Genomic DNA, 57,671 nt, shown 5'->3' on the forward strand with positions numbered 1-57,671 from the left:
CGTTGTGCAATCCGGAAGAACGCGCGGATTACCGGGAGCCTTGGATGCTTCCGCTTATTAAATCCGATCAGGACGATTACAGGAAAGTAGCCGATGCGATTAACCAAAGCTCGGTAGACATCGTATCGTTGCAGCACGAATTCGGGATTTTCGGCGGAGAAGCCGGTTCCCATATTATCGATTTCCTGCGCCGCGTGAAAAAACCGGTCGTGACGACCTTCCATACCGTTTTCGAGCATCCGGTAGCCCCTTATTCGGACGTGCAAAAGGAAATCTCCCGATGGAGCGACCACCTGCTCGTCATGAACCGCAAAGGAATCGGTTATCTGCACGATAACTTTGAGTTGCCTCTGGAGAAAATCACGTTTATCCCGCACGGAACGCCCGTGACTAACCGCGCCGATCGGATAAAAGTTCGTCGGGAAGCCGGCTGGGAAAACCGCAAGGTGCTATTCACGTTCGGCTTGCTCGGCCGAAGCAAAGGAATCGAGCTCATCCTGCAAGCTATGGCGTCCGCCGTGCATGCCGTGCCGGAGTTACTCTACGTAATTGCGGGCCAAACGCATCCCGAGGTACGCAAGCATGAAGGCGAGGCTTATCGCGAGGAATTAATGGCGATGATCAAGGAGCTCGGGTTGGAGCATCACGTGCAGTGGGTTAATTCCTACGTCCCTGAAGAGCAATTGGTATCGTTGATCTCCGCTTGCGACCTCTACGTCACCCCTTATCCGGGAATGAGTCAGATCACTAGCGGTACGTTGGCTTATGCGGCGGGATTGGGACGTCCTATCCTTTCTACCCCGTACGTCTATGCCAAGGATCTCGTCCAGGGATACGACGAGATGTTGTTGCCGTTCGGAGACGCGGACGCATGGAGCTCGAAAATAATCGAACTGTTTACCTATCCCGGAATGTTAACCGAATGGGAAAGAGTGATTTCGGAGATCGGGCGAAGCATGCATTGGCCGCACGTGGGGGCGCAACACCTGCGGTTATTCCAACAAATCATCTTGGAACAGAGAGACAAAATCGCCGATGTCGGTTAATGGCGAGATTAGCCGTCGGACGGCGCATCCTTCCTTCGCCCATTTGCGCCGCCTGACGGACGACACGGGTTTACTCGAACACGCTCTCGGAAGAATACCGCGCCGACGGGAAGGGTATACGACCGACGATAACGCGCGCGCGTTATGGACCGTAACCGAGTGGTTGTCCTTCCCTACCGGAACTTTGGATTCGGAAGAACGAAGCGAGCTTAATAGACTTGCCGATATTTACTTGGCCTTCATGTTATGGGCTCAAGAAAACGACGGTTGGTTTCTGAATAATTTCGCTTATGACCGGACGCTCGAGCCCGAGGAAGTATCCCACGATTGCCAAGGCCGCTCGTTATGGGCCTGCGCCGACGCATGGATCCGATTGGAAGGACCTCATCGCGAAACTGCCCGAGTCATCTTCGAGCGTTCTTTACCGACGCTGGCGCGAATCGATTCCCTCCGGGGTCAAGCCTTCGCGATGGCTGCATGCGCCCATCTGCTCGGAGCCGCGAAGAACGGACAAATCGATCTTCCGCACGACATGGAAGGCGATATCAGGCATCACCTGAATCGACTGGAGCAGTTATTGAACGGCGCCTTTCGTCATTTCACGGACGGCAACTGGCGGTGGTTCGAACCCGCGATGACTTATAGCAACGGAATACTGCCATGGGCAATGCTTAGGACTTATCGTTATACGCAGAAGCCGGAAACGTTGCGAACCGGCTTGGAGAGCCTATCCTATTTGCTCGAAGTCATGTCCACCGATGAAGGTTGGTTACGTCCTATAGGCAACGATGGCTGGTGCACTTCGGATTCTACCAACGTGAGCTTATGGGATCAGCAGCCGCTAGAGATGTTCAAGCTGGCGTTGGCGCTCGAAGAAGCGGCGCTGGCTACCGAGCTGGCCGATCGGGATCAGAGCGCTCGGCTCGTCGGCAGCGCAAGGAGCAAAAGCTCGGCCGACTCTTATTCCGAGCGAGGTACCTTCGAACGGCCGGCCGTCTTAGGCCGATCGGGGTTAAGCTCGGGGAATCCCGCGCACTATCGGGCTCTTCGCGATCAATGCAGGGATTGGTATTACGGCGAGAACGACCATCGGGTGCCGGTCGTCGATCCGGCGGACGGCAGCTGTTGCGACGGGCTTACCCCGTTCGGTCCGAATATTAACTGCGGCGCGGAAGCGACGATCTCTTACTTGATGACGGAAGCCTTATGCAGGCGCGTCTAGCATAATTCAATAGAAATAAGGCCGCGCGGGAGCGAATCGCTCTTGCGCGGCCTTATTTGTTCGCAACCCGGAATGCCGAAATACGGAATAGCGGAATTGCGGAAAGCGGAAAAGCAGAACTGCGGAATTGCGGAACTGCGGAACTGCGGAACTGCGGAACTGCGAAGCTTAAACGTTAGCATTGCGTTGCTCGTTATATTTCTTTAACAGGGTTTGTCTATTGGGACGAATCCGATCGGCCTCGCGCAGGCTTCTGGTTAACAGCTCCGCGTCGATTCCCAATCGTTCCGGAGTATCCGGCCCGCCGAGCTTGCGAATCAACGACCTGATCGTTTGCTCGTCCGGAATGCGGCGGATTTCCTCCAGCAACGTCTGACGATGCTCTTCCGGGAACAAAGCGGGAGATTCGATTGCCAATTCATGATACAACCGGGAGATTTCCGCGCAAGCTACGCCGACTTTGGCTCCGTGCAGGATTTGTCTACGGCCTAACTTCATGAATTCCATCTCCCAATAATGGGACAAGTGGTGCTCGGAGCCTGATGCGGAATGGGACTGTCCGAACTGAAGCATGGCGAATCCCGACTCGATGAGCGCGCGCGTCAGAATTTCGATGCCCTTGGCGCTTCTTCGCGCGATTTCATCGCTGTTGTTCACGCATTGCTCCAAAGCTTTGCGAGTCCGTTCGGCTACGGCTTCCGAATAAGGCTCCCCGCCAGCGAGGCTTCCGTATTTCCAATCGAACAAGGACGTATATTTCCCGAGCATATCTCCGAATCCGGCGGCGATCATGGCGTCCGGCGCTTTCGTTAAAATATCTAAATCCGCGAAGATAGCGGAAGGGCCGATCGCGGTAATGGTCTTCTTCTCTCCTCGTAGGATCAACGGAGCTCCGATGGAATTAAATCCGTCCACCGACGGTGCGGTCGGAACCGACACGAACGGTATCCCTGCGGCATAAGCCGTGAAACGGGCGATATCGTGCAACGTTCCGGATCCTGCCGCTATGACGACTTCCGAGGAATGACTTTTGACGTCAAGCAGCAATTGGACGATCGATGCCTCGTCGGCGATGACGTCTCCTTGCTTGTCCGGGTTGATTACCGTAACGAGGATCTGAATGCCCGATGCTTCGATCGACTTTCCAAGGGAACGTCCGATTATATCGTATGTAATGATATCCGCGACGATCGATACTCGATGGACGTTCCTCCCCGATAAATAGGGAGCGACTTGCCGTATAGCTCCTGCTTCGATTACGACGGGCTCGATAACTGACAATCCATTTCCTCCTCTGCAAGAATGCTTCTGAGATCCAACAGCGATTCCCATATGAAATCCGGACGCTCGGTTGCAGCTTCGGCTTGTTCCCTAGACGTAGAACCGCTCAGCACTAAAGCGGTTCGGATACCGGAACGTTTGCCAAGAGCGATGTCCGAAGCCAAGCTGTCGCCGATGATGAGACATCTCTCGGCCGACAGGTCCATTGCCGCTAAGGCGGCGTCCGACATGAAAGTCGAGGGTTTCCCGATTACGACGGATACGCTCTCCCCGGTAGCATGCACGATAGCTCCAATCATTCCGGCAACGTCGATGAAATCGCCATCGTCTCCCGGAAAGGTTTTGTCTTCGTTCGTAGCTATGATTTTAGCTCCATGGCGAACGGCGCGGAAAGCCGAATTCAGATCCGCGTAAGTAAGCTTCTCGAATAACGTAATGACTAACCAATTCGCTTCTTCCGGCCGATCGGCAAGCCCGACGCCATGCGAAAGAAATTCTTCGCGAAGACCTTCGTCTCCGAGCAGCCAAGCTTTGCATAAAGGATCCGTTCTTTTCAAGTATTCCGCGGTGACGGTAGAAGTGAGCACGATCTCCCGCTCGGAAGCTTCTATCCCCATCGCTTTGAGCTTCATTTGGCACATTTTTCTTGAATAATTTCCTCGATTGCTCAAGAAAACCACTTTTTTCTTCTTCAATCTTATCGCTTCGATCGCCTCCGCGGCGCCGTCGATCGCTTGCCGTCCCCGATATACGGTACCGTCCAAATCTATGATGTAGCCATCCGCGTTCTCTAGCATCGCAGTATCGGGCCTCCCTATTCTTTCGCTCCTCCTTCATTTTCCTATCGAACGTTACCGTTTGTCAATGATTGTATGCTTTTATTAGCGTTCACATTCGTTTACATGCGAATGAACGTTTATCGTTAATTGTTGTCGGCTATGACAACCTCTGATCCTTTGATCTGCCTAAGAAAATCGCCGTTCGCCTTCGAATCAGTTATTAAAGTATGGATATCCGAGAAAGGAACGGAAGTCGCGATCGACCTCCTGCCTAGCTTGGTGTAATCCGCTAGAGCGATCGTTTGGCGGGCATTCAACGCCATCAATTTCTTGAGCTCCGCCTCGTACAGGCTGAAGTCGGTCATCCCTTCTTCCATGCTCACGCCCTCCGCCGACGTAAAGAACAAATCCGCGTGGATGCCCTCCAGGATGTTCCTGCCCAGAACTCCCTCGATCGTCTTCGAACCGACCCTCAGAACGCCTCCGATCAGAATCACGTTGATCCGGGGATTCTGGTTAAGCGTCATCGCCGCTTCCAATCCATTCGTGACGACCGTCAGATAATCATAATCCGCCAACTCTTTGGCCAATTCCAGTACCGTGGAGCTGGCATCCAGAATGACGCATTGGCCCCGGGAAACGAGCTTGGCCGCTTGACGTCCGATGGCCCGCTTCTCCTCGTAGTTCAATTCGCTCCGGGAAGATTGTCTTCGGTCTCGATCGGATATTTTCCCTCTGACGGGAATCGCTCCGCCATGAGTCCTCTCGAGTAAACCCTCTTCTTCGAGTATTCTTAAATCCGTCCGGAGCGTTCCCTCGGATACGTTGAAATCGATGGCCAATTCCTTCACTAAAACCTGTTTATGGAGAACAAGAAGCTCCAATATCCGATCTCTCCGATGTGAAGCGAACATGATCGCATCTCCTTTCGTTTGCTTATGATTATAGATAAAAGAAAAGCATTCAACAACATACGACTACAACGAAAAAAGGGCTAGCTCGGCTAGCCCTTTGATTATCGTTTGTTTGTTCCAAATGCCGCTCCGCAATTTTTGTTCTGTCAGTCCTACTTGCGTCGGAGCTTGTTCAGCGCTTGCGCGATATCGTCCGGCAACGGCGCGTTCGCTTGCTGCTTCTCGCCGGTCCAAGGGTGGTTCCAGATGAGGCGCTCTCCGTGCAACGCTTGCCTGGAAATAACTGCGCGCTTGCCCCCGTACAGACCGTCCCCTGCGATAGGGTGATTAATCGAAGACAGATGAACCCGTATTTGATGCGTGCGTCCCGTCTCCAAGCGAAGCCTTACAAGCGTATGATTAGACAATCTTTCGATGACTTCGAAGTGCGTCACGGCCGGGTCCCCCGTGTCGCTTACGCGCCTACGGGTGGAATGATGGCGATCTTGCCCGATCGGCTTGTCGATTCGGCCCTTATTTCCTTCCACGTAACCTTCCGCCAGTGCGACGTAAATCCGCTCGATCGACTTCTCCCGCATCGCTTTATCGTATTGATAATGCGCGAATTCGTTCTTCGCGTACAATACGGGTCCGGTCGTATCCTTGTCGATTCGATGCACGTGACGAATACGGATATCTTGGCCCGACATCTCGTAATAGGCGGCAACTCCGTGCGCCAAGGTTTTGCGTTGGCCCTTTTCGCTCGGATGTACCTCGATGCCGGCAGGTTTGTTCACGATTAAAGTGAATTCGTCCTCGTATAAGATGTTCAGTTCCATCCAATCGGAAGGAAAATCGCGTCCTTCTTTAGGAAATAAGTGCAGACGAAGACTCGATCCATGATACACGCAGCCTTTGGACTGCATCAGCTTTGAAATGAACTTAGGCGGCAATGGCAAATGCCTGCTGATAATGGACATCGGCGCGCCAGCCAGATTGTCGGGCAATCGGAACTCCATCCATTCGCCTTTGATCTTCCCCATGCTCAGGAGAGAATGATGGCCTCCGCTTACGCTTGCGGCCTTAACGTTTCCGCCCCGATTGTTCGGCGATGGCTGCGCTATGCCCGCACTCCCGCTCCGCTTGGAGACTGGTCCCCGCTCGGTTGCCGTTCTGAACGATTCCGGCCTTTCTCGTCCCGATTTGCGTTCGCCTTGCGGTCCGCCGCGATCGTTATATTTCTTGGGCGCTCCCCCGGCGGATCCCGTTCCTCTTCCCGGACCGGCTGCTCTTTCTCTTCGTCCGCTTCTGTCGTTGCCGCCGGCCTGTTTAGGGCCGGACTGTTTAGGGGCGCCGCCGCGCTGTCGATTCCGTCCTGCTCCGCTCATGCCTTATAATTCCTCCGATTCCATTCCGCACCCGCTGCCGATGAGCAAGGCTTTGCCGACCAATATACGGGAACGCCCGCGCAAAGTCAACCCTATGAATCTACTAGAACGTGACAAGACGGGTTTCTCCCGGCGCCAATTCAACGACCGGACAACCGTACAAGCTCATTTGCCCCAGAGATTCGGCAGCTTCTTCCGACGTTTCAACCAACACTTTCACTTTCGCCGCATACCGCGTTGGATTTCGCATCTCGATTTCGATGCTGCTTGCCTCAAGCGACGTTACCTTCGCTTCGATATGGTCGATCGCGCACAGGAAGCCGGTATTCTTAAGCACGTACAGCCCAGGGATCTCCACGTAAGTCAACATGTTCGACACTTCCGACCAGCAGGTTCCGTTAAAGACGCCACCGACCTTGTCCTTCCCCTCCCAGTCGCTCATGTTCACCCTTTCGCACATGACTCCCGGATTTAAGATCTGGTCGTCCCAACTGACGATCGGCCGATCGTCGCGAGACAAGTACTGAGGCAAGTTATGAGCGATCTCCCTAATCAACTCCAAGTAAAACTCGTCTCCGGTAGCGCGATATAACTTAAACAAGCTGTCTCCCGACAAGGTGCATATCCCCGGCGCGCTATGCTTGTTCTGAACGTTGGCGATGACCGAGCCTGCCGAGCGCATGTCCAGTCTTCCGAATTCGGAGCCCTCAGGCCAGTCGAAGTCGTAGGAAACGCACCATGAAGCGCACTGCTTCGCCATATCTCGTGCGTAGTCCAACCACTGCCGTTCCTCCGTCGTTTCGTACAATACCACGAACGATTCCAGCAATCCGAAAGCAGATTCGCTGTCCGGGCATTGCAAGATCTCTCCCGGTCCGCCGGTCGTGATTCCCGACAGCACGTCTCTCTCGTAATAATGTTCGGCCGACTTCTTAGCCGTATCCAGATAAGCGGCATGATCGAAATACTTGCCCGCCAATGCCAAGCCTGCCGGAGCGGTCGACGCCGAAGTAGATCCTCCGACCACGATGGCTCCCGAATGAACGTCGACGAACTGGCCGAATTGGCCGTATTCGTTCCACAACGCGACAAAACGATCAGCCAGCTTTCGAGTTCCCGATAGCCATTCCGTTTTTATTTTCGAAGCGAGGCCTTTCTTTTCCAGCAAAATAAAGTGCTTCATCAGATAGTACAAGACGTCTGCGGTCTTCCGAATGAGATGCCAATGCTCCGTGTTCGGATTGCCGAATCCGTCTCCGTATGCTTTCCCTTGATGCATGACCCCGTAGAACAACCCGGAAGACGTCTGCGTGGAGAACAAGAAGTCCAGAGTTCTCAGCGCGCGCTCTTGGGACAATTCTCCTCCCTCGAACAGTAGCGGCAACGTGGACATCGCCCCTCCGACCCATCCGGGCTGCCAATCTTGATGCGGATTCTCCCTCATGCCGACGGAATAATAGCCTCGCTCGGACTCCCATTGCAGCGCGTTATATTTGCTTTCCTGGATAGACCACGTTTCGGAGAACGGAATGCTATTCACGAGAGGAACAAGGCCCGTCATCGTCTTGCGCAGCTCTGCAAAATGCTCGAATAGCTCCCTTATCGAAGAGCAAGGGAGCTCGAAGCAACGAAGCTTCAACGAAACCTCGTCGCCGGCTTGCCAGTCTTTGCCTACGTCCAGCAGGTTTTCCGGCAGCGGAAGCTCTGGAACCATCGCATGGTAAGTCAGACGAACGGCCGGAACGGTAAACCGAATATCCGCCTCCGAACGGGAGTCGTTCTCTTCTATCGTCAACCCCGTCGGTCCGGCGATCGTCTTCTGTTCCGTGAACAGAAGCACCGCGCGCTGCCTGGAAGGAGAATAATAAGCCACGGCAGGTGTCGAAGGGTCCTGCGTCGTTTGCTCCAGCTTGGATGATCCTTCGGCTATGTTTAATCGCTGAACGTCGGAGATGATCGTCGGAACGTCTACTCCGATATCCTTAGCATCCTTAAGCAATGGCGCATATGGCATGGATCTGGCCGAGAAACGATTTCCGTTATACGCGGCACCCGGAATCAGCACATAGTTATCTTCCGACCAACTCTCCTGAGACAAGCTTACGGTGAAAGAGCAATTTATCGCGGTTCCTGCAAGAAGTCGGCAAACATAAGTCGTCTCCTTTCCGAAGAAAGGCCCTTCGCTTCCTTCGTGCGTTACGGTATTCTCCGTGAGCGCTACCTTCCACTCCGCTCCCTCGAATGAAATCGATTTTCCCGGTTGTATTTCTTCCGTCCGTCGCGGAATATTTCCATTGTAGCTCGTCAATTGAATTTTCATAGCCGATTCGAACCTCCGTATGACCATTTCTATTGTTTACGGGTCATTTTCTCAAAGTTCGCCGGGTTCCGATACTGTTCAATTGGCTAATTCCTGTCATTTAAAGCTTTAAGGCAAAGGATTCTAGGAATCGATCTTCATCATCATCTCTTCCAATAAACGAATTCGCGCCAACGATGCTCTTAACAAGCCGATTCCGATCTCGGGATACAGCCTTACGAGACGGGTGACGTCGTCCCGCTGCAGCGCGAGTACCCGAACGTCGCCGAAGAACGCCTGCGCGGTTACCGAAGAAGGAGATTCGTCCAAAGCCGACGTGGCACCGCAAACGTCTCCCCCTCCGAGTACTCCCAATGTCCCTTCCCAGCCCGCCGCGGAAATGCTCGTCAACTCCACGTTTCCTTCAATGACGACATACATGGCCGGATTTCCCTCGCCGCGCTTCAACAAATAACTGCCGTCCGCGAATTTCTGCTCCGTCGCCGCTCCCGCGATCAATCCAAGCTCCTCAAGCGACAGATCGGCGAAAAACGGTACTTTTTTGAGGAATACGACCTTATTCAGCCTACCCAGCATTCCTTGTTCTTCTTGCATACCCGTTCTCCCTTCGCCGCGCCTTAATTCCATGGCCATCTCCCGCCACCAGTCATCCGTCGTTTCGGCAGCCTTCGCAACGAAATCGCGGGCGGTTTCGAGCGTTAATCCCTCTAATTTCTCGATTTCCGCTTGCCAAGTCATGGCCAGACGTTGCGACAATCTCCGTTCGCCGACGCCTTCCGCCAACACTTCCAAGCCGCCGCTGCGCGTTTCCTCGTCTTTGTCAGCCAACGCCCTGCGTATGGCCGTTACGACTTGCTCATCCGTCAGCCTCTCCAGAATCGCCCAAACGCCCGCATAGATCGTCAGCTGCAAATCGCGCTGTCTCATCTCCGCAAGCTCCGCCAGATCTGGCCTCTCCAACTTGCGGAAGGATTCCGGCAGCTTGGCGGTTATGGCATTGTCCGCCAGCTTGGCTGTTCCATGCTCGGCGAGCCAACCCCGAACCTCGTCGTCCTCTAGCAATTGGGCCAACGCCGTAACCGACGCTTGCCATACTTTCGGTGATGCGTCCGGCAATCCGTTTTTAAGAGTTTCGACGACTCCCTTGCCCATATCGATCAAGGCTTGAGTCGTGGCTTTGAACAATTCTTGGTCCGCGGTCGGCAATCGCTCGATCAGAACGGGAACGACCTTCATTCTTCCGAGAACCCCTAAGCAGCTCGTTGCTGCGACTTTAACGGCAGGATGCGGATCCATCAGCAGCTTCTCGACCTGCACAGCGAATCGGTCCAGGTTAAGCTCCGCGATAACTCGGCAAACGTAGATGGCCGGCTCTCCGCCTTCCTTTAAGATCTGCTCGATGACTTCATAACAGGCCTCATAGCTTTGCGCGCTCTCCAGTAAATACATCGCTTTGACCGCTTCGGCCACGACCATGGGGGAACGGTCAAGCAGCTTCATACGCAGAAAGAAAAATGCCTGGGAAGACATATGCTTCATCTGGGCTAGCTTATGGACGACTTCTTTGCGAACGTCCTGGTCCGGATCCTCCAGCAAGGAAGCGACTTTAACCATCGCGGAGAGATCTGCGGCAGACAGGTCGATTGCTTTCAATGCCGCGATCCTGACCCGTACGCTTTCATCGTCGATCATAGCCAGCATTTCCGGCATAAACCGGGCTTCCTTGCTTCTTCCCAGAATATTAAGGGCGATCTCCCTGGCTTCTTCGCTTTCGTGACGAAGCATCGCTTGAACGGAGCCCATCGTTCTCGTATTACGGTAAAATTCCTTGTAGGATTCGGCCAATTCCTTGTCCGCCGCCAATCCCAACGTCTGCACGCTTTGAACCAATTCCTTCATATATAGCTGGCGTACCAGCCAGGAGAGCAGGAATAACAAGATAGCCCCGACCGTTCCGATCGCCGCCAACGCGGGAAATCCCCAGCCAAGTCCCGTGTGCAGGAACTGAAGCCCCGCCCCGAGCAGGATTCCCATGAACGTCGCGATGCCTTGAGCTACGAAACGAAAACCGTCTCGCTGCTGAAGGGGAAGCATTTTATAGAACAACTGATACGAGGGCTCCGCGGAATAATAAATGAGTAAATAAGTAAGCATGTATCCGCTAGAAACGGCAACCATGACGATCGGAGATCCGATTAACGCCCATGCCAACGCGAAGGATGCCACATATACGGCCGAGATGGCGGTTAACATGCTGCTTGCCCCAAGCCAAGCCATCAGCCTACCCGATATTAGTTGCAACAGGAAAGCCATCGTAAACAGCAAGGTAGTTACGATCCCGAATATGCGACCGAATTCAGCCTCGTCGGGATAAGAAGTATGTGCCGTATTGAGGAAAATGAATTCCATGAGAAAGTAGAGCGCAGGCATAATCGTCATCATGCCCAGCACTCCGAGAAGAAACGGCGATTTCAGCGTGCGCCGGAAATAATCCATCGAGGACAACGTTTCCGTTTCCTCGGCGGAGGTTCCCGACCATTTCAGAGTCAGCGGAACCAAGTATACCGCGATCGCTTTACGATAATTCACGGACGCGATCAAGAGAAACACCGGACCTAACACGTAGACGATATCCGGGCCGAACCAAGGACTGACGATCTGCGTTATCAATCCGGCTACGATGCCGCCAAGAGTGGCAGCCGCCACGAAAAGCGGCATCAACCTTTTCGCTTGCTGGGTCGGACACAGATCTACCGCCAAGCTCCATAGCAAGATCGTTTGTTGCCGAACGACGAAGCTCGAAGATAAGAAAAGAAAAGGATAATAAAATCGGAAATCTTCCCCGGTCACTCTCATACCGATCAGTATGATTGCGTTCAGAAGGACGATTCCCGTCATGATGGCATACATTGCTCGCATTAATCCAGGCTTCGACAGCCTGCCTGCAAGCCAAGTCATGAACCAAGCTTCTATCGGCAGAATAACGGCTTCGGCCATGTATACGTATGGTAAGTTCGAGCTGCCGAACCTTTGGTTGAATAGCGTCATGAATCCGTTGTAGTTAAGAGCCTCGGCAATGCCGCATAAGAGGAATACCGGCACCATAAGCCACAGCTTGCGCCGGTCCTCCGCTTTGATTCCCAGCCGGCGCGACCATCGTTGTAAGTCCATGGATTCTCTCTTTCTTTGATCCGTATTGATTAGGAGATGCGACGCCAATAGATAAGCCTGTCTTCCCCTTCGAAATAATAATCCGGACACCGGCCTATTAATTGAAATTCATTGCGTTCGAATAGATTGCGGATTGCCTTATATTCCGGGAGACTGCACGTATACGTCATTAGATAACGGGCGGATGACTCGCGCAAATAGCCGAGCATATGATCTAATAAAGTAGCCGCGATGCCCCATCTACGATAGTCGCGGTGCACGACGACGTAGTCCCAGCTATAACCGCCGGTTTTCTGATCGTTCTCGGCCATACAACTCGCCCCGATGATTTCATCGTCTTCGTTCTTCGCATACCAGAAAATTACTTGCCCGCTCAGGGCCCGATAAGGAAGACTCCGCAATTGTTCTTCTTCTCCGGGCGTATATCTCGTATCGTCGAAGGAGTGAGGGGAGAAGAAAAATTCCACGATCCTTTCCGCTTCTTCTTCCGTCTTGATCCGATGAATAGCGTATGTACCGGTAATCATTGGTTTTCCTCCCCCTACTCTCCTAATTAAACGGCCAACGTTCCGTTCCAGCCGGTAGATGTGCCTTTCTGATAATACTCGTCGCATAGATAGAAATAGAGTTTAGCCGCTTTGTCCAAGCGATTCTGCTTGATGACCTCGACGAAGGTTTCCCTTGCATCGTAGAATCGGCCCTCCTGGCAAAGCATTAATCCTCGCTGGAACAAAACCTTCGTGCGATCCTTAGCCAATCGGAGCTGCTCAGAATCCCCGTCGTACACGTCGATAAGCTCGATAGCTTCCCCTTGCCCTTCCGGGGTAATGCGGCCGAGCGAACGATGGCGGAAGCGCTCCGGCTCTCTCAATTGCTCGAAGAAATCCCTAGTGACGAGCACGGAGGCTCCGAGCTCCTCGGACAGCTTCTCCAAAGTCGCCGTCAGATGCACGTCGTCGGATATAACGTTTCCTTCCCAGCGTCTCTCTTCCCCGATAATTCCCATCATTAACGGGCCGTTATGAATCGCGATTCCGATATCGACCGGCACGTAACCGGCGCGGCGTCGGCCCGCGTTATATTCCGTAAGCTCCTGACGGATGGCGATCGCCGCTCTTAACGCTTCTTCCGCGTATCCCGGGAACAGCGCCATGAAGCCGGCACCCAAATATTTGCTGATCAACCCGTCCTCCTTGCGAACGAGCGGACCGAATCTGCGCAGGAACGAATTCATGAAGTTGAAGTTTTCCATCGGACTCAACGTTTGGGACAGCTTGCGGAAGTCCCTGAGATTGGCGATCATGACCGACATGTTTTGTTGCACCTGATCTCCCAAGCGGATGTCGAGTATGCCCTTCTTGCCTAGAGACTTGAAGAACTGCTGCGGAACGAACCGATAAGAAGCTTCCGAGAATTGCGTAATATCCGCGATGTATTGCCGTATGTAACGAGCCATCCGGTTGAATTGTTCTCCGAGGTCGCCCACTTCGTCCCGGCTCTTAATCCGCACCTCGACGTCCCAATTCCCGTCGGCCATGTCCATCACGCTTCGGCGCAGCTTGCGAACCGTCGATAACATCAGGAACGTCCCGGCAAGAATGACCACCAGCAGCACGGATGTAATGATCACGATATTTTCGAGAATGCTTTGATAGATTTTCCGATTCGCTTGATAGAGGACGCTTAAATCCCTTCCGGTCTCGTAGATGCCCACTACCTCTTGCTTGCTGTTGTACACGGGGCCGATCGCGTACATCCACTTGCCGTTCGCGTCTTCCCACTGCCCGGTAATGACGACTCCGTCCGATCGAACCGATTCGTTCTCTTCGTTCATCTCGAACGGCTTGAACATATTCACTCCGTCGTCGTCGTCCATCAGAATATACAGCTTGCCTTCGTCGTATTTGTATAGCGTGCTGTACAAGCCTTGACGGTCCGCGGACTGCTCTCCCTCGAAGAGAAAGTTCATCTTGCCGCGAATATACTGGTAGTCCTCGTTGCCGTAGTCTTCCGGGGAGTGCAGCCTGTCCAATCGGTCTCCGTCGATAATCTGTTGACCGTTGCGGGCTAGCAAGGAAAGCTCCCTCTGCATCTCGTCTTCCATTCTCGAGGAAAAGCTATTGTAGATAAAGTTCGATAACAGCAGCATGGAGATGACGATGACTGGAACCGTGATGATCAGCTGCTTGAAGAAGAGAGAAAACTTGCGATTCATTATGTGTATGTATACAAGTCTAATGGCGGCGATAAGCAAAATGATTCCCACAAGTGCCGCTCCCCAGGTCAACCAAGCGTTAAGCAGGAAGTCGTTTTGGTAATTGACATTGGTTAACACGCCCGACAGCTTGTTCAGATTATCGTAGACGAGCACGCGGTCGGTCAGCAATGCCGCATAGCCTCCGTCTCCCGTCGGGAGCACGTCCATGATCTCGTAGCTCTCCGCATCCGGTACCGACTTAGCGATGGAAGCCTCTCCTAGCTTGACGTTCAAGTACTTCTGTCCGGGCTCCATCATCGTAACGGAGTTAAGCAATCGGTCTATGAAAAATAAGCTGCCTTTCGCATCGACCGACAATCTTTCCGGAAAGTTTTTGCGGGTGCGGTCCATGGAAGCCAAAGGATATACGATCTGGCTAGTGCCGTCCTCCGTAACCTGGAAAACTCCTCCGCGTTTGGTCGTGTAGAAGATGAGCCCCGGCTCGGTCCCTTCCACTTCGGACAGAAAACGGTCCTGCGGCAAAGCGAACGAGAAGGCTTCCTCAGGCTGTCCGCCGGCTAACGGAAGCTGCATGAGCGTGACCTTGTCGGGCGTCGTAATGAAGAAGAACAACGTGTCGCCCTTTACTTGCAGACCTTTGATTTGCCCTATGCGTTTGCTTAAACCGTTTCCTTGCCAATCGTACAGAACCTCGGGAGAATTCCCGTTCTCGTCGTACCGGATAATCTGTTCGCTCTTCACGATCAAGCCGTACGAATCCAGAACCGTATCGAGCACGATCGTACGATTGGTCCCGTCCACGACCGCTTCCGTGAAGTCTCTTCGGGAATCCGTGTTCCTGGCGTCGTGCTTGATCTCCGCTTCGATCGCGCCCTCGGGGGATAAACGCAAGATTTGCTGCTTGGATTGACCGATGACGACAAGCGAAGAGTCCTTAGCTTCGGCAATGCGGGACAGATTTTGCAAGGATACGCTCTTATTCCATGGACCGGTCGAGAACCCGCCCTTATCCTGAATCCGGTAGGCGAATAAACCCGTAATCGCAATCGCGACCAGAAGCAAAAACAACGAAAGCTTCTTCATATTTTTTCGACCGTCTCTTTCTTTTTTGGCGTGTCTGACATGCCTGCGTCCGTCTCTTAACCTGTTATTTCCATCGTACTATAATCTTCGACATTTTACATCCTCTTTCCTATATAAAATGACATTTTTCGGGTTATGTTGTAGTATGGAAATAAGAGATTTGAAACGGTATAGTTATCCAAAAATCAAGGGCGCGAGTCGCCCGCTGGAGGAAGGTTTACATGGGGCAACTCGTATGCGGCGGCGCCTCGCTGCAGTGCTCGTTCGGGCTTGCTCCCGGCATGCTCAACGTACTTCCGGCGAATCGGGTTCTGACGGCCATGCCCATCGCCAACATCATGGACAACAAGCCGTTCGTGAACATCATGCCTTTCGGGATGTGCAATTCCATGGCTAATCCCGCGGTCGCTTCGGCGACGGCGGCGGCTTTAGGAGCGCTCACCCCAATGCCCTGCACGCCCGTTATCGCCGCGCCTTGGGTTCCCGGCTCGCCTACGGTGCTCGTATCCAACATGCCCGCCTTGAACAATTCTTCCAAGTGCATGTGCAACTTCGGCGGCGTCATTCAGATCGCTAATCCTGGACAGATGACCATACAGGTGCCATAAGATGATCGAATCCATATTAAAGCCGTTTATCAAGCCCGTTCAGAGAATGGTCATCATGCCTCTCAAGAGGGCGAAAACACTTCCCAAAATCCTTCTGAAGGCGTTAGTCAGATGGATGAAAAGCATCATGGGCGGCAAGCTACGCTCGTTGGACAACTATTGGAAGCTCGGTTCCTTTTACATCGCGAAGAAGCTGTTCGTCATCATCCTCCTGCTGACGTTGGTCATTATTTTCTTCGGCTTCATTCGCCCCCCCAAGTTCGTCGACAAGTGGTTCGCGCGCACGCCTAAGATTGAAGCCTCGGCCGCTATGGCAAAAGGGTTTACCGGCCAGGCCAAGATCGTCGACGAAGCGGGTAACCTCGTTTATCAGGGGCCTTTGGAAAACGGTCAATTTTCCGGCGCGGGCAAGCAGTTCGCGGCCGACGGCACTCTGCTCTACATAGGCGATTTCAGCCAAGGCTTAAAGGCCGGCAAAGGCGAGCTGTACAACGCGGAGGGCGTATTGCTCTATCGCGGTGAATTCGCGGCCGACCAATATGCAGGCGCCGGCGTATTATACAAACCGGACGGATCGATTCTCTACGAGGGCGATTTTGCCGGAGGCAAGTACGAAGGCAATGGCACGCTGTACGTCTCGGAGGGAATCCCGCAATATACCGGCGCTTTCGTAGCCGGCGTGTATCAAGGGGAAGGAAAGCTGAACAATAATGCCGGCAAGCTCGTCTACGAGGGCGGGTTTAACGGGGGCAAATACGAGGGTACGGGTAAGCTTTACGGAGAAGACGGCACTTTGCAGTTCGAGGGTCAATTTCTCGGAGGCGCCTTATCCGGCGAAGGTACGGAATACTATCCGTCAGGCGTCGCTAAATATAAAGGCGCGTTTCTGTTAGGCGGTTATCACGGCATCGGTTCGTTATTGAACGAACAAGGCGTCGTTCTGTATGCCGGCAATTTCGTCGGCGGCATTAAGGACGGCGACGGTCAGACTTTCAGCCCGGAAGGCATCGCCTTGTACGCCGGTAAGTTTAAGTCCGATAAGTACGAAGGCGTCGGCACTTTGTTGGATGCGGACGGCGGCACGGTATATAAAGGTTATTTCCGTAACGGCGATATCTACGTTCAAGGGTTCCTAGGGCTCGCTATGCCTAAGCTGCAGGAGCTGCTCGGACCTCCCGACGCATTACCGGCGGTGGAGGAAGAACCGGTTCTCCCCGAAGAAGAGGGAACCGTCGAGTTGCCGGTGGATCCGGTAGCGGAAGGTGCGGAAGGCGGCGGCGAAACGGCAACGGAAACCGACTCGGAAACTGCAACGCCTCCCGAATCGGAGGCACCGACTGGCGAGACTGCGGACGGCGGTAATACCGATGCCGTTGATCCCGGTGCGGGGACGACTCCGGAAACAGGCTCCGAGCCCGACCCGGCTGCGAACGAGACGGCGGAATCGGCGACTGAGACAACGGAAACGGAAACGAAGACTCCTCCGCCTGCCGCCGAGACGACCGTTGTCTCGCGCGACCCCGTCGAGAAACGGATCAAAGTATTGGCCCCGTTGCCAGGCGAAAGCGATCCGATGCTTGAAGGTTTACAAGAAGAACCTATCGATCTTCCTGTGGAATTCACTTATGCCGCACATCAAATCTCCTTCAAGCTGAAAGCGGACGAAGATAATCCCGAAGCGTTCGCCGTCACCGAGATCAACACTTGGAACAAAGCGGTATTAACGCAACTTGCTGAATTGATCAAGAAGAACAATCTTCAAGGAATCAAGGAAACACTCGAAGGCAACAAATACGAGATGACCTACGGTTGGAACGGCGCCTTGTTCGTCTTTACTTACAACAAAGACGTCCCCGTCCGTTTATCAGTGAGTCCGTTAGTTACGGAGTAACTTAACCTCCAGGCTCAATATCGATAACTTCTACGCGCGTGAAGAACACCGCCTCGATTCCTCTTAGGAATTCGGGCGGTTATTTTTTATAGGTGGAGATTCGGTCGAATAAAACCTTCAAGTCTTAGTACGATTTGGTTACTATCTTGGCTCGATTCGACCGTCAGCGGTTGGAGATAGTCCACTTTCGTTACTATCTCGGTTTAATTCGATCGCGGCGGGTGGAGATAGTACGATTTGGTTACTATCTTGGCTCGATTCGACCGTCAGCGGTTGGAGATAGTCCACTTTCGTTACTATCTCGGTTCGATTCGACTGCGGCGGGTGGAGATAGTACGATTTGGTTACTATCTTGCTTCGATTCGACTGCGGCGGGCAGTTAGCTAACTTTCTTAGTTAATTCGCCTCCTGTTCTCACCTCGATCATATTTGCTTCCGCGAGGCCTCGCGGCACTAATCGTAGCTGCGAGGTCCCCTACTCGAATCGCTCGAATTCTCCGCAATCTTCCTGACGTCGAACAGCTCGCTTCTGAGACTCCTGATCTCTTCGGCCATAGTCGATATAACCGTAAGTAAACCGATTCCCATTATCAAAGTAACAAGCCCTATGATCGAGAACGAGAATGAATGCAGGAGCTCGAAAACGATCAGCATGCTCCGATAACAATCAGAATAATCGCGTAAAACTTTGGCTTTGAATCATTTAAGTACACGGATTTCATCCCCCCACTATAAAAAGGCCTTTTCCTTTATATGTATTCAAGCCTAACAAAATATACATTCGAGCCGGACGCACCCGTTTCCTGTAATAAATCCCCTTATTTTTCCGTCGCGTATTGGCGTGTCGAGAAATCGACGGCATCCTAGCCCTGAATATCCGCTACTTTTCCCATTCGACCTTCATAGGAACATGTGACGTTATTACACGGATTTACTCGACTGCCCCCGCTTTCGAGTAAACAAGCCATTATACAACAAAATAACACCGTTGCCACATTTTGACTTTAGATATAACGTTGAATCTAGGGGATTGTCCCCTTAACATGACCCCGGGAGGTTTTATCGAGATGGATCAAGATGCCGAAGAAGTAGTAGTGTTAGACGAATTGGAAGCGGATGCAGAAGTAGAAGCGGTTGCCGAAGAAGTGGTCATCGTTGCGGATGAAGTCGAGATCGTGGCAGAAGAAGTTGAAGTCGTAGAAGCAAGCGCGGATGAGGAAGTAGTCGTCGAAGAAGCTTCCGAAGAAGTAACGGCCGAAGCGGCTGAAGAAGTTGCGGAAGCGGAAGCAGAGGAAGTGACTGCTGAAGCCGAAGCGGATGAGCCGGCGTTGGCGGAAGTTGCCGCCCATGAATCCGAATCTTCCGACTCGGAGTCGGTCGCTGACTAATTATTCATTCATCCGATAATTTAAGGGGCTTTCCGCTAGGTCGTTAAGACCGTTGGGAAAGCCCCTTGCCATGGATGATGGGTGCGGTGCCTATCTTTTTACGAGCGGCTGCGAACAAAGCTTCGCAGCGCCCATTTGCGCTCATGCCGCTTCATATATTTGGGCAACGATCGGTATAGCTGACGGCATTCTTTGAAAGCTAACGCAGCGTCTTCCGATTTACCCAACCCGGCGTACACCAAGCCTAACCTGTAATAAGCCTCGCAGGAAGACGAATTTACTTCCTTGAATTGTTGAAGGTAAGCGATGGCTTTAACGGGATCCGACTTCGAATAGGATTCGGCAAGCCTCAAGTACGGTTGGCCGTATTTGACTCTCGGGCTGATGGCTAACGCCAGCTTCATTTCCCTCTCGCCGTTCTCCAGATGTCCGAGCGCCAGATCGCACGTTCCCAGGTCGCTCCAATACTCGGCGGAATGCTCCATCTGAGTCTCGATTCCAAGCAGAATCTCGCGTGCCTGAGCGTACTTCCCGTTCTCGATAAGCAATCTGGCGAGTTCGGATTTAGCCGATACGTCATGAGGGCTCAAATGCAGATGACGTTTCCACTTCGAAATCGAATTACGTCTGCGCAGCGGTTTCACGAGACTGGGAGATAACCCGATAAACCGGCGCTCCAGCACGTAAATGATGACAAGAAGGACTATTATCGCTACTAAGGGACTTCCGAATAACCACGTCAGGCCGATGAACAGCAATATTTTACTCACTTGGGCACCATGCCTCCATTCCCCTCTATATTTCCGACGGTCACGATAGCCATGGTGCCTGTATCTCTAATCGGGTGCCGACATCTGCGGCACCTCTCGGCTTCAGACCTATTCGGCTGTTGCGGCTGCTTCGTTCAGAGCTTCGCTTATCCCCGACACGACGATATTCGAGCCGTCCTCAAGCTTTTTGAATGCCCACCAACGCACTCTTAGCAAGATCGCTTCGGTTCCGCCGGACAGCTTCATACCGATGCGAAAACACCCCTTTTCGGGATAGATCAACGTACCGAAAGTAATATTCGGAAGTACGGCCTCGTATTCCGTATCCTTGAATACGTCCGAAGCTCCGAAATAAACCTTGGCCCCTCCGGAACCGACCGGAGCGTTAGGATCGGGAATTTCCTCCAAGCCGACCACGACGGTAACTTGCCCCTCTCCGAGACCATGCATTATTTCTTCGGTAACGTAGTTCCTTTTTCCTCTCGAGAAAAATCTTAATCCCGATTTATCTTGCTTTTCCAGAGGAATGTCGACGGTTCCGGTAGAAATTTCGTCTTTAATCGTCTGCGGCTTAGGAATTCCAAGCTTGAAATCGAACGCGTTTCGTTCCGGATGGTATACGACGTCAAGCTCCGGCTTGCTGCCGAAATCCAAATCGTACGCTTGCGACTCGGCGTAAAATCGATTCGATGCCGCTGTACGTCCGTTTCGGGAAACCCGATGCATCAGTGACGCATTCGGAATATATTCGTCGAACGGTACCCGCTCCACCTGCTCGATCATATAAGTCGGTCCTAACTGCAGCAAACCGATCTTCGCCAAGCACACGTTCTGGTCCCCGTAACCTTCTGCGGCTTGGTCAAGGGAACGCTCGTACCAATCCTTCAGTATCCGCTCCGCAACCGGCTGGGTGATGATATCGACGGAATGGCTTACCGTCTGATCCAACGGAATCCGGTTATCTCCGACGTACAACTCCGTCGCTCCCGGATTCAGCGTCAGCCTGCCGATCGTCCCCGGACGATCCTGAACCTTGACGCTATAAGACAGACGGTATTCCGTATCTTGCTTGTCGCCCGGCTCCAGGAAACGAACGGAATTCCCCTCTTTGCCCAAAGCATCGAAGCCGTCGGCCGCATATTCGAATGCAAGAGATACTCGAGGCGTTTGCAACGTTTTCTCGACGATAAGTGTTACGTCGACGACATCGCCAGGATTCGCGTATTTAGGCATCCTCTGCGTGACGCGGACATCGTTATCCTGATAAAGGGTTACGATATCCTCCATTAAACCGCCATGCTCGAAAGACAACGGCGAAGGAGCTTCTTCCTTAACGTATAAGCGGTAACTTTCCAAGAAACGGTTGTACTCGCTCGTCTCTTCGCCGCGAACCGAGGAGTTTCCGACCGAATGTACGGGCTCGCGCCCCTTTTCGTCATAAGCGACGTAAAGGTATACGTTCTTCTTGTACTCGTTGTTCGTGAATCCGTCTATCATCGATAGCTTCAGCGTCACCGGAGCCGATACGACGATTTCCCGACCAAGGTAATCGATGGCGACTCCCATTTCCACCGTAACCGTTTTGTCGTCCACCGCGACGACTTGCATTCCGGCCACGACTCCGCTGCCGAATAGAAGACGATTAAGCAGCCTGCGCTTGTCGTTAAAATACTTTTGCTCCGATTCGAAGTCCCGCACCGTCAGCAATTTTCCGTAAAAATACCTGTTTCTCTCGAATGGAAACATCCTCGCCTTTTTCACCGGAAACCCTCCTTTAATGATCGAACATGCGGTACTCGCATATGCGGCTTGTCATCCCGTCTTCCTGCCATTCCCGTCATTCCAACTCGGAATCCATTCCTAACCGCGTATGCGCGTCCATTCTTCCGTCCATGTCCAGATCCACGATTAACGTGTCGTTAGGCATGTTCCTATCCGCGTGAAGCGTGAACAGGGATGGCTCGGCAAGCACGGTATTGATGCCTAGATAAGTATGTAAATCGAGATACATCCAAGGCTGCAGCCATACGATTCTCGCTTCCGTGAAAGCGGGCTTATGCTCCTCGATAAGTCCCCGAAGCAGCACTCTTTCTTTGTCCGACTGCGCTTGGCCCTGATCGAGCAACACGGTAAACGTGTGCGGACTCTCGCTATATAGCCGGTCCGTCAACCATCGTAATTCCGCGTTATCCCTCATCGCCTTGAACTGGAACGATTCCACGATAATCGGCGGCTTGCCGGTGTACGTCTCGACGAGCTTCTCGATGCCCCTTCTCGTCCCCCTATAGCGATACAGCTCCGGCGCCGAACGGATCAGCCTGCGAACCGTCTCGTCTCGCCAGTGCTCGTCGCTATCGAGACCAAGCCAAGAGCCTAGCCATCGAAGCTGCTTGCCATGAATGCGCTCGCGATCGAACTGCATGGACATTCCGTCGATTTGCTCCTCCAAGCTATCGAACAGCGTCCCGAAGAGGGATAGATATCTCGCCAGGAAATCCCGGCTGCTCTCTTCTTCCTGATAAACGGCCGGCAAATAAGAAAGCAATGTTTCCCGGGGGAAATAGACGCGTAGCCTTCGTAGCTGAGGCGTTTGCCTTTCGCTTCCGATCCATTCCACTTTCAGCCACATGTATCTGCCTTGCGCGCCGAAGAACAAGGCATCCAGGGGGTTAACGACCGGCGACGACCAGTAAGGCGCCAAACCCGCCAGCTTGTCCCTGAACGAATGATTATCCTCCGCGATCCAATCATCCACCTTCCACAAGCTTCCCTGCAGAGGGAGCAGCTCGGAATCCGAGCTAAAATAGGAAATCCGGATTTGCGTTCCGTCGGGAATGTCGGCATCCAAAGTAAACTTGTGCCACACCGTCTCCGCCTCGGCGCTATCGAATGCCTTGGATAACCATACCCCTTCCGGCGCCGCGCTGCCTTCCCACCCCATTGTCTGAGGCTGCAATTCGAGCACGGTGATCGTATGGGCTTCGCCGTTCCAAATGTACATCCGATCCTTGCCGTCGATAAGGATAGCGCTCGCTTTGCCCCTGAATCCGGCTACTCTGTCAAGCAGTTCGCCGTTCTCTCCGAAATGGACGATGAATCGATCATCCTCGTCTTCTTCGCCGATCGCGCGCGAATCCCCGATATAGATTTGCTTGCGGGAATCGACCCCCAGTCCGGCAAAATATAGCGGCGGCATGAGATAGCGATCCAGCTTCCGATTGGATTCACTAACGATGTACAACGCGCAAGTCAACGTTTCGAGTACGTAGAGATCGCCTTGAGGCGATAAGGACAGGAACTGGGTTCCCCTCCACAGATCCGGATTTATCGGAAGCTTCGCGGTGAAGCGTTCGTCCGTATACACGTCCGCAAGCGTTCCCGAGAGAGTGAGCCGGAGAAGCGCCAACTTCCGGAAACCCAACGAATCGATCGCCGTCGGTTCGTCCGTCGGCTGGCTCGGAGACACGATATACAATCCATCCTGATCCGATGCGATAGCCAACGGATGAAACGGAGCTTGATCCAGGAAGTGCCCTGCTCTTCGGAATCGAAGCTGTCCGTTGGCCATATCGAATGCGGATATGGACGGTTCCCCCGACGAATCCGCCACGAACAGAATGTCGCCGGATATCGCCAGCATCGCCGACGCCGTGAACAGATTGTGCCCGGGAACGAATAACCGCTCGTGATGCTTGCTCCCCCGGTCGTACGTCCACAGATCGCCTTCCGCGTTAAGCAACACCAGATGCCCTTGAGAGCTGACGGCGAAGGAGGTAACTTCGCCCACGCCCTCCAGGCTTTCCAAATTCATCGTCTCGAGCACTCCGTACTTCTCTCCGCGCCGAATGGAGACGCCGTCCTCCGTCTCGAGATTACGGCTTACTCCCCGGCGCGACCAATGCTCCGGTTGATTCAACGAAAAATAAGTCGTTCCGCCTTCCACCTTCATCCCTCCTCCCGGACTCTATCGCGCGGCTATCATCCTATAATTGCGTTCTGCTGATCAACTCGATCCGATGTTCGCCGGAATAGACGATTCCGCTCTCCGGCAACAGGATATCGCCGCCCGCGCTCTTGCGGATGGATTTCCCTTCCGCGTCGAGCCATAGATCCTGAACGTAAGCGATTCCCTTCATCCGGCTTATGGCGCTATAGATATCGCCTTTGTGAACCGTTCTGCCGAAAGGCCAGCCTTGAATGCCGCCCGGTTTGTCTTGCGGCGTTAGAAGTCGGTTCAACTCCGCAACGATGCGGTGCCCCTCTTCCATGAAATGAGGCTCGACGACGACCACCGCGTGAACCGTCACTTGGATGTACTCCGGAGCGATTACGTGAATCTCCGTCGTAATCAGCCTTCTGTCCTCGAGATGCTTCGCCACGGTAGCTAGGAAGCCTTTGCTTGGCACGGGCGTATCGTTCAAACCGTAAGGAACGACAACGACGGTAACCGCTCCGGAAGCAGATTTTCCGCGTCCAGGCGCGTAATTGGGAATAACGTGAACCCGGGAAACCTTCAAGCCGGGCGTACTCTTCGCAATACGGATATAGTCTTCGTTCGTTACGGCGCAATAAGGGGATTGCCACTCTTGCTGCGCCCGTTCCAAACAATCCTCCAGCGATTCCCCTTCCGCCCCGCCGAAGCCGTAGCCCGCATTATCCGAGGTCAGTCCAAGCTCGTCCAACTCGGGTTGAACCCACTGGTTAAGCAAGTGCGGCTTAATATTGCCGCGTTCCCCGCCTCCGAGCACGCAGACCATGACTCGCAGATTCGGCTCGTCGTACGAGGTTGGAATCGCGCCGTTCTCGTCGTTGCCGAACATCAGCTGAGCCGTTTCAGGATTATAGACATAGTGCCGGTCCAACGGACCGGAGCGATCGAAATTCTCGACCGGCTGCCAGTCCTCCCACAGCAAAGTTCCGCTCGAGCCTTCCTGGATGCCGACTTGCAGCAACAAGCCGCTTCTCCATTTGCAAGGCAGATCGTAAAGTTGAAATTTCTGGTGCGGCAATCCGTTGCTTCTGCCGATGAGGCTTTGCTCCAAGAAGTCGTTCGCATGATGAATGCGACGAACGTTGCCGACTCCCCGCGGCGGAATCGTCCCCCGCGCTCCGTCTCCGAAGCGGACCGTTACAGGCCCGTTAACGCCTGAGCGTCTTTCTACTACGTACGCGTAACTACCTTCTTCCGCCATGCCCAGATCGGGAAGCTCGCGCCATTCCCGCCATAATCCTCCGGCTTCGCGAACTTGAACCCTGAGCATGCCGTATCTCGCGAGAAAGCTATCGTGAACGATCGTAAGACCAGGTTGCCCGTCGCCATCGAATAAGACTTGCTCGCTCTTCGTATCTTGTTGTCTGGCTCTAACCGTATTGAGCAGCAGTCGATCTATTCGCGGAGGCAGCTCATAACCGGACTCTTCGAGCGTGCAGCTAATCCAATAACGGGGACGATCTCCCGCCGGATGAACGATGACCGGCCTGACCGGAGCCGCGATGCGGAAGGTAATTCTTCCGCTATAAGTCAAATGCATCGTATCGTCTTCAATGAGGTCTAGAGGGAGCCAAGCCGCTCCGTGTTCTTCTTCCCAGCCGTATATTTTCCAAGCTACGCGGGCCGAAGGAACGACCTCGTTCCGCTTGTTGCCGGAATATTCGGCGCCATTCGAATCGTCCGCTAAGCGAATGTGCATGGCGACCGTTTCTCCGATGACGGGTTCCCGGTCGAAGGCGATATATAATCGGCTATCCGCGGCGGCTTCCCGTCCGAACGCGTAGAATGCCACGTTGCCGCCCGTATTCGAAGCCGACCTGTCGCTTGCTTCCAACAGCGTACGGGTGACGATTCGATCGATGGCAAGCGGCAGCAACTTGACGGGATCCAACGTTTCGAAGAGTTGATCCTCCGCCTGCAGCTTCGTTCCTTGCGGCAGCATGACGGGCTCGCGAACGTTCCCGAAGGATACCTCGGCCTCGGCGGAGGATGCTTCTCGCGGAACGACTCCGAGCAGATCGAGAAATTTGCGCATATTGCGTTCCGGAACCCGGCTTAAATAAAATTGCTGCATCTCGCTCAGCCATGAGAACAGCTCCAGAAACGTTACGCCCGGATCATGCGTATTCTCGTCCGTCCATTCCGGAAGCCGCTGCGGAATTCCCCGCCTTGCTTCCTGCAAAATGCTTTCGAAAGTGCGATCGTCTAACGGGATGCGCGGTAGCATAAGGATCAACCCTCCTCTCTGTATGAATAAATTTGCAGTTTAAGCAATCGTTACGTTAAGGCGATGACTCAGTCCATTCGACACGATACCGTTCAGGACTAGGCGGATATCCTCCGGCAGCATTTCCGCGGTTTCCCCGTTCTCGGAACGCATGACGCTAATATGGAGCTGCTCTACCCGCTGAACGCCTCTTACGGACTGCAACAATCCGTAAAACGCCGATGCGTGAACGGGCTCCCCGATCTCCCATCCTTGTCCGTCCATTTGTCCGCTGACCGGGTTCAAGAACCTCTTTAGTACGTCGAGGCAGGCAATCTCCGCAGGGATGATCATAGCCGAAGAATCCACGATGATCGTAGCGATGACCGAGATTTCGATGAACGCGGGAGCCATGACGCACAGCTTTCCTCCGGCAACGACCATATTCGAAGCTTTGCTTCGCAAAGCTTTTTCCAGCTTCCGTTTCGTCTCCGGGAAGTGCTCTTTGCCCGCTCCCCCTCCGGACGGAAGGGCGACTACGACCATCGAACCCGGACTATAGGCAAGCCGCGCGTTGCGGTTCGGCAAGCATTTCACTTTAAGAATGCCGGGATCTATTTCTTTGACGAGCCATTCAACATCCGATGCGGAAATCGCGCGACCGCGATGCTTCAATTGCTGCGGGCCTCTTCTTAAAGCTCCTTCGAGAGACTCCGGGTCGCCGCCGCCGATGGCCGAAGCGGGGTTCGAAACTCCGTTAACGAAAGCAAGAGACTGCATGATGCCCGCGAGTTGACCCGCTCCCACGTTCCCGCGGGCGCCATTCGTTACCCGGTAAGTGACGCGTACTTTATCTCCGCCTTCATGCGGAGGAGCCATGCCTCTGACGCCGTTGCCGAATTGCATGAATCCCGTAGTCGGCTGAATCGTATAATGCCTCTCGTCTCCCGAAGATCCCGCCAAAGAACGGACTTCATCCCAACGAACCCACAAACGTTGAACCGCACCTTCGCTGTCCCTATAGATTTCATATCGTTCGGGGTCGTTGTCCGCTAGTCTGCCAAGCTCGTGCTCGGCAATATGACCTGTCTCGTCGACCCACACCTCTTGGCCTACGATCGGCGTTTGCGACAGAACGCGTCCGCCCTTGCTGGATTCGGGATATTCGTTCAAGATGGTTCGCTGCTGAATGGCCAGGACGGAGTTGCGATGTATTCCTGTCACGCTTGGAAGCGCGACTTCCGCGGCTCCGTATTTTCCGTCGCGATTGACGGCCCGAAGCCATACTCTTTCCCGGCCGAACAATGTCGCTAAGGCGAGCCCTGAGGGACCGACGAATTGGAGCGCTCCCGATTGGGTGAAGCCTTGGGTATCGTCTACGATTTTCAGAGCTTCCCAAGACCACTCCACGCCGTTTCGAACATACGCTTCCCATTCGATCCACGGTGCTTGCTCTTCCTCCGCCGGTTTGCGTCCTAGCGTGAACTGCAAACGGATGGGACCTTTGACGGGCGGCACGTCGAATGCCATATAAACCGATGGTGCAGGGCAAGGAATCGGCAGAAACGGTTTGAAAGTGTCTCCGCCTTGCCTTGCGGTTGCCGTAACGTCTTTCAACACGGCATTGTTCAACGTCAGGGCGGAATCCGGTCTTAGGTTAGCGGTACGGGCGTATTCGTAGGAAAAAGCTAGCTGCTCGATCCTTGGGCTCATATACTCGACGACCGGTGCCGTCGGGGTATCCGTGGCCGTAACGCGTGCCCTTAACCAGCAATCTTCCCTTCCGTTAACGAACGTCGGCGCCATGTCCTCCGGACACGGAAACTCCATGACGACATCCTTTTGCTCTTCCCCGAAGCCGGCGAACATTTCTTCGAAGGAGCCGCTTTCCGGCAGCTTCATCCAGTTGTCGCCGTTCCAATATTCCCACTGGACTCTTCTGATGTATAGGCGAGGCAATGGTTTTTTCTCGAAATCGGCCGTTCTCATGACCATTTTCCAACGAATTTCCGGATCCGGCCCCATTCTTAAAGCGTTAGGAACGTTACGGGCCTTGAAGCTCATGCGCAGCCGGCTTCCCCGCTTGCTGAAAGCCTCCGGGCAAGAAGCATAGAACACCGAATAAGGAACCGAGTATTCCCCGAACGGGTAGAAGCCGGACCGATCCAATTGCAAGTCGTTAAAATACAGCTCGTTCGGCATGATACCTTCCGGATCTAACTCCCTATCGTGAGTCGCGCGCATCGTTACCCGATCCATATCCTGAATCGCCTTCAGCACGGGAGGTCCGTTCTCTCCGGCAGCGGTAGGCTTAACCCGGCAACGAATCCATCGGCCGGCCAGTCCGTTAATCTCGGTTTCTTCAACCGCACCAGACGATTTTTTCCACAGCGTGATCTCTTGTCCAAGGGCGGTCGCTTTCTCGAACGGAATCCATTCGTTGCCCTTCGAATAAGACCATTCCAGCCAGTCCTCGCGGGACAGAACCGTTGCCAATTCTCCCTCGACGTACCTGCGTTCCGAGTTATGCCACTTCAGCGTAAGCTTGGCCGGATGATCCAGATGAAACAGATCGTCGTTGCGGATGTATAACGCGTGATCCTGCAGATTGTCTCCTTCGACCGAGAACAACGGCACCTCCGGCGCGGAACCGGCCAGAAGCGACTCGTCGTATTGCTCCGCGGTCAGCACGATCCGATCGCGATCCGGGTGAACGTTGTAGAGCTCCGTCAGCTTGGCCGGGGTAATGAGCAACGCCCCTTCCGTCTCGTACGGCAGCTCTTCCCCCTCGTCGTTGGGCCTAGCCGTAAGCAACGTACCGCTCGGAACGTACACTGGCTCCCGTACCCCCTCGTTCAACGCGAAAACGACATGCGCTCGCGCGGCTCTGGCAGGCTGGATATTCACCTGAAGCAAGTCCAAAAAGGCTATGAAGTTGTTGAGCGGAACGCGATTAAGCCGCTTGATGTTCTCCCCCAGCATTTCCGCCGCGAGATAGAACAACGCAGTACCCGCATCGGGATCTTCCGGCGAGAATCGCCATTCCGGCGTGTAATGGGGAACCATCGCCTTCATCTGGTCGATGAGGGCGTCAAGGTCCCTTCCATCGATCGCAGGCGAACGGGATATCCCGTCTTGCCATAGCTCTGAATTCATCCGTTTTGTCGCTCCCGTTTATTTCGTGCCTTCTTCCAAGTAGAAGGGGTATACCTGATTAAATAAGTTGTTAGTGGATCTAACGGTGTAGGTGATGCTTAAGAGCAGTCGTCCGGATTGCGATTGGTCGAGCTTAGCTTCCACTTCGACGTCGGTTACTCGCGGCTCCCATACCGTGATTGCTTGGGTGATATCGCTCTCGAGAAGCCTCATCGTCGTTTCGTCGGTCGTGCCGAACACGAAGTCCCTCAGTCCGCAGCCGAAGTCGGGACGCATGACTCGCTCCCCCTTGGAAGTCATCAGGATAATGCGAACGGCTTCCGCGATGTCGTCTTCGCCTTCCGAGAGCAGGAATCGCCCGGTCGTGGCATCCACCGTTACCGGGAACTTCCAGCCTCTGCCCAAGAATGCTGCGCTCATCGATTACTCCCCCCTCCGCTGCTTAGTTGATTTTGACCATCGCGCCTTTGATCGTAACGATACCGTCCGACATGAGATCCAGCTTGGCTCCCGCTTTTATTTTCAAGGCCGCGGTTGCCTCTATATTGACTTGAGTACTCTTGACTGAAATCTCTTTGGTAGATTCGATCTTAATATCGCCCTTGTTGTCAATCGTGATCTTGTTCGAACCCGACTTAATCGTAATCGTGCCCGCGCTGCTGCCCGCCAACACGACCGATTGCGCGTCGCTCTTCGTTCCGAGCGTGATTTTCTCGTTCGCGTCGTCGATCTCGAGCTTGATTCCTTGTTTCGTTTGCAGCGTCACTTTGCCCTTCGAATCCGTATCGTCGAAAATGAGCTCGTGCCCCGCGCGGGAATAGATTTTACGAAGATTGTTTTTCTCGTCCTTCGCCGGCGGTTTTTTCGTTTTGTTCCATAAGGAACCGATCACGAACGGCTGATTCAAGTTTCCCAGGAGAAAAGCCACGAGCACCTCGTCTCCGACCTCAGGAACGAACAAGGTCCCCATGCTGCTTCCGGACATGAGCGACGTAATCGGCGCCCAGTCGGTTTCGTGGGCATTTTCCCGCAAGGGGAACTTAAGCTTCACGCGATTTAAGCCTTCGGGGTCTTGATTGTTCGTTACCGTGGCGACCATGACGCCGCTCACCGTGCTTTGCCCTCCGCCGGAGCCCCTATCGGATTGAGATGGAAAGAAATCGCTCATAGAAGGCATTAGATCGCATTCCCTTCCACTTCGAATTTAGTCGTATAACCTTGGCTGTTGATCGTATGAGTAACCGCGCATAGAACGTAGGGCTGATTGAATTGAGCGCCTAATCCTTCGACTTTAATGTGTCTTCCGGCACGAATTTCCGGTATTCCGATACATTCGCCTTCGCCGCTGACCAACTCCATCGCGCGTTCATTGAGCATCGAGTTAGCTAGCTCCTGCGCTTCGGCTTGCGATGACGCGTTACTGTAAACCGTTTCTATGGTATTGCTGGACAAAGCCGCCATGATGTCCTGACCCGTCCTGCCGTTATTGCCGATTTTGTTTACCCCCTGGGCCGTCGCCTCGAAAGATTCCCATGACTGGGGATCGGTACCGCGGTAAATGAGCTTGCTCACTTGTTTGGAAATATCCACGGACACGGAATAGCTCTTGAGGTTTTTACCGTACATAAGCGTAATGACGGGACTTGCGGAAGGATTGATTTTGCGAAAATAAAGCTTCTGTCCGAGGACGAAAAAGTCATGGTTGGTTTCCTCGGCCAAATCCCTCAAGAAGTGAAAATCGCTCTTGCGCATTTGCTCGATTGACGGCTTTGGCGTTAAAGTGTCGTCCACGTTTAACTGCAGGCTATATTTGCCGCCGATTTCCTTGACGACGTCGCTGACTTTCTTGTTCAACCAAAGGTTAGACGTAACGGTCCGCATCATGAGACATGACCGGTCCATCCCTTGAACCGAGATGGTTGGTTGTCCTTCGGAAGGATAGTCGACCGTAAATCCGGTGATGATGCCGTCGAACACCAACTCTAGCTTGTCCGTGTAGCCCATCTTGATCGAGATCGTTTTTCCGACATCGATGAGCGATCCTAGCCACTTGAACTGGCGTGCCACGGCATCATAAGCGTTTTCGACCCGAAATTGAAAGGAATCCGACTTCTGATCCGTTGTGCTGCTTACGGTAACAGTCGATACCGCGATCTTCTGCAGCGTGAAGCTCTGCCCATCCACGCTGATATCGAACGCGGGAGCGAAGAAATGGCGGTATTTCTGCTCCAGGTCGGCGAATACGTATGTGGTGCTGTCGAATTTAATGGTCGCCACGATACTCTCACTCCAGCCTTGGTATGATTAGCTTGCGTCCGACCGGCAGCTTGCGCGGATTGTCAATTCCGTTCGCTTCCGCGATGGATCGCCACTGTCCCGCGTCTTCGTATTCCTCGGCCGCCAGCATCCACAATTGCTCGTCTTGCTTCAGCATCTTCTGCTTCGTTCTGTCCGCGCTCTGGCGCGGGACGTTCTGGTATTGCTCGGTCATCGATTGGACCGCCCGGAAAGTGACGTTTAACGTCGCCCGTACCGGCAATCCCGAATCGAGGAACATCGTGAAGCGCTGCTGCACCTTCTCGGCAACGCCTTTGAAGTCTAGCGAACCCCAGACGAACCGACACATCGGAGGAGCGTGCAAATCGCGGTCGACGTTCAATAGTCCCGATACTTTGGCGGTGTGCGTCCTCACGTCGGTGCCCTTCTCGTAAGTATCGAAGAAGAGATCCATCGTTAACGTCGTCGCTTCGCCGCTCACGAATTGCGCGATCGGGGACTGGAGACCGGGAATCGTCTGCCATGAAAATTGGTTCCCCGACTGCAGCACGTACTCGTTCGGATTAAACAAGACGTCAACCGTTTCCTGCGAGCTGCTTTTAATGATAATGATCTTCGCTTTGCTTAATGCCAACTCCGCTCCCCCTCTCCTTTAATTTCGCTTATCCTGATAGCCGTGCCGCCTCGCGGTACATTCCCCTTGGCGTTCATTCAAGTTAGTTTCAGAGTTAACGAAGTAACTTCGTTATCTCGAGGCGATTTTCGCTTGGTTGACGGAATTATCGAAGTAGCTTCGTTATTTCTGCTCCATTCTCGCTTGGTCGGCTGAATTAACGATGTAGCTTCGTTATTTCTGCTCCATTCTCGCTTGGTCGGCTGAATTAACGATGTAGCTTCGTTATCTCTACTCGATTTGTGTTGCTGCGAACGATTTCGGTTGATTAACTCGTTCCTGCGTAAGCTACTTAACCTAGAACTAGAACCCGCGAAGTCGTTGCTCGAACTTCATTCGTTTCATCAACGATTTGTACACCTGATCCGCCAGTTGATCCGGATCAAGCTGCGGCAAGGCGCTGATTGCCCTCTGCAACTGCTCCTGATTGATTTCCTGAACGGGCGTCTCCGCCGTGGCCATGCTAGATGGAGCCTGTTCAGCCGGTGCGGCTTCGCGTGCATTGCGGCGCAGATCCATCGACGGAGTCTGGGAATGCTCACCCGCTGTTCCCTCGCTAGCGGTCACGATTGGGGCTTCGCTACCTCGAGCGCCTTTCGCCGCCGTCAAGGCATATGAAAACTTAACGCTGGGCTGGAGTATAACCGGTGTTCCTTGCAGCGGTTCATCATGGCTCGGAGTACCCGGAATCGTCGTCCTCGTCGGCGAAATCGGCCGGTGCTGCCCGATTGGCATCACGTTCCGGCGAACCAACTGCCGCGTATTCGAGGCCGACATCGAAGCTCCCGGTGCCGAAGGTCGATCATCCGTCCGTACTCTTCTTGACGATTGAACAAGGGGTACGACGACACCACTACGAACGGCTGGTGATTGCGATTCCGCCGAACGAGTCTCGTTATTCGCCATGGAAGAATCGGTAGATTGAATCCGACCCCGTTCAAAAGATCCGTTCGCGGGACGAGGGCTTCTTCGCACCAGTTGAGCTCTGGCGGACGGAGCGCTCCACACCGCCGCCTCTTCGCCGTCCGAAGATATGCGCCCGAGGCTCCGGGTTGAAGTTGCGCCTGACCTGATCGTCGCCGGGTACCGGGCTTCCGTTTGTGCTAATGAACCCTGGCTAGATTGTCTTGAGTTCTTCGGGTTATTTTCATTCCTGCGTATAGTCGTACGTATAGTCGCACTCATAGGCAAAATCGATGAGGGCATTCGTCTAATGAGCCTCGATGGAGTCCGAACTCCCTGACTCCGCCAAACACCTGGTACCGCCGCCGCTTCCGAAGACGATTCCGGAGAAGATTCCGTACCGATTGTCTCGTCCCTTAAAGGCGAAGACGGTTCAGCGTTCAGGACGTTGCCATTATGAGACGTTGGTTTCGTCGAGAGTTGAACCTCTTCCGTAATTTGCGGCGATGCCTCGCTACGATGGATCATTCCTGACTTACCATCGTCGATCCCTGGCCTCTTGCTTACATCTAGAACCGTTTCCTTCACCGCTCCCGATAGCATTGAAGTCGGCGTTCCTGATAATGTTGGAGTCGGCTTTCCAGATAGCATTGAAGATGGAGTCGGATAAGTGAACTTCGTACGCTGGTCGATTCCATTGCCTAGAATCGAGGCCGAAGAATGAATATTCCTCTCTCGTGCATTCGACGTGGCAGTGGGAGAAGATTGCAAGTCCGGTTTTAACGGCAAGTTCGTTCCAATGGATCTGTTCCTCTTATTCATGCGATGCAGTTTAATAGAGTCCGGCACCGACTTAGCCGCCATGCGTTGCAGCAGGACTGGCGTACGATTCGAGGCTGCCGTGTTGCCGATCGATCTAGCTCTTGCGGTTATATTCGATGGCGTCGCTTTGATCAAACCTGCAATCCTCGAAGCCATTTCTCCGATGATTCCCGGCGCGGCGAGTACATTCCCTTCCGCTGGACTTCGGGGGTCGGTCCCGTTATTATCGGGAACCTTGCGCGAACGTTGAGCTAGTTCCGCGGACTTTCTCAATAGAAATGCCTTCTTAGGTTGGTCGCGAAGTTCGATCGCTCTCTGTGCCAGTCGATACTGGATAGACGATATTGGCAACGACGATTCCGGCTTCTGCTTACTATCCATACTTTTAAGCAAAGTTCTCATGTCCTTGCGTTGGACAAAAGGAATAGCTTCGCGATTCGTCTGTCTAACGTACCGCGCCATGACCGGGCCGGTTGGCTCGAATGTCCGGGGAATCTCGGACGCCGAGACCTCGTTCCGTCGCGTTCGTTCGCCATTAAGGTAACCGATTTCCGAATGCCTCTCGGTGTTCTCTCTGTTATGCCGAGCTTGATTCGCAACGCTCTCGGTTTGCTCCGCCCCCAAGCTTATCTTTATCATTCGCGGAGATAGCTTCAGAGAGCCCGGTCTTAAGCGCAATTCGCTTTCCGTCCGTTGGAGATAGGGATTGATCTCGGAGAGAATATCGCCTGTTAGTAGGCTTTGAGTATTCCCCTCGCGGACAATCCCCCGGTTATTGCCTTCCCTCTTAGCCATGCTGGCCTTTTCTTGATCCGCGATCCGCCGAAGAATCAAGCGCAGAGGCGCGGACTCTTTCAGGCTAACCGTGTCGCCGCTAAGCTTGTCGCCCGTTTCGATCAGAGGCTTGTACAGCTTCCACTCGACTTGCTTCCGATCCGAAGAGGCTAGGATCGAAAAGGTTCCAGAGGCAACGGTCGCAGTGTATGCTTCTAGGATTTCCGGTTCCATGACCGGAGGAACGGATAAGGACCGCACCTCGTGATTGATAGCCGGATACTTTTGAGAAATTTCCCCCTCAGCCAACATTCGACCGGGATTTCCTGCTTGCGATAACCTGTATGATCTTGCACCCGCTCCGGCTTCCATAGCCTTAGTTGCATTCTCTGCTTGGATTCTCCGCAGATTAAGCTTTCGATTGATCAAAATAACGTTAGCGGAGTCGGCTACTCCCTTATTCCGCGGTGCCAATCCGGTCGCTTGTTCCAAAATCGGAAGCGGCGATAGCTTCGGTTTCTTCACGACGTCGCGTTGAGGCAACGATTTTGACGTTCGAATATCCGTCTTGCGAGCGTTGCCGATACGACGAAATACGATGTTCGCGGTCGCGATGATCGGCCATGCAACATTGCTTGCGATTCTTTTCGCGAGAGCGTTCTTGCCATTATTTCGTCGGGAGGATAAACCGGCAGTTTCTACCGATTGCGAGTCGGTCGACTCCGGCGCTTGTGCTTGCCTTAACCTGGTTTCATCGCCAACTCCCGTGATTGCCATATCGAAGCCCTCATTCGCCTGAGGTTCCTTTAGCGGGTTCATCGGCGAGTTGACGTTGTCGGAGTTTTGCCTATTTGGTCCAGCATTAGTATTCGTATTAGCTACAGATTTCCTTATACTCTTCGAACTAGCATCCACTTGACCGGAACTCCGAGGATGCGATGCCCGTTCGGCTTGTACCGGCGAAGGTCCGTTTATAGCTTGCTCTCTTAAACGACGCTGTTCGAGGATAATCCGGTCTACTTCCCGAAGCTCGACGATTCGCCTTTCGACGATTCTATCTCGATCGACGGGTTTATCGCGTTCTACTATTCTCTCCCGATCGACGGGTTTATCGCGTTCTACTATTCTCTCCCGATCGACGGGTTTATCGCGTTCGACGATCCTGTTCCGTTCGACGATTCTATCGCGATCGACAGCCTTGTCTCTGTCGACAACCTTTTCTCGTTCCACGATTTTCTCGCGTTCTACGACAATTCTTTTTTCGACGACTATCTCTCGTTCAACGATACGTTCCTTCTCGACAACGCGTTCCCGATCGACCGTCCGGGTTTCCTTTACGGTTACGATAGGAGCAACCGCCGGCTTATGAATCGGAGCCTGAGTAGCATTATATAAAGAGCGGGGGAAGGGATTGCGGACGGCCTTACGGCCTTCTTTGGACGCTACCCTGAAAATCAAGGGCGAACCGCTTTTGACGCCGCGGCGGATGGGTCCGTACTTGCCGGATATGGTGTTCGCGAACCATTCATGGGTTACCTTCAAATTAGCTGCGGGTTTATTCCACTCAATGATACGTCGCATCCTTCATCCTCCCTCCTTCCCGTTTTCCGCAATGAGCTCAAAGCTAGCTAATTTCCTGCTTGTTATTACCTAGGGACGGAATATCGTCTTGATGCCGTTGTGCACGAGCTCGACCGTCTCGATGGCCACTTCGCTTGTCGCGGCATTCAGGCTTGGACCCGTCCATTTCGTGGGATAGGCATCAAAAAAATTCCAACGGCAAAGCTCTGCCCCGTCTTGCTTATACAAAATGATGGAACCGCTCTTGCGAGACACGGTACCTAAGGAAGATTGCGAGTACCAATTCCAAAGTTCCTGAGAGGAGGATAATCCCCTTCGCAATACGATCGGAGAGTTCCTGACGCCTTTGGGTAGCCGATGAACGTAGCCGTTCACTCCACCCTCGCGTATTTCCTCGTATTCGATCTGCGATTCCAGTCCCTGAACCTCCGAGAAGCCGGCTACCAACATGCCGTCCAGCTCGACAACGAAGCGAAACGCTCCGTTCACTTTGTGATTGCTTGCGGCTACCGTCACGTTCCGTCGTCACCTCTTTCCGAACACGTCGAATACGTTCTGCTTATCCGGCTCGTCGTTTAGCTTCCGATTGATCTTCGATATTTCGTCGCACCATCGCCGGCGTTCGCGATGATCCATGTTCATGACGTCATCATGGGCCCAATGGAAATAATAGGCGATAAAGCCGACTTCCTCGTAGAGCCGCTCAGGCGAATTCCCTACGAGAGGCCCTCCGTTACGGATAAAAAATCGACTTCCACCTCGAACTCGTGATCGCATTTCGGACAAGCGGTATGCAGCTTAGGCGCTTCCATGTCGTTGATCTGACGGTACAGATTTTGCAAGTACGCCAGATCGGCAGTGAATAGCTTCTCTATCGTTTTCGTATCTACGTGCTTCACGTCCCCAAGTCGGGTAATGACGCGAGCTAAAAGAATAATAGAAAGGTAACCCGGATTTTGCTGTACCCGCGGATCGCGCATCGGCAATATCTCATCCGCCGCCGTAGCCAGTCTCATAACGCCGCGCTTGTGCAGCGTGCCGCTATCGTCGACATATCCTCTAGGCAATTCGAAGTCGTATTCCGTTTGAAAAGCCATGACAAGTTTCACTCCTAACTCGTTATATAAAAAAGGAAAACAAGAGAGAGGGCCTCCCTTGTCGGTAAATCGCTATTCTATTGGCGCAATTGCAACCGCGATATAGCTTATTGCAATAGCGTTACGGCATAACGCTATGTCGGTACTTGCTTAAAGTACCGCGTGAATAACGTTATCTCCTAACGTTATTGCCGGGTTGAGCCTCGAAATTCGGCTCTTTATCGCGCAATAGCGTTATCTAGCAACGCTATTGCGACGAAAGGAGTCGGAACGATACGAATACCGCTACCGTTAAACTTTATTGTTACCCCGTTTCAAGAAGTCCGAAGTGGGGTATTAAACATTATGCCGTGCGGGTCATGCCCTCATGAGCAAGCTCGAGCAGCTCGATGGCCACTTCCGCGCCCGATCCGTTAAAGCCCGGAGCGGTATAACGGGTAGGCCATGCTTCGATAACCTGCCAAGTAGCCACGTCTCCGCCTTCGTCATCGATGGCGATAATCGTAACCGTTTTGCGTTCGATCGTGCCTTCCAGACACTCTTGAACCCACTCGTATAATTCCATGGATTCCGTAGAGCCCCACTTAAGCGTGATATTGCCGTAACGCGCTAAGCCCGGAAGCTTGCGGGGGGTAATGACTTCATTGCCTTCCCGATATTGCACGACGTCGAATGAAGCGTCGAACCCGGCTACTTCGCTGAAGCCGGCTTGTTCCAATCCTTCAATCTCCACACGGAATCTAAAATTGCGATACGGATCATTACGTTCTCCTGGCATGGGTATCCCCTTCCGTTCAATTTATATTCGGCTTATTCGGATCCTGTTTTCTGAGTGATGCGGAAGACGACGAACTCGGCCGGTTTAACCGGCGCTACGCCGATTACGCAGATAAGGCGACCGTTGTCGATATCGTCTTGCGTCATCGTGCTGCGTCCGATATCGATGTAGAACGCTTCGCCGGCGCTGCTGCCCATCAATGCGCCATCGCGCCAGATCCGGGTAAGGAAAGCGTCGATCGTCCGTTGAACGCGAGCCCATAGCTGTTCGTTATTCGGCTCGAACACGACCCAGTTGGTGCCGCCTTTGATCGATTCTTCCAAGAAGATGAACAAACGGCGTACGTTGACGTACTTCCACAGCGTATTGGAGGAAGCCGTTCTAGCGCCCCATACGCGAATGCCTTGTCCCGTGAAAGAACGGATCAAGTTTACGCCCGCAGGATTCAGGATGTCTTGTTCGCCTTTGTTGTATTGAACGTCCAGGCCGACTACGCCGCGCAACACTTCGTTGGCAGGCGCTTTTTGCACGCCGCGTGAATTGTCGGAACGGGAATAGATCCCCGCGATCGTTCCTGAAGGAGGAACGAAAATGTTTCTCTTGTCGAGCGGGTCGAACACGGATAACCAAGGATTATAAAGAGCGCAATAGCTGGAATCGAACAGGTTGCGATGAGTCATGACGTCCGCGACTTTCGTCTTCTCGCGCGGAATATCCAAGATCGCGAACCGGCTTCCCAAGTTCTCGCAATGCGCGACTAGAGACAATTGCACGTTGGCATCCGTAACTCCCGGAATCGCCATGATGCTTACTACGTCGTTATCGATGAACGCTTGAATTCCCGTACGGCGACCCGGACCGCGATCTTCTCCCATGAAATCGGAAGCCGCGATACCCGAAACGGAACCGTCCGTTCCTCCCGCGAGCACGAACTCGACTTTGCCTTCGGTACCGATACCGGCTACCGAATCGAAAGGATGAGTCGCATCCGTCGAAGTGACTAATGCCCGAACGTTGACCAAGTTGGAACGTCCCGCCACTTTCTCCACGTATGTCGGCGCTTCAGGGTTAAGGGATACCTTCTCGAAGCTTTCCACTTCGTCGCTATAGATCACGTGAAGGGAAAACTCGCAAGTGGACAATACTTTTGTCGGTAACAGCGCCTCGTCAACCACATTGCCGGACAATTCGTCCGCAAGCTCGATTACGTTACCTTGCACGCTGACGATGCGATTGTATTGCGTTTCTCCGCCCGCATTGAATGCAACGACGTCGCCCGCATAGAATCCGCCCGCGTTTTTCACGCGATAGCGCTTATCCGTAACTTCATAGATTTGAGTCTTTGCTTTGCTTGCATCCGTAATAACGACCTTTACCAAGTTGCCCCATGCTCCGGGATTCTTGGTCGTGATGCTCAACTTCTCGGAAACCGAACCCACGTTGGTTGCCAATTGCGCATCCGACGGTGCGACGCGCATGACGTAACAACGGGAACCGCCGTTCGTGAAGAATTGATCTACCGCGTACGCTAGGTAGCGATAACTTCCGAACGCGCTTTCGGACAAGTAAGAACCGAAATTACGTTGAAAATCGGCAGGACTAGTAATGAGCAACGGCAATCCTTCAACCGCACCCCGTTGCGCCAGCCCGATGAAACCGGCCGTGCTCGTGCTTACGCCGTCGAGCGGCTTAGAACCGCTCTCGAATTCCTCTACGTACACCCCAGGCGACAAATACTCTGCCATGTTACCCGGTTTCTCCACTCATACGACGCGATGCATGTTTCTTCTAGTTGTTCGTATGGGGAAAACCAGTTCCTCCTCTCTATTAATAGGTTTATCAAATCGTCAACCGGAAACGCTTTGCCCTAGAGCATTCCGCCCAATCAACGTCACGCACGACTTCATCTTTCCTACAGACGGACGGGCTCCATCCGTACCACCCGGCCGCCCTCCGCCGTCCAAACAGCGTTCCAAGTCCGGTCTCCGGCCACGATTTCCACGTGAACCGGACATACGGCGGGCAATAGCCCTCTGAAAGGGATGACGGCCATTCCGTTCTTGTCGCTTAAGGTCCGGACGGCAGGCAACAATCTCGTTCCGCGGTTCCATATCCGGGTAAACGGCCGTTCAAGCACGAGAACGGAAGCGTCGCCTTGCAGATCGGTCATGTAACCCCAATCCATAGCCGTTCCTTCTTTGTCGCGCAATACGAACGAGTCTCCCGGCATCAGCTTGCCATTACCCGGAGAAATCCGGATACGCAAGCTTTCTCCGTCGGTTTTCTCCTCGGCCAATCTCCCTCTAACGGCGGCTTCGTCGTCTATGTAAGCCGACAATTGCGCTCCCTGTAGAGGCACGCCTAATCCGTCGCATACTTTGACGGCGAGTCCCGTTGCGGCCATGGGCGGAACATAAACGCCGTTAGGCATCAAGCTTACGGTGAATATCGGAAGTTCGAGACCCGACTCCGGCAATTCGATTTCTTTGCGGTATTCCAAATATGTAGATGATGCGATAACCAAAGTGCAGGTTTTCCCGGGATAGTCCAGGAATGCATAGCTGCCATCCGAAGTCCGAATGGGCTTGCGGTCCGTTTCCGCGAGCGATACTCGTATGGAGGAAACGCCCGGCGTATAACCCGTCCAAGCATCGACGGGCTTTACGACTAAGGAACAACGGGTAACGAACGTTCTTTCCGCCCGGATCAAGAACCTCCGCCTCCCTTGTCGCGCAACGTGATATTGCGCTCCAGGACGCGCGGTCCAGGCTTCACGCGGTTGGATTCCAGCAAAACCGGTCCTACGCGGTAAGCGAGCGACAGCTTGTACGGATTATCCCCGAACTGCCATTGCTGCATAAGCTGCTCCGTGCTGAAGTTCTCCGCGGTAACGCGCAATTCCTCGTTGTTCTCCGCGAGCGTCCCTTCCAAATACGGGCTGCGCAACACGGAGTTGTCGTACAATACTTGCATCGCCTTGCCTAAGACGCGATGCTCGTCCAAGGTTCGGGTATGCAGATCGGCAGTCGAATGCGCAGTCAGGATAAAATGAAGATCGATCGCAAGCGGGGGATATCTAAGTACGCCGCCTTGAGGCTGCATTTCGTTCCGTCTTGCTTCTCCGTTCTCCCGAATGCTACCCAGGTAGAGAGAGAGAACAAAGTCGCCCTTGTCGACTGGAGAGGCCATGCCGATCAAGTCCGGTCGAGGCACGGGATCCGGAGACAGCTGCTCCCGAAGCAGCTTCAACAGGCTGGAGCCGACATCCGCGATAACGGTATATCCTCCGATGAGAGCTCCTCCTTCCACGATCCAACAAAAACCGATAGGTTCTTGAAAAATTCGCCAAGATAAACCTATTATAACTGTAAAAAATCTGGCTGACTATCCAAATGTTTCGTTGAATTCGTCAAAATACGGGGCGAATGTTTCTTTAACGAGAATTTTCCCCATTTTTCTTAATTCCTGCCTTGCGGCCCGCACGAAATGTTCCATTCCGATCGGCTTGCCGTCCGTCGCCGCCAGGAATGCGGCAGCTAGAACTATGTTCTTGATATACCCGCCGGAAACGTCCAACCGGGCTGCCAAGAACGCCAGATCCAAGCCTTCCGACAGCGGAGCCTTGGAAGGAAGGTGAGCGCGGAAGATGAGCTCTCTCTCCGCGGGTCCGGGAAACGGAAATTTGACGACGAAGCTCATTCTTCGGATCAATGCCTCGTCCATGTTCTGAAGCAGGTTGGTAGCTAGAATGGTCACGCCATCATAGGCTTCGATCCGCTGGAGCAAATAGGCCGCTTCTATGTTGGCGTATTTGTCGTGCGCGTCCTTCACTTCCGTGCGTTTGCCGAAGAGCGCGTCTCCCTCGTCGAAAAATAGAATCGCGCCGCTGTTCTCCGCTTCCGAGAACAGCTCGCTTAGCCTTTGTTCCGTTTCGCCGATATATTTGCTCACGATCCGGGATAGATCTATCCGATACAGCTCCAAGCCGAGTTCTCCGGCAATGACTTCCGCCGCCATCGTCTTTCCCGTACCGGGCGGACCCGAGAAAAGCATGCTCAATCCCTTACCGTAAGGCAGCTTCTGGCCGAAGCCCCACCGTTCGTACACCGTCTCGCGATGCTGAAACCTATTGCACGCTTCTTTAATGAGAGAATAAGGTTCTTCCGCAAGGACCAGGTCTTCCCATGACCTCGCGGGAACGATGCGGTCCGCCAATTGAGCTAGACGGTGCCTGAATTGTCCCCGGCTCGCTGTTTCCAAGTCTTCCTTTGTTGGATAGCGGTCTCCGCGGCTTGTCGCCAATGCCATCGCCTGTCTCCATGCGCTCTCGATCTGCCCCGGCGTAAACCGGTACTTGTCCGCGAGCTGCTGTCTCGTCGATTCCTGAACATCCCCTTCCGATTCCAGCGCTTCCGCCGTCCAGAAAGCCGCCCGTATCGACGCGTCGGGTATGCCGACCTCTCCGTAGATCCACCCCGCGCGCGCGGGCAACGGCAATTCGGACGATTGCCGCTTGACGTTGGAAGTCCAGCAGACGATCGGCCTGCGGGAAAATCGGACATACTCGTTCAACGCTTCATGCCATAACTCGAGATGGGGCACGGCGGAGCCGGCGACGGCGTGTTCCTCGGTCAAGCAGATGACGGCGTCCGTGAGAACGGCTTCCCTTACGATCCGGGACATCGCGATTACGGCGCGCTCCGAATCCGACGGCAGCCCTCTAAGAAGCACGTTCAGAAGCCGCTGTTCTCTAGAACTGGCTAGATGTCTAAGACGCAATCGCTTCCCGCCGCCGACCGGACCGGATAAATGAACGAAGGGGACGCTTGCCGATTCGACGGAAGGGTAATCCGCCAAGCCTTGGAGCGACCGATAGACCGGGTCGTCCCATACGAGGACGGGAAGATCCGAAAGCTCCTGCGGCTCGCACGCGGTCACGATTCCTTGCAGCCGGGCATCCAACTCTTCCGTCTGCATGAGGAAACTAACGGACCTCTCATCCAATCTCAATGCCGTCTTTAACTTGGGCCGAACCGAAGCGCCTGCCGGAACGTTATCGTAGGGATCTGGCGACTCCAACAAAATGCTGCGAAGAGATCCGCCTCCGCTCAATAACCGTCTTGCCTTAGACCGCTCCCCGGCCGCATCGCAAAGAAGCCGATACGCCAAATCCGGCGTCGGCGCCCTGCACGTCACGTCATCGTTGAAATACGCTAGCCATTTCTCGTATTTCCGGCTGTGTTCCGCCGCCAGGCAGAGAACAATGAATCGGCGTTCCCAAACCGTCAACCGAAGCCGGGAACAGAGCTGGGACAACGGCAAACCGATGCCTGCTTCGAACGAGGCTTCCGCGGAAGCGGCAATGTCCTTCTCGTAAGCCCGTCTTTCGTCAATATACCGTTGCCAGACTTCAATCGTTCCCGTATTCTCCCCGTCGGGATCCGGATCCGATTCCCTAAGTTCGTCTGCCGTCACGACTAGCCCTCTGGAACCTAACAGAGGATTGGCATGCGGATTTCCGCCGCCGATATCAAGCAGTGCGCGAAACCCTGCTTCCAACCACCCGAGCTCGTCCTCCAGATGCTCTTGTCCATTTCGATAGGGCTCTGGATGCACCAACACAACACATCTCCTCTTCCTATGATTTCAGCTACTTCGCACAACGGAAAACGTTCCTTGTACTCACGACGCCCCACCACATTAAGGCGGCACCGAAGGTACTAGCCGTGATGCGGTTAGGTGGTGCGGGTGTGTCCGGCTGAATCTGCTTCCTTGCTACTGCCAATTACTCCCCTAATCTTCTTCTAACTCCGTCCGGACCGAAGGGCGAATGCCCCGAAACGTGAATATGGTTTATACGCTGTAAATGTCTTATTCACTTTTTGTTATTTGATTCAACGTAATTCCCAATTCTCTTAAAAATCCCTCTGCTCTTGTCAAAAACTCTCTAACAATTGGGCTTATTTCAAATTTTGAATAGAGTACTATTTCAATTTTTTTATCACAAGCATCTGGATAATCTTCATAGATTTGTCCACTTTTAACGAATTCAATATAAGTATTTAATTTTTCTTGAAGTAGAAGTAAATGATTATATTCTTCAGCTTCTGTCCAACCTAGATGGTCAGAGATACTAAGATAAACTTTATTTTCATTCCGGTCAGTTCCAATAAAATCAACTACATTACTTTCACTAATAGACAATTTATTCGTTCCCCAATCTATTATCCCGCACCCACGACCACATTAACGGAACCTGGTTCCACTATTTCGCCGATTCTCGCTTTCAAGGTCCTATTAAAGGACCCGGTTGTTACTACTCGGGTCTATAAAAAGAAGCTCTCTTGGGTACATATCCAATAGCGATGTTAATCCATGTAATTTCAATGCATGATCAAAATATAAGCTGGATAAGGATGTTTAATATCGCTATTATTCTAAAATTATGGTATTCCTTCCGAAAATTCGATCAATAGCGATGTTCTTCATCCTACTTTGTATTCAATATGGCTTCTTGGCTTGAATAATGATGATTACCATCGTACTGGATAGCGGGTACCTAAGTAGTAACAACCCGGTTCCGCTATCCCGCCAGCTAGAAAACCACCATTCTTACTACGCCAGCCCTACCGCCGTAATAACGTCAATACCGCGATATCATCGGACTGCGGAGCTCCATCGGCGAACATGAATACGTGCATCAGCAAGGCGTCGATGATCTCGGCGCTCGACATCCCGGGAGTCATCTCGAGAAACTGGTGCAAGCGCGCCGGGGAATACTGCTCCTGTGCCGCGTTCTCGGCTTCCGTAATTCCGTCCGTATAGAGCAGCAACCGGTCTCCGTGCTCCAGCGTCAAATATCCGTCGTGGTACACGGCGTCTTCCATCGCTGCAAGCGGCAAGCTTTTTTTCAACTTCACCGCTTCGATATTCCCGCCGGCCCGAACGACGTAAGGCGTGCAATGCCCGCCTTCGCTCATAACGACCTCGCCCGTCGAGCATGTGAATACTCCGCAGACGATCGTCGCGAAAACCAGTGGATTATCGCGGGCCAGTTCCCCGTTAACCATCGTCAATAACTCGCCCGGAGATAAGCCGGGATTCATCTTGCCCTTGAGAAGCGTTAGCGTCACCGCCATGAACAACGCGGCCGGAATTCCCTTGTCTGACACGTCACCCAAAGCGAAGAACAGATGATCGTCGTCGATCTTGAAGAAGTTGTAGAAATCTCCGCCGACTTCCTTGGCGGATTTGAGCAAGGCGCATACGTCGTACGGCTCTTGCGAGGACGGCATCGTCCTCGGCAAGAAGCTCATCTGGATCGTACCGGCGATCTGCAGTTCGCTCTCCAATCGCTCCTTGATAGCCGTCGTCGTCTTAAGCGCTTCCAGCGATTGCTCCACCTGCTCGTAGAGCCGCGCGTTCTCCAACGCCACTGCCATCGGCTGAGCTACGTGCTCCAGCAACACGCGATCCCGCTTCGTGAACGGCCGCGAACCGTTCTTATTGATGACTTGAAGTACTCCTTCGACGCGATCCCTGTTCGTGATGGGCACGGTCAACAGGTTTCGGGTCACGAACCCGGTACGTTCGGCTACCCGGTTCGACCATCTCGGATCGCCCTTCGTATCGTTCACGATAACGCTTTGTCCGCTTTGCGCTACGTAGCCGGCGATTCCTTCACCCGCCTTCAGCCTGATTTCCCGAACTTCCTCTCCTTTGTCACCCTGGGCAAGCTCGAAGAAGAGCTCGTCCGTTACCGGATCGACTAGCAGAACGGAAGCCGCTTCGACCGGAAGCACTCGCTTGGCGGTATTCATTATAAGCTCCATCTGTTCCCGGCGCTTCAAAGTCGAATTCAGCTGCATGCTGATGTCGAACAATACTTTAGAGCGACGCGCACGACCGCGCAAAATCAAACCCATCGCTCCCAATCCGAGAATTCCCCCAACCGCCAAGCCTATAGACAAGTCGATCCACTGCCCGTTCACGGGCCATCACCTACCTTTGCACTCGGGCCTAAAGCTGTCTTTATGAACCTTTGTATTACGAGACTACTAGCGTCAAGGCTTCTTCAGTGGAAGCCGCCGTTTCCAAAATGCTCAAGAATCCCGACATTTCGAACACGTCGCGCACTTGATCGCTCATATTCGCGCATATCAAACGTCCTTGCAGGCTTCTGATTTTTTTCGCCGCCACCAACACGACCCGCAAGCCCGCGCTGCTTATGTATTGCATATTCTCGAAATCGAAGACGAACCGGGTATGGCCTTCTCCGGCCAACGCGATGAAAGCCGCCTCTGCCGCTTGCGCATGATGCCCGTCCAAGCGTCCCTCTATGCTCATTACCGTAGCGCCGTCGCGCTGCGTGGTTACGATGTTCATCTTTTGTTTCCTCCTAATGCGTCACAGAAATTTACGTAAAACGATTCGATTGCCGGCGTCGGTTCTCTCGTAGACGACTTCGCTCATTAATTTCCTGACGAAAAAAATGCCGAGCCCCCCGATATCCCGCTCCTCGATTCCTAAATGGATGTCCGGTTGTTCCTGTTCAAGAGGATTAAAGGCGATTCCCTCGTCTTCCAACGTAATTTCAATCCGTCCCGGTTCCACGTTCACGGCTACCGTAATCAGATAATTCCCGTCGTCCCGAGGAAATCCGTAATTAATCGTATTGGTCAGCAATTCCTCGCACGATAACGTCAAGTCCCATTTCAACTTGTCCGGCCAATCGGATCGACCGCCGAGTTCGTCGAAAAAGGCATGCAAACGATCCAGTTCGCTTAAGCGATTGGCTAGTCGGATTACGGTATCGCGTCCGCTTCCATTCCCCTGATCCGTCACACTCGCACCCCGCTTCTCTTTCGTCAGCGTTCGCTAGCTTTCAGCTTTTTTCATCATATCACATCGCGTTTTCTTTGAAATGAAGTTTTATCCATTTTGGACGCATTGCGATCGCCCCTTCGAACTACTTTATTTATGTTTTAGAAGGGCGCGCTCGCCGCGTAGCCTCGGCCTCCAGCGGATTGTCCGGCCAATAGTGCTTCGGATAACGGCCTTTCAGATCTTTACGCACCTCGAAATAGGCATTGCTCCAGAAGCTGGCTAAATCCCTCGTCACCTGAACCGGACGTTGCGCGGGGGACAGCAATCTCAGCGTTAGCGGCACTCGACCGCCGGCAATTCGGGGCGTCTCGGGTAAACCGAAAAGCTCTTGAAGACGGACGGACACCGCCGGCGCGTCCATATCCGCGTAATCGACGGGCACCCGCGATCCGCTGGGAACGGCCCAATGGGTCGGAGCGGCGTTCTCGAGCTCCCGTCTTTGCTCCCAAGATAACATCGATTCCAGAATGTCCTTCAGATTCAGCCGCTGCAGATCGGACTTCCCCTTCAATCCATCAATGTAGCCTGCCAACCAATTCTCAAGCGAACCTAGCAGCGCTTCGTCCGACAGATCCGGCCAAGAGCTATCGTGATGGCGAACGAAAACGGTTCTCTCCTGCAATTGGCGCGCCGCCTTGGTCCATGGAAGCAAATCCAAGCCTTCCGTTCGAATGCCTTCAAGCAATACTTGAGCCACGCGCTCCGCGGGAGGTTTGCTTAGCGGTATCTCTTCCAGCAGCAACGCACCTAGCTTCTTGCGGGAACGGCCTCGAACAGCCTTTGCTTCGGAGTCCCAATAAATATGCGTTTCCACGTTGATTTCCTTATGCAGATGCAAGGATAATTGTTCAAACGTGATGGAGGCGGCCAATCGAACCCGGCTGTCCGTTCCCGTATCATCGACGTCGGCCACGACGATCCATGGCTGGTGCGCAAGCGTCTGACCGCCCGCGAACGTCGCTCCTCTTCCCCCGCTCAACAAATATTTGCCGTTATCCCGTTGCCTGCCGATTCTGTCCGGATAAGCGAAGGCGAGTAGTAGCCCTATCTCTTGAAGAAGATTCGACTCCAAACCGGATTCCGAGCGAATGCCAAGCTCGCGCTGTAGCCTTTTGACCTCTTCCAGCAGCCTGCGCCTAGCCCCTTCGTCCACGGCGTACGCTCCGCCGCCCCGAAGAGCTTCCACTCGCACCCGGATGTCCGCGCTCTGCGCCCTGCCTTCGTAACGGATAAAATCCCGGTTTCCCAGCAATACGGCCAGTTCGCAGCCTAAGCCGCCGAGCCCAAGAGATTCGGCGCGGATCAGCATGTGCGCTAGCCTTGGGTGATGTCCGAATTCGGCTATTTTCTTCCCATGCGCCGTAACGGACTTTCCGCTCTTATCCATGGCCCCGATCTGAACCAGCAATTCGCGGGCTTGTTGTAACGCCGGAAGCGGCGGTGCATCCAACCAATTCAATTCCATGACATCCCGCGCTCCCCACACGGACAGCTCCAATAAGAGGGGAGCCAAATCCGCCTCCAATATTTCAGGTACGCTGCGGGCTGCTAAGCCTTGCTGCTCCTCTTGACTCCACAAACGGTAACAGGTACCCGCCATCAATCTTCCGGCCCGGCCGCGGCGCTGATCCGCGGAAGCCGCGGACACCGCAACGGTTTCCAGGCGGGACATCCCCGTTCGGGGAGAAAAGCGGGATACGCGGCTAAGACCGCTATCGATAACGACGGTTATACCTTCCACGGTGAGGCTCGTCTCCGCAACCGAGGTTGCCAGCACAACCTTGCGCTGACCCGAAGGCAACGGTGCTAACGCCTGATCTTGCGCATCGGCGGTCATGCTGCCGTGCAAGGGAAACACCCGTACGCCAGCTTCCGCAGAGATTCTCCCTCTCAGCTTAGCCTCCACGGAACGGATTTCCCCCGCCCCCGGCAGGAAGACGAGGATATCTCCGGCGTGCATCCGCAAAGCATCCATAATCGCTTGCGTAACGGAATCTTCCATATATACGCCGCTCGGCTTGGGACGATATATCGTCTCTACCGGGTAGCTGCGCCCCTCGCTGCTAATGACTGGCGCTCCGCCAAGTAGCTCTGCAACAGGCTCCGCCTCCAGCGTCGCGCTCATGACGAGCAGCTTCAGATCTTCCCGCAGCAAAGCTTGAGATTGCAAGCACAACGCTAGTCCCAAATCGGCTTGCAAGCTTCTCTCATGGTACTCGTCGAAGATGACGAGACCGATCCCTTCCAGAGCGGGATCGGCTTGCAGCATTCTCGTCAGCACGCCTTCCGTAACGACCTCGATCCGGGTTCGCGGGCCGACCTTCGTATCCATTTTCACTCTATAACCGACCGTTGCTCCGACTGGTTCTCCCAGCCTGTCGGCCATATATTTAGCGGAGCTTCTCGCGGCTAGTCTCCGCGGCTCCAGCATAATAATCTTTTGCCCTTCAAGCCAAGCTTCGCCTAACAAGGCGAGCGGAACCCGGGTCGTTTTCCCCGCCCCCGGCGCCGCAATAAGAATGGCGTTGCCGGAAGATCTCAACGAAAGAAGCAGTTCAGGAAGCACAGAGTCTATCGGTAAAGCACCATTCGTCACTTCGTGTTCTTCCTTTCCTCGCAATCGGCGCACTAGTTCGTGGTCAAATTAGCTTAACACGCAAATAAAGCCGTCCTCAACCCCCCGCGATAACGCGGACGAGTCGGGAACGGCTTTTGGAGGCTGATGATGGTTTAACTTCTCTTTTTACGTGTCATGACATCGAAGATTACGGCAGCGGCCAACACTGCCCCGCGAATCATGTATTGGTAGGAAACCCCGACTCCCAGCAAGTTCATCCCGCTGGAAAGCGACGCCATGACGATCGCGCCGATAATGGAACCCGTCACCTTGCCCACGCCTCCGGCAGCCGAAACGCCGCCGACGTAAGCGGCCGCGATCGCATCCAGCTCGAACAAAGTACCCGCGGTCGTCGTTGCCGATTGCAAGCGGGAAGTAAACAGGATGCCGGAAAGCGCGGATAACATCCCCATGGAACCGAATACGATGTAGGTAATTTTTTTAACGTTAATACCGCTTAGATGTGCGGCTTCCGGGTTGCTACCCACGGCGTAAATATGTCTGCCGAGCACCGTTTTCGTCGTCAGGAAGTGATAGATCACAACAACGATTAGCATAATGATTACCGTCCAGGAAAACCCGTTGTAGCCGGATATGATCCATGTAATATAAGCGATGATGGCGGACACGAAAACGACTTTAACCGTGAAAATGCTTTTCGATACGACTTCGAAATTGTATTTGACCTTGCTCTTGCGCTGCGAGAATTCACTGTAAATATACAAAATAATGACGACAACGCCTAAAATCAAGGAAAGCAGGTTCAATCCGTTGATTTTGGCTATCGAAGGAATAAACCCGTTGCCGATCGCGTTAAAGTGATCGTCCTTGATGCTGATCGTTCCGGTTTTCTCCGTCACTTGCAGCAGCGCTCCCCTAAAGATAAGCATGCCTGCCAATGAGGCAACGAATGAGGGAATACCGATCGAGGCGACCAACACGCCGTTGAACATCCCTATGACGACGCCAAGCACAAGGATAATCGGAATCGTAAGGTAGAACGGAATTCCCGCCTGCGTCAGGAGGATCGCGGCGATCGCTCCCATGAATCCGGCCGCGAATCCGACGGACAAGTCGATATGCCGAATGACGATTACGAGAGTCATGCCGACGGCCAATACGGCTATATACCCCGTGGCATCAAGCAGATTGCTGATATTCCGGGAAGACATGAACAATCCGTCCGTCATGATCGAGAAGGTCAGCATGATTACGAACAAGGCGATATACATGCCGTATTCGCGAATGTTTACTTTGACTAACGACTTGGCTTCATTAACAAAATTCATAGGTGTTCCTCCTATTGCGTTGCGTATTGCATGATTTTCTCCTGATCGGCCTCGTCTATCGACAATTCGCCTTTGATTCTGCCCTCTGCCATGACATAGATGCGATCACTCATCCCCAGCACTTCCCCAAGCTCGGAAGAAATCATGATAATGCTCATGCCTTCATCGATCAGCTTGTTCATAATCGTGTAGATTTCGAACTTAGCTCCGACGTCGATACCGCGCGTCGGTTCATCCAAGATCAATAGCTTAGGACCGACGAAAAGCCACTTGCCCAACGACACTTTTTGCTGGTTGCCACCGCTCAGATTGCCGACGATCTGTTCTACGGACGGCGCCTTCACGTTTAAATTATTTTTGTATTGGTTAGCGACTTTGACTTCTTCGTTAACGTTGATTACCCCGCTTGAGGAAATCGCGCGAAGATTCGCGGCGGTAACGTTGCTCTTAATGTCTTGAATCAGGAATAATCCGTCGCCCTTCCGGTCTTCGGTTACGTAAGCAATACCTGCCTTGATCGCTTCGCTCGGATGCTTAATCGTTCTCGGGATACCGTCCAGCAATAATTCGCCCTGCAGTTTATAAGACTTCGGATTGCCGAAGATGCTTAACGCCAGCTCCGTGCGTCCGGAGCCCATTAAGCCGGCTATTCCGACGATTTCGCCTTTTTTAACGTGCAGATTAACTTCCTTCACGACTTGCCTGCCCAATTGGGGATCATGCGCGCTCCATTTTTTAACCTCGAGAATCGTTTTACCGATAGCTTTGTTAGCTCTCTTCGGATAAATATCGTCGATCTCCCGACCGACCATGTTCTTAATGATGATGCTTTCGGAAATTTCTCCTTTGGAAGCATCGAGCGTGCAGATGGTACGGCCGTCGCGGAGCACGGTGGCCTTATCGGCGATCGCGATGACTTCTTTCAGCTTGTGCGAAATCATAATGCAGGTGATGCCTTGATTTTTCAGCTCGCGGAGGAGCTCCAGCAGGTTCTCGCTATCGTTCTCGTTCAGCGCGGCCGTCGGCTCATCCAAAATAAGCAGCTTGACGTTCTTGCTTAACGCTTTGGCGATTTCGACGAGCTGCTGCTTGCCTACGCCCAATTCTTTAATCAACGTCTCGGGATTCACGTTCAGCTTTACCTTCTGCAGCATTTGCTTAGCTTGCACGATCGTCTGATTCCAATCGACTAACGCGCCGCGCTTCACTTCGTTACCCGCGAAAATATTTTCGTAGACCGTAAGATCGGGGAACAAAGCCAGCTCTTGGTAGATGATTGCGATTCCCGTTTTCACGCTGTCGCTGATCTTGCCGAAGTTCTGCACGCTTCCTTCGAAAACGATATCCCCCGAATAGGTGCCGTGCGGATAAACGCCGCTAAGCACCTTCATCAGCGTGGATTTACCTGCCCCGTTTTCGCCGATCAAGCAGTGAATCTCGCCTCGTTCTACCTTAAAAGTGACGTCGGATAGCGCTTTAACGCCCGTGAATTCTTTGGAAATTCGGTTCATCTCTAAAATATAATCGCTCATCGTCATGCACTCCTTAACCGAACAACTCGAGTAAAACGGTTGCGCCGCCTTTAGTCCGGCATCAAACATTTGTCGTGCTACCGGATGAGTAAATGGTTGAAAACTTCTTATACCCGATAGCTCTTGCGAATCAAGGAATAGTGATAGACGTATCTATCACTATTCCTTGGCTCATTGGGTTAATTGACCTCTTGTTCTTAGAGGCCCGTGAAATCGCTTGCCGCATAATAAGCGGAGTCTACCATCTCTTTTTTCACGTTTGCTTTGTCCACGACGATAACGTCCGTTTGTTTTGCTTTGACTTTGATCTCGCCATTGTCGTATTCGCCGGTCGTTTCCGGCGTATTGCCATCGAGAATAGTGACCGCCATGCCCATCGCGTCTTTGACGAGTGTACGCACGTCTTTGAACACCGTCATCGATTGTTTGCCGTCGATGATGTATTGAATGGAAGATTTATCCGCGTCTTGGCCCGTAACCGCGAAGCTAGTTACTGCTGTGTCGGTTGCGAATACGTCGGCGATCGAACGTGCGGTTCCGTCATTCGGCGCCAAGACTGCAACGTCGCCTTTCATGTCCGCCGCTGCCGCGGTCAAATGCGTTTGAGCTTTGTTTTTCGCTTCGTTGGGATCCCAGTTCGTGGTGACTTGACCGATGATTTTACTCATTTGGTCGCGGGACAACTCTTTCGAGTCTTTCACGGCTTCGGCTTCGCTGGAATTAGCGATTTTGAACGAGCCGTCGAGGATTTTAGGCTGAAGCACGCTCCAAGCGCCTTGGAAGAACAAGAATGCGTTATTATCGGTAGCTGCGCCGGCATAGAGGTACAACGGTTCGCCGGATCCTTTTGCATTGTCGACCAAGTATTGCGCTTGCGCTGCGCCTACGGCAACGCTATCGAACGTGACGTAATAATCGACGGCTTTGGTATTCGTAATCAGACGGTCGTAGGAAATGACTGTAATCCCTTCATCTTTCGCTTTCTCTACCGCTGCTCCGGCAGCACTGCCGTCAAAAGGACAGATGATAAGGACGTCAATGCCTTTGTTGATCAACGTTTCTACGTTTTCTTTTTCTTTGGCGGAAGAGCCTTGGCTGAACAAAATCTCGGTCGTATATTTCGAGCCGTCCAATACGTCTTTGAATCTTTGCTCGTCCTGTACCCATCTCTCCTCGTCCTTGGTCGGCAATACGATACCGATGCTGACTTCGCTGCTGCTGCCGCCGTCTTTGCTGCATGCCGCCGCGAACATCGCGAACATCATGATAACGAGTAGTAGCGACATTGATTTAAGGCCTTTTTTCATTTTTTATTTACCCCTCTCAAATATGTTTCGGGTGATGACAAATCCAACTATATCACCGGACATGCGTTATGAAAGCGCTATATTGTAGCACTCTTTTACGAGCGTCTAGACTTTTTTACACTTGGGGAGTTATTGGTTCGAAAATATCGAGTACGTAGCTCCGTGTCTTGCTTGCTTAAACCGGGTAATTCCCGCTACAGTTGGCGATTTACGGTTACTCGTTCAAACCGGGTAATTCTCCCCAAAGTTGGCGATTTGCTCGGAGTTACTCGTTCAAACCGGGTAATTCCCGCTACAGTTGGCGATTTGCTCGAAGTTACTCATCCAAACCGGGTAATTCCCTCCTCAGCTGACGATTTGCTCGGAGTTACTCGTCCAAACCGGGTAATTCCCTCCTCAGCTGACGATTTGCTCGGAGTTACTCGTTCAAACCGGGTAATTCTCCAAAGTTGGCGATTTACTCGGAGTTACTCGTTCAAATCGGGTAATTCTCCCCAAAGCTGGCGATTTGCTCGGAGTTACTCGTTCAAACCGGGTAATTCTCGTCGCTGCTGGCGAATTTGCGCTTCTCACCGTAGTCCGTAGCCCTATCGCTGTGGGTTCTCGATATTTGCAGTCGCAAACAAACAGGCCAACCGGGTTGAGCCCGGTTGGCCTGTTCCTCATCACCTTATTTATTCAGGACATTCTTATATACGTCCGCCCTGGAGTGAAAGCCGTCGGCGATGATCGTCTCGGCGATGTTGTGCTTGTCGACGGCGATCGGCGAGAGCAGGACCGAAGGAACCTCGATTTTCCCGTTGTTCACCTTCCGTACCGCCCCCGGACTCTCGCCCTTCGCAAGCTTCACCGCAAGCTCCGCCGCTTTCTCGGCCAACGCCTTGATCGGTTTATAGACGGTCATCGTCTGCGTGCCTTCGACGATCCGTTGCGCCGCCGCAAGCTCCGCGTCCTGCCCGGCGACCGGTATCCGGCCCGCGAGTCCCTGCGCCGACAAGGCTTGGATAACGCCGCCCGCCGTTCCGTCGTTCGCGGCTACGACCGCATCGATCCGGTTGTCGTTGGCTTCGAGCGCCGCTTCCATGTTAGCCAGCGCGTTGGCGGGGACCCAGTCTTTGGTCCATTGGTCGTATACGACCGTGATATCCCCCCTGTCGATCAACGGCTGAAGCACATTGAATACGCCTTTTTTGAATAGATGGGCGTTATTATCCGTATCCGCTCCTCCGATATACACAAACTTGCCAACCGGCACCAAGCTCGTGATCGCTTTCGCTTGCAGCTCCCCTACCTTCTCGTTGTCGAAGGAAACGTACAAATCGATATCGGCGTTCTTGATCAAGCGATCGTATGCGAGAACCTTAATGCCTGCCGAGTGTGCCTTCTTGACGATCGCCGCGATCGCCTCGGCGTTATGGGGAACGATGACGAGGATGTCGACGCCTTGGCTGATCAATGTTTCGACTTGCGAAATTTGCTTCGCGTCGTCTCCGTTTGCCTCCATGACTTCCACTTCCGCGCCCAACGCTTCCGCCGCCGCTCTGAATAGGTCTCTGTCTTTCTGCCACCGCTCCTCCTGAAGCGTATCCATGGAGAAACCGATCTTGATCTTGCCCCCGAGGGATGCGCTGCCGCCGCCGGCCTTCTCCCCGGACGAAGTCTTCGAAGGCATCGGCGGTTCCGAGGCATTTCCGCCGTTACGGGCTCCTTTTCCGTCGCAAGCCGAGACAACGCATATCAACGCTAGCGCGAGCACGGTCAACCTGGCCAACACAAAGCCCTGTTTCATTCGATTCGCTCCCTTTTCCCGAGCAGCGTTTTTCGGTACTCCGTCGGCGAGACATCGCACGTTTTTTTGAATACTTTGCTGAAATAATTCGGATCGCGATAGCCGACCTCGAACGTAATTTCCTTCAGGCTTTTGTCCGGATCCGCCATCAGCTTCTTCGCCTTCTCGATGCGGCATTCTGTCAGAAAATCGATATAGTTGACGCCAAGCTGCTCCTTGAACATTTTGCTGATATAGAACGGACTTAAGCCGACCCGCTTCCCGATCGCGTCAAGCGAAATATCCTCCTGGGAGTGCTCGACGATATATTGCTTGATCCGGTGAATCGTATCCGGCGCAAGCCGGTCGTAATACTCCGAGTACGACTGTTGCATCTTGTCGAGCAAATAACCCGATTCGGCGCGTAATTGCCGGTAATCCTGCGCTTGGAACGAATACAAGGGAGTATCCCTCTCGACGCCCATCTCGATCAATACGCGCGAAGCGATCCACAGCAGTTCCAGCATCCGTTGCTGCGCTTGCATAAGATCGGCGCCTTCGTTCTCGTAACGCCGAATGAAATCCATGATATTCGTACGTACCTGCTCCCACTGCCCCAGTCGGATTTGATCGAAAAACTGTTTTTCCAGCTGTTTGATCGGATATCCGTCCCTAGCGACGCCGAGCACGGGCGTATCCTCGTAAAATCGGTATTTAACCGGAAGCGACGGATCCATGGACGCGATGAGCGCCTCCTGGTAAGACTGTCGGATTTGATCCAGAGAACCGTAAGGCTTCCCGATTCCGACGAACCAACCCGAACCTGGAACAGATCCGGGAACGGATAATAACTCGCGGGCGATGGAAGTGGCTTGGGACCGGTAGGATTTGTCCGGCTCGCGGAACGCGATCACCGGAATTTGACGGCCGTATAGCGCGCCTACCCAGCCGCTTCCCGTTCGTCTGAACTTTTCCGTAACCGCCGAATACAAGCTTTCCGAGCCGGGAGGCATCAACACGATCATCGCGAACGTCTCGTTCGTCTTCCTTACTCCGAGCAAACCGACCAGTTCGTCCAGGTGAACTTCGTGCACGTGATCGAACAGCAGCTGCGTGACGACGTCCGTCTCGACGACCGGCAATACTTTCTGCAGCGCGTCCTGCTGAAGCCTCATCGCCTCGAGCGCCTTGCGCTCTTCCTCGATTTGATTCAATACTTTGCCGACCGTCGCTACGATCTCGCTTGCTTTGCTCGGCTTAAGCAAGTAGTCCTTCACGCCAAGCTTGATCGCCTTGCGCGCGTAATCGAACGTATCGTATGCCGTGACCATGACGAATTTAATGTCGGGATAGTCCGCGCCGATACGCTCGACGGCTTCCAATCCCGTCATCCCGGGCATCTTGATATCCATCAAAATCAGATCCGGAAGGAATTCTCCGGCCATCTGTACGGCGATTTTCCCGTTCTTCGCCTGTTCGACGACAAGCTCGGGAAAGCCCTTCAGCAATATGGCTTTCAAGCCTTCCCGCTCGATCTGTTCGTCATCCACGATCAGGAGCTTTATCATACTTCTCGTTTCCCCTTGTTTTCGGTATTTTCAGAATAACCTTCGTGCCGCGTCCTGACCCGCTCTCGATCTCGATCACGTCTTCCCGTCCGTAGAAAAGGCGAAGCCGCCTGACGACGTTGCTGAACCCGATCCCGGTCGAATGGCCTTCCGTTTCCACGACGTGCTCCTCCAAGATTTGCTTGATCTTGAGCTCGGTCATGCCCGGGCCATCGTCTTCGATCTCGATCGTCACTCGATCGTCGCCGTCACGAATGGAGAACCAGATCGCTCCGCCGTCCTCCTCGGGCTCGACCGCATGGATGACAGCGTTCTCAACGATCGGCTGCAGCGTTAGGCCCGGAATCTGGACATATAAACAAGTCTCGTCTATATTCGCGTGAAATTC

At 53.3% G+C, this 57,671-nt stretch carries 43 protein-coding genes (2 of these 43 running past the window's edge); 5 read left to right on the forward strand and 38 right to left on the reverse strand.

Annotated elements, in window-relative coordinates:
- Window positions 1-1,046 carry the 3' portion of a glycosyltransferase family 4 protein gene (locus tag DFP95_RS19015; protein ID WP_115994270.1) on the forward strand. It extends 136 nt beyond the left edge of the window, so 1,046 of the gene's 1,182 nt are visible here — the last part of the coding sequence; its start codon lies beyond the left edge, outside the window; it ends in the stop codon at window positions 1,044-1,046.
- Entirely contained in the window at window positions 1,036-2,268 is a 1,233-nt protein-coding gene (locus tag DFP95_RS19020; RefSeq protein WP_115994272.1) for a hypothetical protein, read from the forward strand. The genes DFP95_RS19015 and DFP95_RS19020 overlap by 11 nt, the downstream gene beginning before the upstream one ends.
- A gap of 168 nt (window positions 2,269-2,436) precedes the next feature.
- Here the strand turns inward: DFP95_RS19020 and DFP95_RS19030 are convergent, their stop codons facing one another.
- The 8 genes from DFP95_RS19030 to DFP95_RS19065 form a co-directional block, all read right to left on the reverse strand.
- Window positions 2,437-3,549 (reverse strand): sn-glycerol-1-phosphate dehydrogenase, encoded by a 1,113-nt coding sequence (locus DFP95_RS19030; RefSeq protein ID WP_245987734.1) that lies wholly within the window; start codon window positions 3,547-3,549, stop codon window positions 2,437-2,439.
- A complete protein-coding gene (locus tag DFP95_RS19035; RefSeq protein WP_115994275.1) occupies window positions 3,525-4,346 on the reverse strand; it encodes an HAD-IIA family hydrolase in 822 nt (273 codons plus the stop codon). The genes DFP95_RS19030 and DFP95_RS19035 overlap by 25 nt, the downstream gene beginning before the upstream one ends.
- 125 nt (window positions 4,347-4,471) lie before the next feature.
- Complete coding sequence (locus tag DFP95_RS19040; RefSeq protein WP_115994276.1) at window positions 4,472-5,242, reverse strand: DeoR/GlpR family DNA-binding transcription regulator; 771 nt, start codon at window positions 5,240-5,242, stop codon at window positions 4,472-4,474.
- 152 nt (window positions 5,243-5,394) lie between these two features.
- Window positions 5,395-6,609: an RluA family pseudouridine synthase gene (locus DFP95_RS19045; RefSeq protein WP_245987735.1), complete on the reverse strand. Its 1,215-nt coding sequence runs from the start codon at window positions 6,607-6,609 to the stop codon at window positions 5,395-5,397.
- 103 nt (window positions 6,610-6,712) lie between these two features.
- Window positions 6,713-8,929 carry a hypothetical protein gene (locus tag DFP95_RS19050; protein ID WP_115994277.1) on the reverse strand — a complete coding sequence of 739 codons (2,217 nt, stop codon included), beginning with the start codon at window positions 8,927-8,929 and terminating at the stop codon, window positions 6,713-6,715.
- Window positions 8,930-9,052: 123 nt separating this feature from the next.
- Window positions 9,053-12,100 carry a cyclic nucleotide-binding domain-containing protein gene (locus DFP95_RS19055; RefSeq protein WP_115994278.1) on the reverse strand — a complete coding sequence of 1,016 codons (3,048 nt, stop codon included), beginning with the start codon at window positions 12,098-12,100 and terminating at the stop codon, window positions 9,053-9,055.
- A gap of 29 nt (window positions 12,101-12,129) precedes the next feature.
- Entirely contained in the window at window positions 12,130-12,627 is a 498-nt protein-coding gene (locus tag DFP95_RS19060) for a GNAT family N-acetyltransferase (RefSeq protein WP_181907515.1), read from the reverse strand.
- Between the two features lie 26 nt (window positions 12,628-12,653).
- Entirely contained in the window at window positions 12,654-15,401 is a 2,748-nt protein-coding gene (locus DFP95_RS19065; RefSeq protein ID WP_115994280.1) for an adenylate/guanylate cyclase domain-containing protein, read from the reverse strand.
- Window positions 15,402-15,622: 221 nt separating this feature from the next.
- On the opposite strand from DFP95_RS19065, the gene DFP95_RS19070 reads away from it, so the two are divergent.
- Entirely contained in the window at window positions 15,623-16,009 is a 387-nt protein-coding gene (locus tag DFP95_RS19070) for a DUF4280 domain-containing protein (protein WP_115994281.1), read from the forward strand.
- Window position 16,010: 1 nt separating this feature from the next.
- Entirely contained in the window at window positions 16,011-17,900 is a 1,890-nt protein-coding gene (locus DFP95_RS19075; RefSeq protein WP_115994282.1) for a hypothetical protein, read from the forward strand.
- A gap of 453 nt (window positions 17,901-18,353) precedes the next feature.
- Here DFP95_RS19075 and DFP95_RS19080 read toward each other — a convergent pair whose 3' ends face one another.
- Window positions 18,354-18,554 carry a hypothetical protein gene (locus tag DFP95_RS19080; RefSeq protein WP_115994283.1) on the reverse strand — a complete coding sequence of 67 codons (201 nt, stop codon included), beginning with the start codon at window positions 18,552-18,554 and terminating at the stop codon, window positions 18,354-18,356.
- Window positions 18,555-18,967: 413 nt separating this feature from the next.
- Between DFP95_RS19080 and DFP95_RS19085 the strand changes: the two genes are divergently transcribed.
- Complete coding sequence (locus DFP95_RS19085; RefSeq protein WP_115994284.1) at window positions 18,968-19,288, forward strand: hypothetical protein; 321 nt, start codon at window positions 18,968-18,970, stop codon at window positions 19,286-19,288.
- A gap of 98 nt (window positions 19,289-19,386) precedes the next feature.
- Here the strand turns inward: DFP95_RS19085 and DFP95_RS19090 are convergent, their stop codons facing one another.
- The 29 genes from DFP95_RS19090 to DFP95_RS19230 form a co-directional block, all read right to left on the reverse strand.
- Window positions 19,387-20,058, reverse strand: a complete 672-nt coding sequence (locus DFP95_RS19090; RefSeq protein ID WP_115994285.1) for a tetratricopeptide repeat protein — start codon at window positions 20,056-20,058, stop codon at window positions 19,387-19,389.
- 108 nt (window positions 20,059-20,166) lie between these two features.
- On the reverse strand, window positions 20,167-21,819 hold the full coding sequence (locus DFP95_RS19095) for a hypothetical protein (protein WP_115994286.1): 1,653 nt from the start codon (window positions 21,817-21,819) through the stop codon (window positions 20,167-20,169).
- A gap of 76 nt (window positions 21,820-21,895) precedes the next feature.
- Complete coding sequence (locus DFP95_RS19100; RefSeq protein WP_181907516.1) at window positions 21,896-24,001, reverse strand: phage tail protein; 2,106 nt, start codon at window positions 23,999-24,001, stop codon at window positions 21,896-21,898.
- Between the two features lie 40 nt (window positions 24,002-24,041).
- Entirely contained in the window at window positions 24,042-26,276 is a 2,235-nt protein-coding gene (locus DFP95_RS19105; RefSeq protein WP_115994288.1) for a baseplate J/gp47 family protein, read from the reverse strand.
- Window positions 26,277-26,315: 39 nt separating this feature from the next.
- Window positions 26,316-29,411 (reverse strand): baseplate J/gp47 family protein, encoded by a 3,096-nt coding sequence (locus tag DFP95_RS19110; RefSeq protein WP_115994289.1) that lies wholly within the window; start codon window positions 29,409-29,411, stop codon window positions 26,316-26,318.
- A gap of 18 nt (window positions 29,412-29,429) precedes the next feature.
- Entirely contained in the window at window positions 29,430-29,831 is a 402-nt protein-coding gene (locus DFP95_RS19115) for a GPW/gp25 family protein (RefSeq protein ID WP_115994290.1), read from the reverse strand.
- 22 nt (window positions 29,832-29,853) lie between these two features.
- Window positions 29,854-30,522, reverse strand: coding sequence for a phage baseplate assembly protein V (locus DFP95_RS19120; protein WP_245987736.1), 669 nt, complete (start codon window positions 30,520-30,522; stop codon window positions 29,854-29,856).
- 65 nt (window positions 30,523-30,587) lie between these two features.
- On the reverse strand, window positions 30,588-31,688 hold the full coding sequence (locus tag DFP95_RS19125) for a phage late control D family protein (RefSeq protein ID WP_115994291.1): 1,101 nt from the start codon (window positions 31,686-31,688) through the stop codon (window positions 30,588-30,590).
- Window positions 31,689-31,695: 7 nt separating this feature from the next.
- On the reverse strand, window positions 31,696-32,322 hold the full coding sequence (locus DFP95_RS19130; RefSeq protein WP_115994292.1) for a CIS tube protein: 627 nt from the start codon (window positions 32,320-32,322) through the stop codon (window positions 31,696-31,698).
- Between the two features lie 342 nt (window positions 32,323-32,664).
- Window positions 32,665-36,441 (reverse strand): IMCp domain-containing protein, encoded by a 3,777-nt coding sequence (locus tag DFP95_RS19135; protein ID WP_115994293.1) that lies wholly within the window; start codon window positions 36,439-36,441, stop codon window positions 32,665-32,667.
- Window positions 36,442-36,510: 69 nt separating this feature from the next.
- Window positions 36,511-36,957, reverse strand: coding sequence for a phage tail protein (locus DFP95_RS19140; protein ID WP_245987737.1), 447 nt, complete (start codon window positions 36,955-36,957; stop codon window positions 36,511-36,513).
- A gap of 9 nt (window positions 36,958-36,966) precedes the next feature.
- Complete coding sequence (locus tag DFP95_RS29705) at window positions 36,967-37,218, reverse strand: DUF6760 family protein (protein WP_342768264.1); 252 nt, start codon at window positions 37,216-37,218, stop codon at window positions 36,967-36,969.
- A complete protein-coding gene (locus DFP95_RS19150) occupies window positions 37,158-37,538 on the reverse strand; it encodes a phage tail assembly protein (protein WP_115994294.1) in 381 nt (126 codons plus the stop codon). The genes DFP95_RS29705 and DFP95_RS19150 overlap by 61 nt, the downstream gene beginning before the upstream one ends.
- A gap of 343 nt (window positions 37,539-37,881) precedes the next feature.
- A complete protein-coding gene (locus tag DFP95_RS19155; protein WP_115994295.1) occupies window positions 37,882-38,316 on the reverse strand; it encodes a phage tail protein in 435 nt (144 codons plus the stop codon).
- A gap of 32 nt (window positions 38,317-38,348) precedes the next feature.
- On the reverse strand, window positions 38,349-40,061 hold the full coding sequence (locus DFP95_RS19160) for a phage tail sheath subtilisin-like domain-containing protein (RefSeq protein WP_115994296.1): 1,713 nt from the start codon (window positions 40,059-40,061) through the stop codon (window positions 38,349-38,351).
- Window positions 40,062-40,228: 167 nt separating this feature from the next.
- Entirely contained in the window at window positions 40,229-41,026 is a 798-nt protein-coding gene (locus tag DFP95_RS19165) for a hypothetical protein (protein ID WP_115994297.1), read from the reverse strand.
- Complete coding sequence (locus DFP95_RS19170; protein ID WP_245987738.1) at window positions 41,023-41,625, reverse strand: Pvc16 family protein; 603 nt, start codon at window positions 41,623-41,625, stop codon at window positions 41,023-41,025. Before DFP95_RS19170 ends, DFP95_RS19165 begins: the two co-directional genes overlap by 4 nt.
- A 75-nt stretch (window positions 41,626-41,700) precedes the next feature.
- Window positions 41,701-43,938 (reverse strand): ATP-binding protein, encoded by a 2,238-nt coding sequence (locus DFP95_RS19175; protein ID WP_147304187.1) that lies wholly within the window; start codon window positions 43,936-43,938, stop codon window positions 41,701-41,703.
- Window positions 43,939-44,187: 249 nt separating this feature from the next.
- On the reverse strand, window positions 44,188-44,520 hold the full coding sequence (locus DFP95_RS19180; RefSeq protein WP_115994299.1) for a DUF6572 domain-containing protein: 333 nt from the start codon (window positions 44,518-44,520) through the stop codon (window positions 44,188-44,190).
- A 422-nt stretch (window positions 44,521-44,942) separates the two neighbouring features.
- Window positions 44,943-46,307, reverse strand: a complete 1,365-nt coding sequence (locus DFP95_RS19185) for a PP2C family protein-serine/threonine phosphatase (RefSeq protein ID WP_115994300.1) — start codon at window positions 46,305-46,307, stop codon at window positions 44,943-44,945.
- A 55-nt stretch (window positions 46,308-46,362) separates the two neighbouring features.
- Window positions 46,363-46,701, reverse strand: a complete 339-nt coding sequence (locus DFP95_RS19190; RefSeq protein ID WP_115994301.1) for an STAS domain-containing protein — start codon at window positions 46,699-46,701, stop codon at window positions 46,363-46,365.
- A 21-nt stretch (window positions 46,702-46,722) separates the two neighbouring features.
- Window positions 46,723-47,160: an ATP-binding protein gene (locus DFP95_RS19195; protein WP_181907517.1), complete on the reverse strand. Its 438-nt coding sequence runs from the start codon at window positions 47,158-47,160 to the stop codon at window positions 46,723-46,725.
- 133 nt (window positions 47,161-47,293) lie between these two features.
- Entirely contained in the window at window positions 47,294-49,798 is a 2,505-nt protein-coding gene (gene hrpB, locus DFP95_RS19200) for an ATP-dependent helicase HrpB (protein ID WP_115994303.1), read from the reverse strand.
- Window positions 49,799-49,932: 134 nt separating this feature from the next.
- Window positions 49,933-51,108, reverse strand: coding sequence for a sugar ABC transporter permease (locus tag DFP95_RS19205; RefSeq protein WP_115994304.1), 1,176 nt, complete (start codon window positions 51,106-51,108; stop codon window positions 49,933-49,935).
- Window positions 51,109-51,119: 11 nt separating this feature from the next.
- The gene (locus tag DFP95_RS19210; protein ID WP_115994305.1) at window positions 51,120-52,640 is read right to left on the reverse strand and encodes an ATP-binding cassette domain-containing protein; all 1,521 of its coding nucleotides are present in this window, start codon (window positions 52,638-52,640) and stop codon (window positions 51,120-51,122) included.
- Window positions 52,641-52,837: 197 nt separating this feature from the next.
- The gene (locus tag DFP95_RS19215) at window positions 52,838-53,947 is read right to left on the reverse strand and encodes a sugar ABC transporter substrate-binding protein (RefSeq protein ID WP_115994306.1); all 1,110 of its coding nucleotides are present in this window, start codon (window positions 53,945-53,947) and stop codon (window positions 52,838-52,840) included.
- A gap of 670 nt (window positions 53,948-54,617) precedes the next feature.
- Window positions 54,618-55,736 carry a D-xylose ABC transporter substrate-binding protein gene (xylF, locus tag DFP95_RS19220; RefSeq protein ID WP_115994307.1) on the reverse strand — a complete coding sequence of 373 codons (1,119 nt, stop codon included), beginning with the start codon at window positions 55,734-55,736 and terminating at the stop codon, window positions 54,618-54,620.
- A complete protein-coding gene (locus tag DFP95_RS19225) occupies window positions 55,733-57,283 on the reverse strand; it encodes a response regulator (RefSeq protein ID WP_115994308.1) in 1,551 nt (516 codons plus the stop codon). The genes xylF and DFP95_RS19225 overlap by 4 nt, the downstream gene beginning before the upstream one ends.
- On the reverse strand, window positions 57,258-57,671 hold the 3' end of the coding sequence (locus DFP95_RS19230) for a sensor histidine kinase (protein ID WP_115994309.1). It continues 1,053 nt past the right edge of the window; 414 of the gene's 1,467 nt are visible here — the last part of the coding sequence; its start codon lies beyond the right edge, outside the window; its stop codon occupies window positions 57,258-57,260. Before DFP95_RS19230 ends, DFP95_RS19225 begins: the two co-directional genes overlap by 26 nt.

Origin of the sequence: Cohnella lupini, assembly GCF_003386205.1 — a bacterium.
Classification (GTDB): Bacteria; Bacillota; Bacilli; order Paenibacillales; family Paenibacillaceae; genus Cohnella; species Cohnella lupini.

Bases quoted from the DNA above. Each gene is read 5' to 3' on its own strand.
- xylF (WP_115994307.1), bottom strand. From the start codon at position 55,736: ATGAAACAGGGCTTTGTGTTGGCCAGGTTGACCGTGCTCGCGCTAGCG.
- DFP95_RS19205 (WP_115994304.1), bottom strand. From the start codon at position 51,108: ATGAATTTTGTTAATGAAGCCAAGTCGTTAGTCAAAGTAAACATTCGC.
- DFP95_RS19160 (WP_115994296.1), bottom strand. From the start codon at position 40,061: ATGGCAGAGTATTTGTCGCCTGGGGTGTACGTAGAGGAATTCGAGAGC.
- DFP95_RS19065 (WP_115994280.1), bottom strand. From the start codon at position 15,401: ATGAAGAAGCTTTCGTTGTTTTTGCTTCTGGTCGCGATTGCGATTACG.
- DFP95_RS19060 (WP_181907515.1), bottom strand. From the start codon at position 12,627: ATGATTACCGGTACATACGCTATTCATCGGATCAAGACGGAAGAAGAA.
- DFP95_RS19135 (WP_115994293.1), bottom strand. From the start codon at position 36,441: ATGCGACGTATCATTGAGTGGAATAAACCCGCAGCTAATTTGAAGGTA.
- DFP95_RS19155 (WP_115994295.1), bottom strand. From the start codon at position 38,316: ATGCCAGGAGAACGTAATGATCCGTATCGCAATTTTAGATTCCGTGTG.
- DFP95_RS19055 (WP_115994278.1), bottom strand. From the start codon at position 12,100: ATGGACTTACAACGATGGTCGCGCCGGCTGGGAATCAAAGCGGAGGAC.
- DFP95_RS19080 (WP_115994283.1), bottom strand. From the start codon at position 18,554: ATGCTGATCGTTTTCGAGCTCCTGCATTCATTCTCGTTCTCGATCATA.
- DFP95_RS19210 (WP_115994305.1), bottom strand. From the start codon at position 52,640: ATGAGCGATTATATTTTAGAGATGAACCGAATTTCCAAAGAATTCACG.
- DFP95_RS19045 (WP_245987735.1), bottom strand. From the start codon at position 6,609: ATGAGCGGAGCAGGACGGAATCGACAGCGCGGCGGCGCCCCTAAACAG.
- DFP95_RS19215 (WP_115994306.1), bottom strand. From the start codon at position 53,947: ATGAAAAAAGGCCTTAAATCAATGTCGCTACTACTCGTTATCATGATG.
- DFP95_RS19020 (WP_115994272.1), top strand. From the start codon at position 1,036: ATGTCGGTTAATGGCGAGATTAGCCGTCGGACGGCGCATCCTTCCTTC.
- DFP95_RS19150 (WP_115994294.1), bottom strand. From the start codon at position 37,538: ATGGCTTTTCAAACGGAATACGACTTCGAATTGCCTAGAGGATATGTC.
- DFP95_RS19115 (WP_115994290.1), bottom strand. From the start codon at position 29,831: ATGAGCGCAGCATTCTTGGGCAGAGGCTGGAAGTTCCCGGTAACGGTG.
- DFP95_RS29705 (WP_342768264.1), bottom strand. From the start codon at position 37,218: ATGCGATCACGAGTTCGAGGTGGAAGTCGATTTTTTATCCGTAACGGA.
- DFP95_RS19190 (WP_115994301.1), bottom strand. From the start codon at position 46,701: ATGAACATCGTAACCACGCAGCGCGACGGCGCTACGGTAATGAGCATA.
- DFP95_RS19085 (WP_115994284.1), top strand. From the start codon at position 18,968: ATGGATCAAGATGCCGAAGAAGTAGTAGTGTTAGACGAATTGGAAGCG.
- DFP95_RS19105 (WP_115994288.1), bottom strand. From the start codon at position 26,276: ATGCTACCGCGCATCCCGTTAGACGATCGCACTTTCGAAAGCATTTTG.
- DFP95_RS19070 (WP_115994281.1), top strand. From the start codon at position 15,623: ATGGGGCAACTCGTATGCGGCGGCGCCTCGCTGCAGTGCTCGTTCGGG.
- DFP95_RS19050 (WP_115994277.1), bottom strand. From the start codon at position 8,929: ATGAAAATTCAATTGACGAGCTACAATGGAAATATTCCGCGACGGACG.
- DFP95_RS19110 (WP_115994289.1), bottom strand. From the start codon at position 29,411: ATGAATTCAGAGCTATGGCAAGACGGGATATCCCGTTCGCCTGCGATC.
- DFP95_RS19035 (WP_115994275.1), bottom strand. From the start codon at position 4,346: ATGCTAGAGAACGCGGATGGCTACATCATAGATTTGGACGGTACCGTA.
- DFP95_RS19225 (WP_115994308.1), bottom strand. From the start codon at position 57,283: ATGATAAAGCTCCTGATCGTGGATGACGAACAGATCGAGCGGGAAGGC.
- DFP95_RS19040 (WP_115994276.1), bottom strand. From the start codon at position 5,242: ATGTTCGCTTCACATCGGAGAGATCGGATATTGGAGCTTCTTGTTCTC.
- DFP95_RS19075 (WP_115994282.1), top strand. From the start codon at position 16,011: ATGATCGAATCCATATTAAAGCCGTTTATCAAGCCCGTTCAGAGAATG.